Source organism: Mesorhizobium sp. LCM 4576, from assembly GCF_001854815.1.
GTDB classification, from domain to species: domain Bacteria; phylum Pseudomonadota; class Alphaproteobacteria; order Rhizobiales; family Rhizobiaceae; genus Mesorhizobium; species Mesorhizobium plurifarium.
On the sequence record NZ_MDDT01000057.1, the window covers coordinates 288,357 to 346,027 of the forward strand.

Annotated in this window: 46 protein-coding genes and 1 tRNA gene (2 of these 47 cut by a window edge); 31 read left to right on the plus strand and 16 right to left on the minus strand. The window is 62.5% G+C overall.

The features are described 5' to 3' along the window. Positions 1 to 337: the 3' portion of an ABC transporter permease gene (locus tag LCM4576_RS27160; RefSeq protein ID WP_071035542.1), read on the plus strand. The gene continues 464 nt to the left of window position 1, outside the view; the window shows 337 of its 801 coding nt (coding positions 465–801); its start codon lies off the left edge, out of view; the stop codon is at positions 335 to 337. Positions 338 to 396: 59 nt separating this feature from the next. On the opposite strand, the gene LCM4576_RS27165 is transcribed toward LCM4576_RS27160, so the two are convergent. After that, positions 397 to 2,112, minus strand: a complete 1,716-nt coding sequence (locus LCM4576_RS27165) for an HAD family hydrolase (protein WP_071035543.1) — start codon at positions 2,110 to 2,112, stop codon at positions 397 to 399. A 583-nt stretch (positions 2,113 to 2,695) separates the two neighbouring features. Further along, entirely contained in the window at positions 2,696 to 4,333 is a 1,638-nt protein-coding gene (locus tag LCM4576_RS27170; RefSeq protein ID WP_071035544.1) for an ABC transporter substrate-binding protein, read from the minus strand. A gap of 119 nt (positions 4,334 to 4,452) precedes the next feature. Between LCM4576_RS27170 and LCM4576_RS27175 the strand changes: the two genes are divergently transcribed. Then, entirely contained in the window at positions 4,453 to 5,352 is a 900-nt protein-coding gene (locus tag LCM4576_RS27175; protein WP_071035545.1) for a LysR family transcriptional regulator, read from the plus strand. 176 nt (positions 5,353 to 5,528) lie between these two features. Here the strand turns inward: LCM4576_RS27175 and LCM4576_RS27180 are convergent, their stop codons facing one another. Further along, on the minus strand, positions 5,529 to 6,401 hold the full coding sequence (locus tag LCM4576_RS27180; RefSeq protein WP_071035546.1) for a phytanoyl-CoA dioxygenase family protein: 873 nt from the start codon (positions 6,399 to 6,401) through the stop codon (positions 5,529 to 5,531). Positions 6,402 to 6,665: 264 nt separating this feature from the next. Here LCM4576_RS27180 and LCM4576_RS27185 point away from each other — a divergent pair, with 264 nt between their 5' ends. Further along, positions 6,666 to 7,589: an acetamidase/formamidase family protein gene (locus tag LCM4576_RS27185; RefSeq protein ID WP_071035547.1), complete on the plus strand. Its 924-nt coding sequence runs from the start codon at positions 6,666 to 6,668 to the stop codon at positions 7,587 to 7,589. Between the two features lie 111 nt (positions 7,590 to 7,700). On the opposite strand, the gene LCM4576_RS27190 is transcribed toward LCM4576_RS27185, so the two are convergent. The 3 genes from LCM4576_RS27190 to LCM4576_RS27200 all read right to left on the minus strand — a co-directional run bounded on the left by LCM4576_RS27190 (position 7,701) and on the right by LCM4576_RS27200 (position 9,720). Further along, a tRNA-Gln gene (locus LCM4576_RS27190) sits at positions 7,701 to 7,775 on the minus strand. Positions 7,776 to 7,871: 96 nt separating this feature from the next. Further along, positions 7,872 to 9,278 carry a phosphomannomutase gene (locus tag LCM4576_RS27195; protein WP_071035548.1) on the minus strand — a complete coding sequence of 469 codons (1,407 nt, stop codon included), beginning with the start codon at positions 9,276 to 9,278 and terminating at the stop codon, positions 7,872 to 7,874. A 97-nt stretch (positions 9,279 to 9,375) separates the two neighbouring features. Beyond that, complete coding sequence (locus LCM4576_RS27200; RefSeq protein WP_071035549.1) at positions 9,376 to 9,720, minus strand: VOC family protein; 345 nt, start codon at positions 9,718 to 9,720, stop codon at positions 9,376 to 9,378. Between the two features lie 214 nt (positions 9,721 to 9,934). On the opposite strand from LCM4576_RS27200, the gene ppdK reads away from it, so the two are divergent. The 3 genes from ppdK to LCM4576_RS27215 all read left to right on the plus strand — a co-directional run bounded on the left by ppdK (position 9,935) and on the right by LCM4576_RS27215 (position 14,718). Then, positions 9,935 to 12,619, plus strand: a complete 2,685-nt coding sequence (ppdK, locus tag LCM4576_RS27205; RefSeq protein WP_071035550.1) for a pyruvate, phosphate dikinase — start codon at positions 9,935 to 9,937, stop codon at positions 12,617 to 12,619. A gap of 122 nt (positions 12,620 to 12,741) precedes the next feature. Then, positions 12,742 to 13,845 (plus strand): glycosyltransferase family 9 protein, encoded by a 1,104-nt coding sequence (locus tag LCM4576_RS27210; RefSeq protein WP_071035551.1) that lies wholly within the window; start codon positions 12,742 to 12,744, stop codon positions 13,843 to 13,845. Between the two features lie 132 nt (positions 13,846 to 13,977). After that, positions 13,978 to 14,718, plus strand: coding sequence for a polysaccharide deacetylase family protein (locus tag LCM4576_RS27215; protein ID WP_071035892.1), 741 nt, complete (start codon positions 13,978 to 13,980; stop codon positions 14,716 to 14,718). Positions 14,719 to 14,882: 164 nt separating this feature from the next. Here the strand turns inward: LCM4576_RS27215 and LCM4576_RS27220 are convergent, their stop codons facing one another. Together LCM4576_RS27220 and LCM4576_RS27225 are read right to left on the minus strand one after the other, a co-directional pair. Next, entirely contained in the window at positions 14,883 to 15,272 is a 390-nt protein-coding gene (locus LCM4576_RS27220; RefSeq protein WP_040991203.1) for a DUF427 domain-containing protein, read from the minus strand. A 193-nt stretch (positions 15,273 to 15,465) separates the two neighbouring features. Then, a complete protein-coding gene (locus LCM4576_RS27225; RefSeq protein WP_071035552.1) occupies positions 15,466 to 15,822 on the minus strand; it encodes a hypothetical protein in 357 nt (118 codons plus the stop codon). A 189-nt stretch (positions 15,823 to 16,011) separates the two neighbouring features. On the opposite strand from LCM4576_RS27225, the gene LCM4576_RS27230 reads away from it, so the two are divergent. Continuing rightward, positions 16,012 to 17,640: a fatty-acid--CoA ligase gene (locus LCM4576_RS27230; protein ID WP_071035893.1), complete on the plus strand. Its 1,629-nt coding sequence runs from the start codon at positions 16,012 to 16,014 to the stop codon at positions 17,638 to 17,640. 82 nt (positions 17,641 to 17,722) lie between these two features. Next, positions 17,723 to 18,508 carry a DUF1499 domain-containing protein gene (locus LCM4576_RS27235; protein ID WP_071035894.1) on the plus strand — a complete coding sequence of 262 codons (786 nt, stop codon included), beginning with the start codon at positions 17,723 to 17,725 and terminating at the stop codon, positions 18,506 to 18,508. Here the strand turns inward: LCM4576_RS27235 and LCM4576_RS27240 are convergent, their stop codons facing one another. Further along, positions 18,509 to 19,417, minus strand: a complete 909-nt coding sequence (locus tag LCM4576_RS27240) for an MBL fold metallo-hydrolase (protein ID WP_071035553.1) — start codon at positions 19,415 to 19,417, stop codon at positions 18,509 to 18,511. Between the two features lie 204 nt (positions 19,418 to 19,621). On the opposite strand from LCM4576_RS27240, the gene LCM4576_RS27245 reads away from it, so the two are divergent. The 9 genes from LCM4576_RS27245 to LCM4576_RS27290 all read left to right on the plus strand — a co-directional run bounded on the left by LCM4576_RS27245 (position 19,622) and on the right by LCM4576_RS27290 (position 30,564). Further along, a complete protein-coding gene (locus LCM4576_RS27245) occupies positions 19,622 to 20,212 on the plus strand; it encodes a biotin transporter BioY (RefSeq protein WP_071035895.1) in 591 nt (196 codons plus the stop codon). Between the two features lie 222 nt (positions 20,213 to 20,434). Beyond that, the gene (rfbA, locus tag LCM4576_RS27250; protein ID WP_071035554.1) at positions 20,435 to 21,325 is read left to right on the plus strand and encodes a glucose-1-phosphate thymidylyltransferase RfbA; all 891 of its coding nucleotides are present in this window, start codon (positions 20,435 to 20,437) and stop codon (positions 21,323 to 21,325) included. After that, positions 21,318 to 21,872, plus strand: coding sequence for a dTDP-4-dehydrorhamnose 3,5-epimerase (gene rfbC, locus LCM4576_RS27255; protein ID WP_071035555.1), 555 nt, complete (start codon positions 21,318 to 21,320; stop codon positions 21,870 to 21,872). Before rfbA ends, rfbC begins: the two co-directional genes overlap by 8 nt. 14 nt (positions 21,873 to 21,886) lie before the next feature. Then, complete coding sequence (rfbB, locus tag LCM4576_RS27260; RefSeq protein ID WP_244510933.1) at positions 21,887 to 23,041, plus strand: dTDP-glucose 4,6-dehydratase; 1,155 nt, start codon at positions 21,887 to 21,889, stop codon at positions 23,039 to 23,041. After that, entirely contained in the window at positions 23,038 to 23,946 is a 909-nt protein-coding gene (gene rfbD, locus LCM4576_RS27265; protein ID WP_071035556.1) for a dTDP-4-dehydrorhamnose reductase, read from the plus strand. Before rfbB ends, rfbD begins: the two co-directional genes overlap by 4 nt. Then, a complete protein-coding gene (locus LCM4576_RS36935) occupies positions 23,943 to 26,594 on the plus strand; it encodes a glycoside hydrolase family 99-like domain-containing protein (protein WP_198540320.1) in 2,652 nt (883 codons plus the stop codon). The genes rfbD and LCM4576_RS36935 overlap by 4 nt, the downstream gene beginning before the upstream one ends. 1 nt (position 26,595) lies before the next feature. Beyond that, positions 26,596 to 28,278 carry a rhamnan synthesis F family protein gene (locus LCM4576_RS35295; RefSeq protein WP_157901240.1) on the plus strand — a complete coding sequence of 561 codons (1,683 nt, stop codon included), beginning with the start codon at positions 26,596 to 26,598 and terminating at the stop codon, positions 28,276 to 28,278. Positions 28,279 to 28,343: 65 nt separating this feature from the next. Continuing rightward, entirely contained in the window at positions 28,344 to 29,147 is an 804-nt protein-coding gene (locus LCM4576_RS27285) for an ABC transporter permease (RefSeq protein ID WP_244510934.1), read from the plus strand. Beyond that, entirely contained in the window at positions 29,137 to 30,564 is a 1,428-nt protein-coding gene (locus tag LCM4576_RS27290; RefSeq protein ID WP_071035559.1) for an ABC transporter ATP-binding protein, read from the plus strand. Before LCM4576_RS27285 ends, LCM4576_RS27290 begins: the two co-directional genes overlap by 11 nt. Before the next feature lie 265 nt (positions 30,565 to 30,829). Here LCM4576_RS27290 and LCM4576_RS27295 read toward each other — a convergent pair whose 3' ends face one another. After that, positions 30,830 to 31,558: a class I SAM-dependent methyltransferase gene (locus LCM4576_RS27295; RefSeq protein ID WP_071035560.1), complete on the minus strand. Its 729-nt coding sequence runs from the start codon at positions 31,556 to 31,558 to the stop codon at positions 30,830 to 30,832. A gap of 271 nt (positions 31,559 to 31,829) precedes the next feature. Here LCM4576_RS27295 and LCM4576_RS27300 point away from each other — a divergent pair, with 271 nt between their 5' ends. The 3 genes from LCM4576_RS27300 (at position 31,830) to LCM4576_RS27310 (ending at position 35,487) form a co-directional block, all read left to right on the plus strand. Then, complete coding sequence (locus LCM4576_RS27300) at positions 31,830 to 33,860, plus strand: UDP-N-acetylglucosamine 4,6-dehydratase (protein ID WP_071035561.1); 2,031 nt, start codon at positions 31,830 to 31,832, stop codon at positions 33,858 to 33,860. A 175-nt stretch (positions 33,861 to 34,035) separates the two neighbouring features. Beyond that, the gene (locus tag LCM4576_RS27305; RefSeq protein ID WP_244510935.1) at positions 34,036 to 34,947 is read left to right on the plus strand and encodes a glycosyltransferase family 2 protein; all 912 of its coding nucleotides are present in this window, start codon (positions 34,036 to 34,038) and stop codon (positions 34,945 to 34,947) included. A gap of 3 nt (positions 34,948 to 34,950) precedes the next feature. Further along, positions 34,951 to 35,487 (plus strand): sugar transferase, encoded by a 537-nt coding sequence (locus tag LCM4576_RS27310; RefSeq protein WP_071035563.1) that lies wholly within the window; start codon positions 34,951 to 34,953, stop codon positions 35,485 to 35,487. Positions 35,488 to 35,602: 115 nt separating this feature from the next. On the opposite strand, the gene LCM4576_RS27315 is transcribed toward LCM4576_RS27310, so the two are convergent. Continuing rightward, positions 35,603 to 36,547, minus strand: a complete 945-nt coding sequence (locus LCM4576_RS27315; RefSeq protein ID WP_071035564.1) for an NAD-dependent epimerase/dehydratase family protein — start codon at positions 36,545 to 36,547, stop codon at positions 35,603 to 35,605. Next, the gene (locus LCM4576_RS27320) at positions 36,544 to 37,836 is read right to left on the minus strand and encodes an O-antigen ligase (RefSeq protein ID WP_071035898.1); all 1,293 of its coding nucleotides are present in this window, start codon (positions 37,834 to 37,836) and stop codon (positions 36,544 to 36,546) included. The genes LCM4576_RS27315 and LCM4576_RS27320 overlap by 4 nt, the downstream gene beginning before the upstream one ends. A 455-nt stretch (positions 37,837 to 38,291) precedes the next feature. On the opposite strand from LCM4576_RS27320, the gene cysD reads away from it, so the two are divergent. The 3 genes from cysD to cysQ are packed head-to-tail and all read left to right on the plus strand — an operon-like array spanning position 38,292 to position 41,927. Next, complete coding sequence (gene cysD, locus LCM4576_RS27325) at positions 38,292 to 39,197, plus strand: sulfate adenylyltransferase subunit CysD (RefSeq protein ID WP_040991230.1); 906 nt, start codon at positions 38,292 to 38,294, stop codon at positions 39,195 to 39,197. Positions 39,198 to 39,199: 2 nt separating this feature from the next. Further along, complete coding sequence (cysN, locus tag LCM4576_RS27330; RefSeq protein ID WP_071035565.1) at positions 39,200 to 41,137, plus strand: sulfate adenylyltransferase subunit CysN; 1,938 nt, start codon at positions 39,200 to 39,202, stop codon at positions 41,135 to 41,137. 10 nt (positions 41,138 to 41,147) lie between these two features. After that, complete coding sequence (cysQ, locus tag LCM4576_RS27335) at positions 41,148 to 41,927, plus strand: 3'(2'),5'-bisphosphate nucleotidase CysQ (protein WP_071035899.1); 780 nt, start codon at positions 41,148 to 41,150, stop codon at positions 41,925 to 41,927. 209 nt (positions 41,928 to 42,136) lie between these two features. Here the strand turns inward: cysQ and LCM4576_RS27340 are convergent, their stop codons facing one another. From LCM4576_RS27340 to LCM4576_RS27355, 4 genes are all read right to left on the minus strand, one after another. Beyond that, complete coding sequence (locus LCM4576_RS27340; protein ID WP_071035566.1) at positions 42,137 to 43,279, minus strand: DegT/DnrJ/EryC1/StrS aminotransferase family protein; 1,143 nt, start codon at positions 43,277 to 43,279, stop codon at positions 42,137 to 42,139. A gap of 249 nt (positions 43,280 to 43,528) precedes the next feature. Continuing rightward, positions 43,529 to 44,452, minus strand: coding sequence for a carbohydrate kinase (locus tag LCM4576_RS27345; protein ID WP_071035567.1), 924 nt, complete (start codon positions 44,450 to 44,452; stop codon positions 43,529 to 43,531). After that, positions 44,449 to 44,895, minus strand: coding sequence for an RbsD/FucU family protein (locus LCM4576_RS27350; protein ID WP_071035568.1), 447 nt, complete (start codon positions 44,893 to 44,895; stop codon positions 44,449 to 44,451). The genes LCM4576_RS27345 and LCM4576_RS27350 overlap by 4 nt, the downstream gene beginning before the upstream one ends. A 1-nt stretch (position 44,896) precedes the next feature. Then, positions 44,897 to 46,120 carry an ROK family transcriptional regulator gene (locus tag LCM4576_RS27355; RefSeq protein WP_071035569.1) on the minus strand — a complete coding sequence of 408 codons (1,224 nt, stop codon included), beginning with the start codon at positions 46,118 to 46,120 and terminating at the stop codon, positions 44,897 to 44,899. Between the two features lie 267 nt (positions 46,121 to 46,387). Here LCM4576_RS27355 and LCM4576_RS27360 point away from each other — a divergent pair, with 267 nt between their 5' ends. The 8 genes from LCM4576_RS27360 to LCM4576_RS27395 form a co-directional block, all read left to right on the plus strand. Beyond that, entirely contained in the window at positions 46,388 to 47,365 is a 978-nt protein-coding gene (locus LCM4576_RS27360; protein WP_052458313.1) for a sugar ABC transporter substrate-binding protein, read from the plus strand. 157 nt (positions 47,366 to 47,522) lie between these two features. Continuing rightward, positions 47,523 to 48,587, plus strand: a complete 1,065-nt coding sequence (locus LCM4576_RS27365; RefSeq protein ID WP_071035570.1) for an ABC transporter permease — start codon at positions 47,523 to 47,525, stop codon at positions 48,585 to 48,587. Between the two features lie 2 nt (positions 48,588 to 48,589). Continuing rightward, on the plus strand, positions 48,590 to 49,372 hold the full coding sequence (locus LCM4576_RS27370) for an ATP-binding cassette domain-containing protein (protein ID WP_040991245.1): 783 nt from the start codon (positions 48,590 to 48,592) through the stop codon (positions 49,370 to 49,372). A gap of 138 nt (positions 49,373 to 49,510) precedes the next feature. After that, positions 49,511 to 51,973 carry a glycogen/starch/alpha-glucan phosphorylase gene (locus LCM4576_RS27375; protein WP_071035571.1) on the plus strand — a complete coding sequence of 821 codons (2,463 nt, stop codon included), beginning with the start codon at positions 49,511 to 49,513 and terminating at the stop codon, positions 51,971 to 51,973. A 74-nt stretch (positions 51,974 to 52,047) separates the two neighbouring features. Then, entirely contained in the window at positions 52,048 to 54,261 is a 2,214-nt protein-coding gene (glgB, locus tag LCM4576_RS27380) for a 1,4-alpha-glucan branching protein GlgB (protein ID WP_071035572.1), read from the plus strand. A 63-nt stretch (positions 54,262 to 54,324) separates the two neighbouring features. Next, the gene (gene glgC / locus LCM4576_RS27385) at positions 54,325 to 55,593 is read left to right on the plus strand and encodes a glucose-1-phosphate adenylyltransferase (protein ID WP_071035573.1); all 1,269 of its coding nucleotides are present in this window, start codon (positions 54,325 to 54,327) and stop codon (positions 55,591 to 55,593) included. Between the two features lie 92 nt (positions 55,594 to 55,685). Further along, positions 55,686 to 57,131, plus strand: coding sequence for a glycogen synthase GlgA (glgA, locus tag LCM4576_RS27390; protein WP_071035574.1), 1,446 nt, complete (start codon positions 55,686 to 55,688; stop codon positions 57,129 to 57,131). Between the two features lie 3 nt (positions 57,132 to 57,134). Further along, positions 57,135 to 57,671: the 5' portion of an alpha-D-glucose phosphate-specific phosphoglucomutase gene (locus LCM4576_RS27395; RefSeq protein WP_071035575.1), read on the plus strand. 1,092 nt of this gene lie beyond the right edge of the window; 537 of the gene's 1,629 nt are visible here — the first part of the coding sequence; it begins with the start codon at positions 57,135 to 57,137; the stop codon falls past the right edge of the window.

The following is a 57,671-nucleotide window of genomic DNA, read 5'->3' on the forward strand; positions in this document are numbered from 1 at the left end:
CCTGCAGTCGATGAGCCGCACGCTGGTGGAAGCTTCCTACGATCTCGGCGCAACCAAATGGCAGACTTTCTGGCGCGTCATCCTGCCCAACCTGTCGAGCGCGATGGTCGGCGGCGCCATTCTGGCCTTCGCCCTGTCGTTCGACGAGACCATGATCACCATCCTGGTCACCGGCACCCAGACGACGCTGCCGGTGCGCCTGTGGGCGATGATGCGACTCGGTTTCTCGCCGGATATCAACGCGCTGGTGGCGCTGATCCTGATGTTCACCGTCTTGCTCTGCGCCCTCGCGGCAAGGTTTCTCGTTCCCAGGCAAATCGCCACGCAGCGCAGTTGAAAACGGGACCAACCCTGCGCCGGGCGACGCCCCGGGGCGGAGCCGGCCAACGCAAAGGGTCAGTTCCTCTCGGGAGCAGTCGCCGGCGCCGTGTAGCGCCTCCGCACGGCGTCGATCACCAGCTTGCGGCTTTCGTCGGCCGACAATGTCTTGTCCTTTTCCGCCTCTGCCGTTTCCCGGGCGAGGTCCTTGTCCCTGATCTGCTGGCGGAACCACTTGGAATAGTCGCCGGCGCGCAAATGGTGTTCCCATGTCTTGTCGTCGATACCTTCGGCCATCTGCGCGAAGATGATGAGGTTGTGGGCCCTGAGCTTCATCGCCTTCTTCGGCCCGGTGAAATAGAAGCTGCCGGCCTCGTCGAGCTCGCCCTCGGCATATTTGCGGCTATGCCGTTTCAGCGACTGGTCGGGCTCGATCGCCTTGACCGTGACCGGCTTCTTGCCGTCGTGCGGCCGCCAGAACAGAACCCGGTCGCCCTTGGGCAGCGGGATGTCCTTGGGCGCCTTGAGCCCGGTTTCCTTGCAGAAGGTCCTGATCACGTCCTTCGCCTTGGGTCCGAGCGCGATCACCGCCGTCACCAGCCGCAATGCATCGGTGGAGATCGCTTCGGGGTGGACGGTGATCAGCACCGTGCCGGGCAACTCGATCGAAAGCACGGATCGCGTGTCTCCGCGTCGCTTGGGCATCAAATGATGCGCCTCGTCGATGATCAGCCAATGCGGCCTTGCCGTGCGATAACGGACATTGCCGAGGCTAGGCAGCAATTCGGCGAAGAAGTCGGGCCGCTCGTCGACCTTCAGCGCCAGGCCATTGACCACGACGTTGGTCTGCGGCTTCTCGATCAACTCCAGCAACTGCTCTTTGTTCGGCGCGGTCGAGCCGTTGCCCAGCGGTACCGCGCCTTTCAGCCCGTCATAGTCGCCCTCGGGGTCGAAGATGCAGAACTGCAGCCCCTTTTCGACCAGCCGCTCGGTGAGCGCCGTGGCCAGGGTCGATTTGCCGATGCCCGAGCTCCCAGCGATCAGCACTGTTTCCATCGGCGACAGATAGATGTCCTTGCCGCGCGAAGTTCCGAGCGGCACGCCGCCCAAGCGCTTTTTAGCAATGAGGTGATCGTGCTTGATCAGTTTGCGGATGAGCTCCTCGACGCCCTTTCCGCGCGCCTCCTTGGTGACAAGATCCGCGGTGTCCTTGACGGCGGGCAATGCGTTGGCCACCGCGACGCTGCAGCCCGAAGCCCTGAGGAAGGCGTGGTCGTTTTCGGCGTCGCCGACGGCCACGACATTATGCGGCGACAGCTTCAGGTCTTCGAGCGCCGCCGCCAGCCCGGTCGCCTTGTTGATGCCCGAGGGCAGGATCATCACCGCGCCCTTGTTGAAGATGATCTCCAACTCCAGCCCAAGCTTTTTGATGACGTCGAGCACGGTGGCCTGATGCGGCTCCCRGGTGGCGACGATCGAACGGCCGACCGACAGCGGCTTCACGCCGCGCTTCTTGAGCCTGTCGACGAGATCCGCGGAAGGCGAGGGCGAGATCGCGCGCTCTTCCTCGCTGGCCGGCGTGTAGATCAGCGCGCCGTTTTCGGCGACCACCTTGTCGAACAGGGAAAGTTCGGAAAACACCTCCTTGAGATCGGGCAGTTCCCGCCCAGTGACCAGGATGAGCTTGCGCCCGGACTTCTTCAGCTTTTCCAGCGCCGAGACCGTGCTGGCCGTGACCAGCCCATCCTGCGCCAGCGTGCCGTCATAGTCGGTGGCCAATGCCATGAAATWCATCGGTTGAACCTCTCCGCTGGCTGTTGTGTCCTGGTCCGTCTGCAATGAACAACGCCTTCCGCCGGAAAAGGTTTAGGCTGAGGCTCTTGCGGCATGCCGAGCCGGGCGGTGCGGCAGGGAGCTCGCAGCGATAGCCGTTTCGACAGGCTCAGCATGCCTGCCTAGCACCCTGCAGATGCAGTCGAGGCAGCCGTTGCCGACTTTCCGTATTAGGCATGACGCTCAAGTCTCGACATTGTCCCGCGACGGGGGAAAGTCCTTGCCGGTCACAGTAGGTTCCGCTTCATTTCCGCAAAAGTAAGCTGCAGGCAACGAAGCTGGAGCCCAGAATTGTGGCGAACAACGAACCCCGGTCATCGACGCTTCCAGCCACGCATGCCCTTGACCGGATATTGCCGTTCGGAGACTTCGAAGGGGACCAGAAACGGGGGATCTGCGGCCGCGTTTGCGCGTCATGCCCCTTGCGCGGCCTGACTTGCGCGAGCGAGGCTGCTGCCTCGGATGGGCAGCGTTTTCGATGACTGGATGCGGCCGTGGCGGCCTGCATTCGCGTGCCGCCACGATCGTCGCCGGATTTCCGCGATCAGGYCGCCAGCCAGGCTTGGGTGAAATCCTGCTCGTAGGCCTGGTGCATCTGGTAACCCATGAGAGCGGGCTTCATGTGGCAGAACAGCTTGCGCCAGTAGGGCTGGACGATGATTCCGGAGTCCCTCAGGATCGTCTGCAGTTCCTTCATCAGCACGCGGCGCTGATCGGCATCGGCGATGGCGTTGGCCTTCCCCAGCCTGGCGTCGAATTCCGGGTCGGCAAAGCCGGTCTCGTTCCAGGCCGAGCCGCTCTGGTAGGCAAGCGCGTAGGTCTGGATGCCAAGCGGTCGCGCGTTCCAGTTCGTGGTTGCGAACGGGTATTTCGTCCAGTCGTTCCAGAATGCCGCTTCGGGGATGACAGTGCGCTTCACCTTGAAGCYGGCATCGCGCATCTGCTGGRCCACCACATCGGCGCTTTCCTTGCGGTAGTCGGCTTCCACGGAGATCAGGTCGAATTCGAAATCGAGCTGTCCGGCTTCGGCAAGCAGGGCTCTGGCCTTGGCCGCATCGCGTCTGACCGGCGGCAGGTCGGCATGTTCGGGATGCATCGGGCCAACATGGTCGTTTTGAGCAACGATGCCCATGCCGTTCGCCCCGAGCTGCAGCACCGTCTCGTTGTCCACGGCCAGCTGAATGGCGTTGCGCACCCGCTTGTCGTCATATGGCTTGGCACCGACATTGCAGCGTGCAACCACGGTCGCGGCGGTGACGATCTCGGATTTCTTCAATCCCAGCTTGTCCAGCAGATCGACATCATAGGATTGCGTCTGTCCGTTGAGGTCGATCTCTCCGRCTTCGAAGGCAGAGACCGTGGCGGCCGAGTCCGTGCCGTAGTCGATCCAGTCGATGCCCTCGAGGAAGACCTCTCCACCCCACCACGATCCTCTGGGGCGTTTTCGGACCGACGCGGCCACGCCGACATCGAGCTTGGTGAGCTCGAACGGGCCGGTGAAGACGGGATTGGCCGACAGGGGCGCCTTCTTCGCATCGAAGCTGTGGTGAACGATGAGCGCCGGATAGTCGGTCATCGCCGGGATGATGGTGATGTCGGGCTGCGACAGCTTCAATACAACGGTTCGATCGTCACGGATCTCTATGGCGCCGGYGCGCGCCATCTTGGCCTGCGGATCGATCAGGGCGGTCATGCGCCYGGCCATCGAATTGCCCGGAGCGTCTCTTTCGYACCAGCGCGCTATGTTGAAGGCCACGTCGGTGGCGGTGAAGTCGTCRCCGTTCGACCATTTTATGCCGTTGCGCACCTTCAGGACGTATTCCGTGGCGTCGGCGTTGATCTCCCAGCTCTCGAGCAGCATCGGCTGGAAAGTGAAGTCAGGCTTCCAGYGCACAAGCGGCTCGAGAAATTGCCTTGCGATGTTGCCCATTTGCGAGACCTTGAAGCTACGCGGATCCTCAATCTCCATGACCTGCATGGCGACGCGCAGCGTGCCGCCTCTTCTTGGCGGTTGCACATCCTCGGCRTGGGCCGGAACCGGTTGTCCGAGAAGCCCGTAGGCGGTCGTCGCGCTCGCGCCGAAGGCACTGGCAAGCGCGAGGAACTCGCGGCGATCCAGCTTGCCGTTCCTGACATTGCGCACGAAAGTGCCGATCGCGGGATGAAGAGGCCTGGATGTCATGTCATTTCTCCCATTGTTGATTTTGCGTCCAAAGCCGTTGGAATGCTCTTGTCACCTGCTCGCCCGCCGCTGTTTTCTCGGCGTGCCGGCATCTGGCGCGCCGGTTGAAAGGAAGCGGAATGAATCTTCTGACGGCGATGCGGGTTTTCGATCGTGTCTGCCTGCTTGGAAGCCTGTCGGCGGCGGCGCGTGACCTGAACATGTCGACGACCGCCGTCAGCCGGACGATCAAGGAACTGGAGGACGATCTCGGCGTTCGCCTGATCAACCGCACGACGCGGCGCCTCAGTCTGACCGAAGCGGGCCGCGATTATGCTCCGCGCGCTCGGGCGCTGCTGGATGACGTCACTGAACTGCAGGATTCCACGCGCGGGCTGCATAAGGAAACGCGCGGCCTGATCCGGGTGTCGTGCTCGAATGTGCTTGGTCACACCCGCATCACAAAGCTTGTGCCGAAATTCCTCGAAGAGAATCCGCTCACCACGATCGAGTTCGACCTTACGGCCCGCTACGTCGTAGGTATCGTCGAGGAAGGCTATGACGTCGCGATCCGCTTCGGCCAGCAGGCCGATTCCGCGCTCATCGCGCGAAGGCTGGGCGAAGTGCGCAACTATGTCTGCGCCACGCCTGGATACTGGGACAGCCACGGCCGTCCCGCCCATCCGGGCGAGCTGGCGAAACACTCCTGCGTGCTTTCCAACCATGCAAAGCGTCTCGGCACATGGCCTTTCGTCGGACCGGATGGCCCTTTCGACGCGGTTGTCGGCGGCCGTGTCTCGACCAACAGCGTGGAAGCCGCTTACCAGATGACCATCGCCGGCTTCGGCATCGGCAATCTGCCCAGCCTCCTGGTCGGCGCGGCGATCAGCGACGGCAGGCTTGAGGTTCAGCTCGACAGCTTCCGGYCAGACTCCAGCCCGATCTACGCGCTTTATCCACATCGCACCTATATCGCCGCGAAGGTGCGTGCCTTCGTCGATTTCCTGATCCGAGAGCTGGCGGACGACTTCGTGGCCTAAAGCAATTTCAGGAAAAGTGTGACGCGGTTCTCCGCCCGAAATTGYATAAAAACAAGGAGATAGCGCGCCTCGCCGCTTTCGCAAAACGGTGAAATGCTCTGGGTCCGTCCGGACGCCGAGAAGGGTCCGGCGCGAACGCCGGACCCCGTTTGCCCCCTTCGCCCGAAGCGGCAAGGTCATTTCCACCAGGCGGTGGTGTCGTATATCGGCCCAGGCTCCTCGAAGAGCTTTTCATATTTGCACAGGGCGGGCGTCTCACCGAGCGGAACGGAAACACCGTTCCTGAACGCCCATTCGCCGCGCTGTGTCGAATCGGCCCGCACGTAGCTGGACAGGGCGAAGGCGCGATCATGGCGCGACTTGTTGGGCGAGGAGCCGTGCACGGTGAGCAATCCCCACATCGCCAGGTCGCCCGGTTCAAGTTCGAGCGGAATGATCGTCGCCGGATCGATTCCCACCTTGCGCAATTCCTCCTCGGCCGTCAGACCTTTCATCAGCTCGCCCGTCCCTTCGTCGGAAAGCCCGAGATAGCCCAGCTTATGGCTGCCCGGCACGACCTGAAGGCAGCCATTCTCGAGCGTTGCCCGATCGACCGCCAGGCCCGTGGTCACCGTCGCGTCGGCGACATTGTCGAAGGCCGCCTGATTGCGGAAACGCAGGTCCTGGTGGAAACGATAGCCGGTTACGTTGGCGCCCGGCGGCTTCCAGTGCAATTGCTGGGCGATCTGCCGGATGTCGCGGCCGATCAGACCCTCCAGCAGTTGCAGGTAGCGCGGGTTGCGCCGGAATTCCTCGAAATAGCTGTTGATCCAGGAGAACCAGTAGGCTTGCAACACGTAGCGCTTGCCGAAATCCGATTCAGGCAGGATCTGAAAACTCAGATTGYCATGCCGGAACGTGGCGTGATGCTTCAACCCCTCGGCATAGACGGCATCTGTTTCCTCCCTCAGCCGAACCATCTCGTCGCCGTCGACGAACTGTCGGACGATGGCATAACCTTCCTCGCGATATTGTTCCACGGCATCGCGCACCGTCTTCTCGTTCAGCATCCCGGCTATCCCCAACGGGTTGATCCGGCTTGATCGTAGCGGGAATACTTCAGACGATAAGTCGTGGATTTGGGCATCGACTTTCCCGATTTTCGGAAAAATGTCCGGGCCGCTTTGAGCCGCTGAACAAGGTGTTCGACAAGATGAGCCTAAGGCATGGCTGCGGCGCGCTGCCCTATGGGACGAGGYGGAGCAAAGCCGATCGGCCGCCGGAGAGCCTAATCCACACTTGCCGCGCGGCAATGCCTTCGCTACTTCCAACTCATGGCAACGCACAAGCTCGTCAGCACCACCTGGCACAACGTCCTCGGCACGGTCCCGCCGGCGCTCACAATCGCGTCCGGCGATGTCGTGATCACAGAGACGCTGGACGCTCGTGGCTTCGACAAGAACGGTGCCCGACCGGCTCATGGTCCAAACCCGATGAACGGTCCGGTCTTCGTGACGGGAGCCGAGCCTGGCGACGCATTGCGCGTGGATATCCTGCGCATGGACCCGATCCGTCCCACCGGTTGGACGATCTCGTCATTGGCTGCGAACGTCGTCGATCCAGAGGCTGCTCGCGGACTGCCTGCGCGGGATACGGTCACCTGGCGGATCGACCTCGAATCGCGAACGGTGATGCTGGAAGAGCCGCCGCCTGGCCTTGAAAGCTTCATTTTGCCGGTCGAGCCGATGATCGGCTGCTTTGGCGTGGCVCCCTCGATGGGCCAGGCTTTCTCCACCGCAACCAGTGCGGAAAATGGCGGCAACATGGATTACCGCGGGTTTCGGCCCGGCGCGACCGTTTGGTTCCCCGTTGCCGTAGAGGGCGCGCTCTTCTTCGCGGGCGATTGCCATGYCGCGCAGGGCGATGGCGAGATCGTCGGAACCGGGATCGAAACCTGCTTTGAAATCGAGCTTCGCTTGACCGTGGAAAAAAACAGGCGGCTGGAATGGCCTCGCGGTGAGAACGAGACCTATATTTTCTCTGTTGGYAACGCTCGCCCGCTGGACCAGGCGCTCCAGCACGCGACCACGGATATGCTCAACTGGTTGACCAGCGACTATGGCTTGTCCGCCGCTGCAGCATCGCATCTGATGGGACAGGTTGTCCGATATCACGTCGGCAACGTTTTTGACCCCGCCTACACGATGGTTTGCCTTATCGAAAAGCGATGGCTTCCCGAGCCGGCCTCCGCCGGCTGACGAGCAAAGGCGGGAAAGGGCGGCTGTCCGTTCGCAAAGAGGTAGGGCGGCTCGCCGCTTCCGCGACACGGTGAAACAGCGTCTGATTGGCCAGATCTGCATGACGGCAGTTGGCTGGGGCGCCAGGATTCGAACCTGGGAATGTCGGTACCAAAAACCGATGCCTTACCACTTGGCGACGCCCCAGCAGGCGGGGCATGCCCGCTGCGCGCGGCCTTATAGGACGGGGCGGAGCAAAGCTCAATGCCGGGAGATCAACTAAATCGCTAGCGATGCGGGCCGCTATTCTCGGCCGGCGTCCCACGCCCGTTTGAGGGCCAATGCCACGATCTCCTCCGCCCTACCGGCACTTTCAGCCTCGGCATAACAACGAAATTCGGGAGCGTTGCCGGAAGGCCGCAGATGGATGATCTCGCCGCTGGTCATCCGTGCCCTGAGGCCGTCGGTCTCATCGACATCCGCGACGGTGCCGAACGGGGCGAGGAATTGCCGCAGCGCGTCGCGGTCGGCGAGCTTGCGCATCAAGCCGCGCGAAGCTTCGACAGGGAAATTCTCGAGCCGCTCGCTGGCGCAGACCGGAAGGTTCCAGGTTTCGCGCAGGCCGGACAGCGATTTGCCCGTCGATGCCGACCTGCCCAGCACCGCCAGGATGGGCAAAAACGAATCCCGCGTCGGCAGCGCGGACAAGGTCTTGCCGTTCACCAGGCAGTCCGACCCCAGAAGAACCCCGCCATTGGCCTCGAAGCCGACGACGATGCCGCCGGCCTGCCGCGCGGCGTCCATTCCCTCTATGACGAAGGGGGATCCGACCTTCGTTCTCCTGACGCTGAATCCGAAAGCTTCGGAGATGCCCGAATTGGAGGTGACCGGCGTCACCACGATGTCGGCCTTGAGGAACAGCGCCGTGGCCAACCCGATCAGRTCGCCGCGGAACAATTCACCCTGTTCGTCGATGACGAGAGGACGGTCGGCGTCGGCGTCGGCCGAGAGCACGGCGTCGAATTTGAATTCGCGCACCMAGTCTTTCACCTTCGCCATCGTTTTCCAGCCGACGGCCTCGGTGTCGACGGGCACGAAAACCYGCGTTTTGCCGACAGGGGTCACATCCGCGCCAAAGGATCGCAGGACTTCGACCARCAACTCGCCCGCCACGGTGCTGTGCTGATAGACACCGAGCTTCATTCCGGAAAGGGCGCCAGGGGGCAGGATACCACCGACACGGTCTCGAAACGCAGCGAGCGCCAGTTCGTGGCCGCTCTGTCGGTCCGCATGGGCCGGCGGCCAGGGATAGTGGTCCGACAGCTCGGCGACTGCCTGCGTGATCGCAGCCTCATCCGCCTTGTCGATCTCGCCCTTCGGCCCGTAGAACTTGATGCCGTTACGGTCGGCGGGAATATGCGAGCCCGTCACCATGAGCGCCGCGGCGCCGCGCAGGCGGGCACAGAAGGCGAGCGCGGGTGTGGGGATGGGGCCGCAATCGACCGGCAGGAAGCCGCTTGCGRCCAGCGCCGCCATGCAGTCTTCCGCTATCGTTTGACTGCTGTCGCGCAGGTCGCGCCCGACGAAGACCTCGCCTTGCCGAAAACCGGTCGACCGCAAGCGCCGGGCAAAACCCTCGGTGTAGAGCCCGCTTGGCCGTCCGGCCAATTCGGAAGCCAGACCCCGAACACCGCTTGAGCCGAATTTCATCAGTCTGCTTTTGCTGTTGGAGGTTGCCGCCGTTCACTGGAATGAGCCCGGCTGCCCCCCGGCTGTCAACAGCAAACAACCCGAAATCGCGACTTCCCTAATGTCCCCAAACGGCCAGTTCGTTGCCGGCCGGATCGGTGAAGTGGAACCTCCTGCCKCCCGGGAAGGAAAAGATCGGCTTGACAATCGTGCCGCCGGCACTCTCGACCGCATCCTGCGTTTCCTCGAGGTTTTTGGAGTAGATGACCGGGAGCGGCTTGGYCGGCGCTTCGCCGGCATCTGYCTGGAAGCCGCCGTCGAGGCCTTCGGCAAAGGCGGAATAGGTCGGGCCATAATCGGTGAACGACCATGAAAACGCGGCGCTGTAGAAGGATTTGACGCTGTCCAGCGTGCCGCCCGTCGCCGGCAGCTCCAGATAGTCGAGTTTTCCGTTGAGTTTCATCATACTACTCCACTATGTTCCTGTTATGTTCTATATTGAGGTGACCACTCCGGCAAGTCTTTTTGACGCAGCTTTTGCTTAATCGATTGTAGTTGCGGTGGCCGTCCGGCCGGTGCTTGCCTTTCGCACTGCAGCATCCTATCGCTCGGATCGCGAAGGCGGGGAACCGGGCCATGGTCCGGATGTTCTATCTTCCACGAACTGGAGGGCAAGCATGACCAAGTGGGTTTACACCTTCGGCGACGGTGCCGCCGAAGGCCGTGCCGGCGACCGCAACCTTCTCGGCGGCAAGGGTGCCAATCTGGCCGAGATGTGCAGCCTCGGGCTGCCGGTGCCGCCCGGTTTCACCATCACCACCGAAGTCTGCAACGCCTATTACGCRAACGGCCGCACCTATCCCGAAGCGCTGGAGGCGGACGTCGTCTCCGCTCTCGACCATATCGGCCGCATCACCGGCCGCCGCTTCGGCGATCCGTCGAAGCTGCTTCTGGTGTCCGTTCGCTCCGGCGCCCGCGCCTCCATGCCCGGCATGATGGATACGGTGCTCAATCTCGGCCTCAACGACGAGACGGTCGAGGCTTTGGCCGCCGATTCCGGCGACGCCCGTTTTGCCTATGACAGCTACCGCCGCTTCATCCAGATGTACTCCGACGTCGTGATGGGCCTCGACCATGAAGTGTTCGAGGAGATCCTCGAGGACCAGRAGGCGAGCCTCGGTCACGAGCTCGACACCGAGCTGACGGCCCAGGAATGGCAAGGCGTGATCTCGCTCTACAAGGCCAAGGTCGAGGAAGAGCTCGGCAAGCCTTTCCCCCAGGATCCGCAGGAGCAGCTGTGGGGCGCGATCGGCGCCGTGTTCTCGAGCTGGATGAACAACCGCGCCATCACCTACCGGCGCCTGCACGACATTCCCGAAAGCTGGGGCACGGCCGTCAACGTCCAGGCCATGGTGTTCGGCAACATGGGCGACACCTCCGCAACCGGCGTCGCCTTCACCCGCAATCCCTCGACCGGCGACAGGCAGCTCTATGGCGAGTTCCTGGTCAACGCCCAGGGCGAGGACGTGGTGGCCGGCATCCGGACGCCGCWGAACATCACCGAGGCGGCGCGTATCGCTGCCGGCTCCGACAAGYCGTCGCTGCAGAAGCTTATRCCCGACGCCTTCCAGGCTTTCGTCGACATCTCCGATCGGCWGGAAAAGCACTACCGCGACATGCAGGACCTCGAATTCACCATCGAGCGCGGCAAATTGTGGATGCTGCAGACCCGCTCCGGCAAGCGCACCGCCAAGGCGGCGCTGAAGATCGCCGTGGAGATGGCGAAGGACGGGCTGATCACCAAGGAGGAGGCGGTCGCCCGCATCGATCCGGCCTCGCTCGACCAACTGCTCCATCCGACCATCGATCCGAAGGCGGCGCGCGATGTCATCGGCATGGGCCTGCCGGCCTCGCCGGGCGCTGCCACCGGTGAGATCGTCTTTTCGTCCGCCGATGCCGAGGACGCCAAGGCGCAAGGGCGTAAAGTCATCCTGGTGCGCATCGAGACCAGTCCGGAGGACATCCACGGCATGCACGCCGCCGAAGGCATCCTCACCACGCGCGGCGGCATGACCAGCCATGCCGCRGTGGTGGCGCGCGGCATGGGCAAGCCCTGCGTGTCCGGTGCCGGCTCGCTGCGTGTCGACTACAAGGCCGGCACGCTCATCTCGATGGGCCAGACCTTCCGCAAGGGCGACATCATCACCATCGACGGCGGCAACGGCCAGGTGCTCAAAGGGGCGGTCGCCATGCTGCAGCCGGAGCTGTCCGGCGATTTCGCCGCCATCATGGAATGGGCGGACGCCGCGCGCCGCATGAAGGTGCGCACCAACGCCGAGACGCCGCTCGACGCGCGCATGGCGCGCTCCTTCGGCGCCGAGGGCATCGGCCTTTGCCGCACCGAGCACATGTTCTTCGACGGCGCCCGCATCGTCGCCATGCGCGAGATGATCCTGGCCGACAGCGAGAAGGACAGGCGCGCGGCGTTGGACAAGCTTTTGCCCATGCAGCGCTCGGATTTCCTCGAGCTGTTCGAGATCATGGCCGGCTTGCCGGTGACGATCCGCCTGCTCGACCCGCCGCTGCACGAATTCCTGCCCAAGACCGAGGCCGAGCTCGCCGAGGTCGCCTCCGCCATGAACGTGTCGGCCGACAAGCTCAGGCAGCGCACCGAGGCCCTGCACGAGTTCAACCCGATGCTCGGCCATCGCGGCTGCCGGCTCGCCGTCTCCTATCCGGAGATCGCCGAGATGCAGGCGCGCGCCATCTTCGAGGCGGCGGTCCAGGCCGGACACAAGGCCGGGGCGCTGGTGGTGCCGGAAATCATGGTGCCGCTCGTCGGGCTCGTGAAGGAGCTGGAATACGTCAAGGCGCRCATCGATGCGGTGGCGCAAAGCGTCATGCAGGAGACCGGCACCAAGATCGATTACCTGACCGGCACGATGATCGAGCTGCCACGCGCGGYGATCCGCGCCCATGTCATTGCCGAAGCGGCCGAATTCTTCTCCTTCGGCACCAACGATCTTACGCAGACGACTTTTGGTATCTCTCGCGATGATGCCGCGTCCTTCCTCGAAACCTACCGGCAGAAGGGCATCATCGAACAGGATCCGTTCGTGTCGCTCGACGTCGACGGTGTCGGCGAGCTGGTGCGGATGGCGGCCGAAAAGGGCAGGGCGACGCGGCCCGYCATCARGCTCGGCATCTGCGGCGAGCATGGCGGCGATCCGGCCTCGATCCGTTTCTGCGAGGAGGTCGGCCTCGACTATGTGTCGTGCTCGCCCTACCGTGTGCCGATCGCCCGGCTGGCCGCCGCGCAGGCGGCGGTGGCTACGGCCAAGAGCGTGGCAAAACGCTCCTGACGGGCGTCCCGATACCTTACGGTTTTGTATGCAATGTCACGCGAACGTGCGCGTGACAGTCCTGAATCTCGACATCGTTCCAAGGGAGTTTCCGATACCGAATTCATTGGTGTCCGAAACCCATGTTGCAGATTGCCCCAACCGCCTTCCGGTCGATTCTGATCGTGCAGACCAAGTTCATCGGCGACATTGTCCTTGCCTCGGCGCTGGCGAAGAACCTGCAGCTTCAATATCCGGGCGTCAGGATCGTTTTTCTCTGCGAGGCGCATTTCGCCGGCTTCCTGACGGGGCACGGCATCRCCACCGAGGTCGTCMCMTTCAGCCGTGCCAAGATGCGCGGTTCGCCGCTCGAGCGCGGGCGCGAACTCTTCCGCATGGTGCGGGCTTTGCGGCAGCACCGCTTCGACATGACCATCGACATCACCGACTCCAAGACCTCGCGGATCATTTCCGAACTGGTCCACGCGCCGGTCAGGGTCGGCCATTTCCCGACCGAGAGGCCCTTGCGCTGRCATGAGCGCCAGCCCGCCAACGTCCGGATGAAACCCTACGGATTCGGCAAAAGACACTATCTCTATCGCTATTTGTCTCCGTTGGAGGCGCTTGGCATCGCGCTGCGCGTCAGGGTTCCGGCCATTCGACCCTTGCCCTTCGAGACGACGCGCGCCCTGGCTTTGCTCGCCAGGCACAAAATTCGGCCAAACGCCTTTATTGCCGTTCATGCCGGAGCAAGCTTCGTGGGACGGCGCTGGCAGCCGGAGCGCTTCGCCGAAGCAATCGACAGGATCGTGCGGGAAACCGGCCTGCAGGTGGTTCTGGTCGGCGGTCCGGACGAGAGCGAGGCGACCGACAGGATCATCGCGGCGGCGAAGACGCGCGTCGTCAACCTGGCGGGCATGCTGYGGCTGGAAACGCTGCTGGCGCTGCTCAAGGAGGCGCGGCTGTTTCTCGGCAATGAAAGCGGCCCCATGCATATAGCGGCCGCGGCAGGCACGCCGGTGGTGGGCCTGTTCGGCCTGACCAACCCGGTCCGTTGGGCGCCGGTCGGCGTGCCAAGCATTTCGCTTAGGCCTTCCATGCCTTGCGACTGYGTCGGCGGCGACCTGTGCCGCCGGACCGATCCGAGCAAGGCATGCTGTGTCTGGCGCCTGGAGGTCGATCCCGTCGTCGGGGCGACGCTGGAACTCCTGGCACGGACGGAAATGCCCCTGGAAGCTGCGGTGTAAGGCGAAAGCAAATTTTCGCGATTGCTGTTTTTGCGCTGTCTGCCGTCCCGATTTTCGCCTAGATGCCAGTCTTGTGGAGACACGTTTTGGCGCGGCGCGGAGAATGCCGAACGTGCCGGTTTGGAACGGATGATGGGCCTGCTTCGAAATTCCATTTGCGCGATGGCGCTGTCGCTGTTCGCCGCGTCCGCGGGCAATGCCGCGACGCTGCTCGAGCCGACGCTGCATCTGAAGCCGCAGGGCGCTGAAGGCCGCGGTCGCGTCGCCCTGACGCTCGATGCCTGCGGCGGCAAGACCGACACAAGGATACTTTCGGCGCTTGTCGACAACAGGATACCGGCGACGATCTTCGTTACCGGCATCTGGCTGAAGCGCAATGCCGAAGCTGTCGAGATCATGCGGGCGCATCCCGACCTGTTCGAACTGGAAAACCATGGCGGCCRCCACATTCCGGCGGTCGATACGCCGCAGAAGATCTACGGCATCCGCAGCGCCGGCAGTCCGGGCGCCGTGCAGGCCGAGGTCGAATCCGGCGCCGCCGCCCTTGCCGCGGCAGGRCAAGCGCCAAAATGGTTCCGCGGCGCCACCGCCGAATACAGCCCTTCGGCGATCGCCATGATCCGCAAGCTGGGCTTCAAGATCGCCGGCTTCTCGGTCAACGGCGACGGCGGCTCGCTGCTGGGCGCCAAGGAAACGGCGCGCCGCATCGGCGCAGCCAAGGACGGCGACGTCATCATCGCCCACATCAACCAGCCGACCCATGCCGCCGGCGAGGGCGTGGTTCAGGGTCTGCTCGCCTTGAAGCAGAAGGGCATGACCTTCGTGCGCCTGGACGATGCCGAGGGAGTCGGCAACGACGGCACGACGGACTGAGCGCAATGACATTAAGGTGAGGCCGGGCTGCGAATGGCGGTCTCCTGCATTTCCGGTGCTCACGTACTGAAAGTACGCTCCGCTCCGGTTCTCGGAACCCACCATTCTCGACTCGGCCTGAGCTGAATCCCAAGCACCTTTGGCGGGCCATCCGCCAAGAACGGTCAGTCCGGCGTTGCCTCGACCGTCACTTTGCTCGCATAGAACGCGCCGTGGTTGCGGATCTCGGTCATTTCATCGAACGGATGTTCATAAGCCCACATGGCGTTCGTGCCGGCTTCGCCGGCCGCCTGGACGCTCCAGTAGCTGGCATCGCCCTTGTACGGGCAATGCGTGGAATGCTCGGTGCCGGAGAGCTTGCTGAAGTCGATGTCGTCGAAGGGGATGTAGAAAGCGGCCGGGTAGGGCGGTTCCGACAGCACCTTGGCCCGGGTCGATTGGGCAATGACGGTGTCGCCGGCGCGCACGGTGACGCTGCCGCGATAAGGTTCGACGGTGATCACCTTGTCCGGATTGCGCTGGAAGCCGGGGGCAGGGTTGGCGGGCTTGTCCATGAATGATCTCCTGGAGCAATTCCAGGAAAAGTGCGAGGCGGTTTTCCGTCCGGAATTGCGTCAAAACAAAAAGAGAGCGTTTCGTCGTTCCCGTGAAACGTTCTTGGGGGAACTTACATGTGTCGGGCGCGCGCGTCGCGCAAGCGCTCGCCCTGCGCCATCACCATTCATTGAACGTTTGTTATCCGCCCGGTCAGGCGGCCGTCTTGAAGGCATCCATGAGGCCGGCATAGGCTGCGGCAATGCCGGCGACCGGATTGGTGCTGCGCGCCGCGGTCTCGACCTTCAGCGCACCGCCGCTGGTCGGGAGCGTGAGCAGCAAGAACTGGCGGTTGCCGGCGTCGCCGATGCAGGCGGCGGCGACATGTTCGCCTTCCATGCCGTTTTCAACGCGCATCTTGAACAGCAACGTTCCGCCGACGGCCTCCAGCGCGCCGCCGACGACTTCGGCAAATTCATCTTCGGAAACGGTTTTGGTGTCCGGCGTCAGATCGTCCAGACTTTCGGCAAGCGTGCTTTCGAGGGTTTTTTCGTCGAGCTGCGCATCCATGCGAACCACTCCATTCGCCAATCTCACCCAGCCCGTTAACGAAGCTTAACGGCGAGGATGGCCGGATTATGGCGGTTTTCCCGGTTCTTCGATCCATCCACGGGCTTCGACTTATGGCGGCTGGACAATCCGCTTGTTCCTTCCACAATGCGTGAAACAACGACGCGAATGCGCAAGAGGGAGGAACAGATGCTCGGATTGATGCAGGAATGRCCGCTGCTTTGCCACAAGCTGATCGACCATGCGGAACGCCAGCACGGCAGCCGGGAGGTCGTGTCGCGTTCGATCGAAGGACCGATCGTGCGCACGACCTTTGCCGAAATCCATCACCGGTCGCTCAAGGTGGCGCAGCGGCTGGAGCGCGACGGCTTCGGGCTTGGCGACCGCATCGCGACGCTTGCCTGGAATACGGCCCGCCATATTGAGGCCTGGTACGGCATCATGGGCATCGGCGCGATCTACCACACGCTCAACCCGAGGCTTTTTCCCGAGCAGATCGCCTGGATCATGAACAATGCCGAGGACAAGGCGATCTTCGTCGATCTGACCTTCGTRCCGCTCTTGGAAAAGATCGCCGGCGCGGTCCGATCGCTGCGACGGGTGATCGTGCTGACCGACCGGGCGCATATGCCGCAAACGTCGCTGGCCAATGCCGTCGCTTACGAGGAATGGCTGGCCGAGGCCGACGGGGCTTTCGCCTGGAAGGTCTTCGACGAGAACACCGCCGCCGGCATGTGCTACACGTCCGGAACGACGGGCGACCCGAAGGGCGTTCTCTACAGCCATCGTTCGAACGTTCTTCACGCCATGATGGCTGCCATGCCCGATGCCATGGGCCTGTCGACGCGCGATGTCGCCCTGCCTGTCGTGYCGATGTTTCACGCCAACGCGTGGGGRCTAGGCCAGAGCGGGCCGATGATCGGCGCCAAGCTGGTGATGCCGGGTTGCAAGATGGRCGGCGCCTCGATCTATGAGTTGCTCGACACCGAAAAGGTGACCTTCAGCGCCGCCGTGCCCACCGTCTGGATGATGCTGCTGCAATATCTGGAGGAGACCGGCAAGAAGCTGCCTTATCTGAAGAAGGTCGTGATCGGCGGAGCGTCCTGTCCGCGCGCCATCACCGCGAAATTCCAGGACGATTACGATGTGCAGGTGGTGCATGCCTGGGGCATGACCGAGATGTCGCCGCTCGGCACGCTTTGCACCTTGAAGCCGCAATATGAGGCGCTGACCGGCGAGGCGCGGCTCGATATCCAGGCGAAGCAGGGTTTTTCGCCCTTCGGCGTCGAGATGAAGGTGACCGATGACGACAACAACGCGCTGCCCTGGGACGGCAAGACCTTCGGGCATCTCAAGGTGCGCGGTCCCGCGGTGGCCCGCGCCTATTATGGCGGCGCCGGCGCCGAGCAGTTCGATGCCGACGGCTGGTTCGACACGGGCGATGTCGCCCATATCGACGCCAGCGGCTACATGCAGATCACCGACCGCGCCAAGGACGTCATCAAGTCCGGCGGCGAATGGATATCGACCATCGATCTGGAGAATCTTGCTGTTGGCCATCCGGACGTGGCGGAAGCGGCGGCCATCGGCATCCCGCATTCCAAATGGGGYGAGCGGCCCTTGCTCGTCGTCGTCAGCAAGCCTGGCAGGGAGCCGAGCAAGGACGACATCCTCACCTTCATGAGCGGCAAGGTGGCGAAGTGGTGGATGCCCGACGACGTCGCCTTCGTCGGCGAAATTCCGCACACCGCCACCGGCAAGATCCAGAAGACCAGTTTGCGCGCCCAGTTCAAGGACTACCGCCTGCCGACGGATTGACGAAAAATGTTCGATCTTTCGGCTTCAAGYCCGCRCCAAAAACCTCTAAGTCTCGGTTCGGACTGGGGTAATGCGGCAGACGATGACTACAATTCCTGAACGGCAGACGTCGAGGGCGGCCGGCTGGTCGCGGCGGATCGGGGCATTTTCTCTCGTCCTTCTGCTCACCGTCGTTGGCGCTTACAGGCTGGGCCTCGTCGAGACGCCGCCTTTCCTGTGGGTGCTGGCGATCGTGGCGTTGCTGGCGGCGCTCGCCCTGTTGCTGGCCGGCCTCGCCCTGTCGCGGATCTGGAGCTTCGGCGATCGCGGCGGCCGCGATCTCAGCATCGGCGCGCTGCTGGCGCTGCTGGTGCTGGCACCGTATGGCGTGGCCGTTTACTGGGCGACGATCTATCCGCCGCTGCGCGACATCTCGACCGATCTCGACGATCCGCCGGCGCTCGACACCAGCGACCGCACCGCCGACATGAACGAGCTGTCGGCCCCGACGCCGGGCGAACAGAGCCTGCAGGCCGATGCCTATCCGCTGGTCAGCGGGCGCAGCTACAATCTGCCTTTCGAAACCGTYGTCGACGCCGTCGAAACCGTGCTCGACCGCCGCGACTGGCAACTGAYGGCGCCTTATCCCGACATCAACGGGCAGAGCGAGGCGACGATCAACGCGCTGGCCAAGGGCTTCGTGCTCGGACTGCCGGCCGACGTCGCCATCCGCGTCACCGACGACGGCGACCAGGTGATCGTCGACATGCGTTCGGCCTCGCGCTACGGCCGCTACGACCTCGGCGACAACGCCGCCCGCATCACGGATTTCCTTGCCGAACTCGACCAGGAGGTCGCCGGACAGGTCGGCGCGGCGCCGGCCGAGTGATCAGGCGCCGGGGCTGAAAAGGCCGTCGATCGCCGGATCGCCTTCTGTGGTCACGAGGCCGYGCGCGACCAAATCCTCGAGATGGGCAAGCACCGACAGGCCGGCGGCGCCGTGCAGCCGCGGGTCGGTGTCGCGATAGATCGCCGCGACCATTTCCGTGATCGTCCGGTCTCCGGCGCGGATGCGTTCCAGGATCGCCCTTTCGCGCATCTTGCGATGCGTCTTCAGGCCGCGCATGAACCGGCCCGGTGCGGTCACCGGCCCGCCATGGCCCGGCAGCAGCATGCGATCCCCGCGCGCGAGGAGCTTGTCGAGGGAGCTCATATAGTCGGCCATGGCGCCGTCCGGCGGCGCCACGATCGAGGTCGACCACGCCATGACATGGTCGGCTGAAAACAGGGTGCCGGCTCCCTCGAGGGCAAACACGGCGTGGTTGGCGGTATGGCCGGGCGTCAGCACGGTGCGGATGGCCCAGCCGTCACCTTGGGTCAGCGCATCGTCGGCCAACACGACATCGGGAACGAAGGCGAGGTCGGCGCTGGCGTCCAGCGGATTGACCTCGCCGATGCGCAAAGGCCGCGCCGGCCGATGCGGGCCTTCGGCAAGCGTCGGCGCGCCGGTCAGTTCTTTCAACCGAGCCGCGAGCGGCGAATGGTCGCGATGCGTGTGGCTGACGAAGATGTGGCTGACCGGTCGGCCGGCGATCGCCGCAAGCAGCGTTTCGAGATGGGCGTCGTCTTCCGGCCCGGGATCGATCACCGCCAGCGTGTCGCGGCCGACGAGATAGCTGTTGGTGCCGTGGAAGGTGAAGGGGCTCGGATTTCTGGCGGTGACGCGCAGCACATCCGGCGCAACCGCAACCGCCCGGCCATAGGCCGGATCGAAGCTGGTGTCGAATTCAAGGGCCATGCCGGCGTGCTCCGTTGCAATGCGGCAAAAAGATTGCCGCCTGATACGGAAGCCAATATAGGAAAATCAATGCATGTCGCCCAAAAGTGCGCAGCGGKTTTGGGCAAACGACATGCATCAAGACGAATTTTTGAAGCGCGTCGCCTGAATCCGGTTCTGCGATGCGCTTTGAAAGCCAGCAAATCAGCCAGAATGGGGAAGACCATGGCAACTGCAACCACGATGCGCCCGCTTGTTTCTCTCACCCTGCCGGATCGGGGCGCTGCCCGGCTCGCGACCCAGCTCTTCCTGGCGCTTGCCGGAACCCTGCTGCTGACGCTTTCAGCCAAGACCAAAGTGGTGCTCGGCCCGGTCGACATCTCGCTGCAGACGCTCGCCGTGCTGTTGATCGCCTCGGCATTCGGTCTGCGGCTCGCCGTCGCGACGCTCCTTCTCTACCTCGCCGAGGGCGCCTTTGGCCTGCCGGTCTTCCAGGGTACGCCGGAAAAGGGCATCGGCATCGCCTATATGCTGGGCTCGACCGGCGGCTATCTTGCYGGCTTCGTGGCGATGGCGGCAATCGCCGGCTGGGCCGCGGACCGCGGCTGGGACCGCAATCCCTTCAAGCTGTTCGGCGCCATGCTGACGGCGGAAATCGTCATGATGGCCATGGGCTTTGCCTGGCTGGCGATCCTCATCGGGCCGGAAAAATCCTGGCAGTTCGGCGTCCTGCCCTTCATCGTCGGCGACCTGATCAAGGTGGCCTTGGCCGCCAGCCTCGTGCCGGCGGTGTGGGCATTGCTCAAGCGCGGCTGAGCCAGACCGACGGAAAAAGGGGCCGGCGGGCGACAGCGCCCGCCGGCCCCTTTTTCATGGCGCGGTCGGATTTCGCTCGAAACCACCGGGCGCCGGATGGTAGAAAGAGGTGAAGTAGCGTCGGGAAGCAGTCGAAGCCGACATTGACAAGCCAGCGCCCGAAACCTAAGCACGGGCAACTTGGCGTCGAGGCGGGGGCCGCGGTAGTTCAAGGAGAGCTTGTTGAAAGGAATTATCCTTGCGGGTGGGAGCGGAACACGCCTTTATCCACTTACATTAGCGGTTTCTAAGCAGATACTGCCGATCTACGACAAGCCGATGATCTATTACCCGCTGAGCGTGCTGATGCTCGCGGGGATTCRCCAGATCCTGGTCATTTCAACTCCGCGCGACTTGCCGGTTTTCCAGGCGTTGCTGGGCGACGGCTCCGAATTCGGGCTGGAATTGTCCTATGYCGAGCAGCCGCAGCCCAACGGCCTCGCCGAGGCCTTCATCATCGGCCGCGACTTCATCGGCAAGGACAACGTGTCGATGATTCTCGGCGACAACATCTATTTCGGCGAGGGTCTGTCGCATCTCTGCCGTGCCGCGGCTGGCCGTGACAGCGGCGCCTCGGTGTTCGCCTATCACGTCGACGATCCGGAGCGTTACGGCGTGGTTTCGTTCGACAAGGCGACCGGCAGGGCTCTGACGATCGAGGAAAAGCCTCAGAAGCCGAAATCCAACTGGGCCGTCACCGGTCTCTATTTCTACGACAACAATGTCGTCGACATCGCCTCGACGATCCGCCCTTCCGCGCGCGGCGAGCTCGAGATCACCGCGGTCAACAACGTCTATCTCGATCGCGGGGAACTGCATGTGCATCAGCTCGGCCGCGGCTATGCCTGGCTCGACACCGGCACCCATGACAGCCTGCATGAGGCGTCGTCCTTCGTGCGCACGATCGAGCATCGCCAGGGCATAAAGGTTGCTTGCCCGGAAGAGATAGCGTTCGAGCAGGGCTGGCTCGGCGCCGACAAGGTTCTGGAACGCGCCGCGCGCCTCGGCAAGAACGAATATGCCGCTTATCTGCGCAGGCGGGTCGCCGATCTGATGGAGGAACAGGGTGCTTGAGGTCAGGCCGCTCGGCCTCGACGGCGTGCTGGAGATCGTGCCGAAGCGGCATGGCGACGCGCGCGGCTTCTTCAGCGAGACCTGGAATGCCGAACGCTTCGCCGAAGCCGGCATCGATCTCGCCTTCGTGCAGGACAACCATTCCTATTCCGCCGCGGCCGGCGTGCTGCGCGGCCTGCATTACCAGCTGCCGCCGCGCGCTCAAGACAAGCTGCTGCGCGTCATCAGGGGCAGCGTCTTCGATGTCGCGGTCGACATCCGCCGTTCTTCGCCTACTTTCGGCAAATGGGTGGCGCTGGAGGTGTCGGCTGAGAAGGGCAACCAGATCCTGGTGCCGAAAGGCTTCGCGCATGGCTTCGTCACGCTCGTGCCGGACACCGAGGTGCTCTACAAGGTGACCGACACCTACTCGCCCGGGCACGACCGGTCGATCCGCTTCGACGATCTGGYGATCGGCATAAGTTGGCCGGCGCTTCCCGGCGGCTTCCAGCTTTCCGACAAGGACCGCAACGCGCCATTGCTTGCCGAGGCGGAGGTGTTCGCGTGAGGAGAGACGGCGGCATGAATTTCCTGGTCACCGGCGGCGCCGGCTTCATCGGCTCGGCCGTGTGCCGGCATCTGTGCGCCAATCCGGCCTACCGCGTCACCAATCTCGACAAGCTCACCTATGCCGGCAACCTCGCATCGCTGCGGCCGATCGAGAACGCGCATAATTACCGTTTCGAGCAGGCCGACATCTGYGACGAGCGCACGGTGCTGGAGATCTTGCGCCGCGACGACATCGACATCGTCATGAACCTCGCCGCCGAGAGCCATGTCGACCGCTCGATCGACGGGCCCGGCGCCTTCATCGAGACCAACATCGTCGGCAYCTACCGCATCCTGAATGCGGCGCTGGAATACTRGCGCGGCCTGTCCGAGGAGCGCAAAGCTGGCTTCCGCTTCCATCATGTCTCGACCGACGAGGTGTTCGGCGACCTGCCTTTCGACGGCGGCATGTTCGTGGAGGAGACGCCCTATGCGCCGTCCTCGCCCTATTCGGCCTCGAAAGCGGCCTCCGACCATCTGGTGCGCGCCTGGCACGAGACCTATGGCCTGCCGGTGGTGCTGTCCAACTGCTCGAACAATTACGGGCCGTACCATTTCCCCGAAAAGCTGATCCCGCTGGTCATCCTCAACGCGCTCGACGAGAAGCCGCTGCCGGTCTACGGCGCCGGCGCCAATGTGCGCGACTGGCTGTTCGTCGAGGATCACGCGCGCGCCCTCGAGCTGGTGGCCACCAAGGGGCGGCCGGGCGAGAGCTACAATGTCGGCGGCAATTCCGAACGCACCAATCTCGGCGTCGTCGAGGCGATCTGCGATCTTCTCGACCTCAGGCGCCCGCGCGCCGGCGGCAAGCGCTATCGCGAGCTGATCGCCTTCGTCACCGATCGCCCCGGCCACGACCGCCGCTATGCGATCGACGCCTCCAAGATCGCGCGCGACCTCGGCTGGGCGCCCAAGGAGAATTTCGACAGCGGCCTGGCCAGGACCGTCGACTGGTATCTCGACAACAAATGGTGGTGGGGGCCGATCCGCGAGCAGCGCTACGCCGGCGAGCGGCTGGGCCGGACCGCGGCGGAGAAGCGCCCGGTCGAGAACGCCCCGGTCGAAAGCGCAAAGATCGAAAGCAGCCCGGCCGGGAACGCGGCCGAGAGYAGGAAGGTGGCCACGTGAGGCTTGCCGTCACCGGACGCGAGGGCCAGGTCGCCGCAAGCCTGGTCGAGGCCGCGCGGGGTCGCGACGATGTCGAAGTCGTCGCCGTCGGCCGGCCGGCGCTCGACCTTGCGCGGCCCGGCACGGTGTTCGCGGCGCTCGAGGCGGCAAGGCCCGACATCGTCGTTTCCGCCGCCGCCTACACCGCCGTCGACCAGGCCGAGGATGAGAAGGACCTGGCCTTCGCGGTGAACGCGACCGGCGCCGGCAAGGTGGCCGAAGCCGCGGCGAGGCTCGGCGTTCCCGTCATCCACCTGTCGACCGACTATGTCTTCGACGGCACCAGGGACGGCGCCTATGTCGAGACCGACCCGACCGCGCCGCTCGGCGTCTACGGCGCCTCCAAGCTCGCCGGCGAAGCGGCCGTGGCGGCGGCAAACCCGCGCCACCTCATCCTGCGCACGGCCTGGGTCTACAGCCCCTTCGGCAAGAACTTCGTCAAGACGATGCTGAGGCTGGCCGGCGACCGCGACGAGATCGCGGTCGTCGCCGACCAATGGGGCAATCCGACATCGGCGCTCGACATCGCCGACGCGATCCTGCATGCGGCGGCGAGGCTGGGAGCCGACAGGAATTTCGCCGCCTTCGGCGTCTATCACCTGGCGGGCGAGGGCRAGACCAACTGGAGCGGCTTTGCCCGTCACATCCTCGACACAAGCAAGGCGTTTGGTGGCCCGCACGCCAAAGTGCGCGATATCGCGACGAGCGACTATCCGACCAAGRCCAGGCGCCCGCAAAATTCGCGGCTGTCGACCGCGAAGTTCGCGGGCGTGTTCGGGTGGCAGGCGCCGCATTGGCKGGAGGCGACGGAAAGCGTGGTTCGGCGGCTGGGGGGCAGCGAGACGAAACAGGCATTGAGTGCATGAACGAAAATCCATCACCGGAGCAACTGCGCGATGCGAGCGCGCAGCCGGCCGATCAAGCGRCACCGAAGAAAGGCGCCAAGGCCAAGTCGGCAAAGACCAAGCCCGCGAAGCGCACCTGCATCATGGTGCTAGGCATGCACCGCTCGGGGACGAGCGCGCTGACGAGGGCCATCAGCCTGCTTGGCGCGGAGTTGCCGAAGAATTTGCTGGGGGCCAATCCGTCGAATCCGACGGGGCATTGGGAGCCRCAGCGTCTCATCGAGCTGAATGACCAGATGCTTGCCGAGGGCGGCAGCCGTTGGGATGACTGGCGTGCATTTGATCCCAAAGACCTTGGAACCGTGCGCCTGCAATTCTACAAGGCTGAGATCGCCAAAATAATCGACGAGGAATATGATGGCGCGTCGCTCTTTGTCCTGAAGGAGCCGCGTATTTCRCGCTTCGTGCCGCTCTACGCGGATATTCTGGGACGAATGCGTATCGGTGTTCGCTACACACTTGTTTCGCRCAATCCGCTTGCGGTGATCGCTTCATTGGCGAACCGGGACGGCTTCACGGCGGGCTTTAGTTCCCTTCTTTGGCTTCGACATGAATTGGACGCAGAGCGTGCAACGCGTGGCAAGCCCCGTATCTTCCTGTCTTATGAGAATATGCTCGACGATTGGCGCTCGGGCATCCAAGGAATTACTAGTTCCCTTGGCATTGACTGGCCACGCCCCGCAACGGAGTGGAAGACGCTACTCGCCGACCATTTTTCGGCGGACCATCGACATTTTGCCGCAAGTGCGGACTTGCTTCAAGCCGATCCGCGGATTGTTGACTGGGTTAAAGAWGCCTATGCGGCTTTAACGGCACTGAGATCCGACGATGCTGACGCAGATGCGCTCGAAAATCTTGATCGCATCAAGGCCGAATTCGACGCCACGTCACCAATTTTCGGGGAAGCGTTCTTTCCCGAGATTGATGCGCGTCTTAGATTGCTGAATCAAGATAGGGTTGCACAAGAGCAATTGGCTGAACTGCGTGGTGCAGAGGTTAATAGGCTTACGTCGGAGTGCGAGCAAAAGATTTTGGAGGCTCAAGCTCAAGCGGAAGAGTTGATGAATGAACACATTGAACTGCAGCGCTTGAAGGGAGAGGCAAAAAATATATCGCAGGAACTTCTAAAGGCACAAAGCCTCATTGATGAGCAAGGTCACCAAATACAGGCCCTTCGGGCGGAAAGGCGAGCGCTCGAAATCCAATCTAGCGAGCCGTCGAGGTTTGTACCGGAAGCCGATGTTAATTCACCGTCCTATCAGGCTTTTTCCAAAGAGCCAGAAAAGCAAGATGCAGTAAGTGTAGTTAGTGACGAATCCAAACTTATTGCATTTTACCTCCCTCAATTCCATCGAGTAAACGAGAATTCTGAATGGTGGGGACCCGGCTTCACTGAATGGACGAATGTGGCTCGCGCAACTCCAAATTTTGCYGGCCATAGCCAACCAAAGATACCCCGCGATCTCGGATACTATGACCTTACTCATCCTGGTGTTATGCGTGAGCAGATAGAAATAGCAAAACTGTACGGACTGCATGGGTTTTGTTTCTATCATTATTGGTTTAGCGGCAGAAGAATACTAGAGAAGCCCGTTGATCTCTTTATAGAGAGCGACATAGATTTCAAGTTCTGTCTGTGTTGGGCTAACGAAAATTGGACGCGAGCCTGGGACGGCGATACAAAAAACGTCTTGCTTCAGCAGAAATACRCTGAAGGGGACGCCGAAGCATTCATCGATGGAATGATCGCTTATTTCCGCGACCACAGGTACATCAAGATCAACGGGGCTCCRCTTTTAGTAGTTTATCGAGCGAAGGACATACCCGACCCTAAGCGTTGGTTTTCGATATGGCGAGACCGCGTTGTCGCTAATGGATTTCCTGGCATCCATATCAGCGTGGTGGATTTTTACGATATATCTACACCTGAAGACGTTGAAGCTGACTCCCTAGTCGAATTCCCGCCTCATAAGTTCAATGGGCCCCAGAATCATCCCACTGAATTTCCTTCGATCATGAATCCGAATTTCTCGGGTGGTATAGTTGACTATCGCAAGATGATCGCCCAAAGCGCCAATCGCCCGAGGCCACCCTTCGCTATGTTCAGAGGAATTATTCCAGGCTGGGACAATAYGGCTCGCCGACAAAACAATCCAACCATAGTCATTAATTCGACTCCGAAGCYTTATGGCGAGTGGCTTCGTTTCTTGCGCTTTCAAGCCAGGCAAGACCATCCTGATCCAGACAATCGCTTAATCTTCATAAACGCTTGGAATGAGTGGGGCGAGGGGTGCTACCTAGAACCCGACCAGCGATGGGGTCTTTCCTATCTGGAGGAGACGCTTCGCGGGAAATTCTTTGACGAAGACAGCGGGCCAGTCGGGATTGATGAGGCTCGGTCGCGTCTATTCGACGAGATCGCTTCGCAAACGGCGGATCAGGAGGTTTCTAACTCGCCCCTGCCGAAAGAGACGCTCGCAACCATCGTCCCTCCCAGCCAAGTGGCGGTAAGAACGTCGACCGTCCTGCGTAGGTGGCCCATGTTGCATTCCGCCGCCAGATATGTCTACCGGCGTTGGYATGAGAAGGCGCGCAGTTACCATGGATAGAGTGGCCATCGTAGCTCATTTTGACCCGACCGATTCTGTAGAGGCCAATTTTCTAGATTTGTTGGTTTGCCTTTCAGCAGCATTCGATCACACGGTTCTGGTTACGACTAGCAAGATCGAACCCGAATTGACGAAAGATTTCCCTAATCTCACGGTAATAACTCGTCYAAATTTCGGATACGATTTTTACAGCTATCGTGTCGGACTGACGTTCGCGCTGGAAAATTGGCAGGTTGGAAGCGCCTTACTGGTAAATTCCAGCTTTGCGATCCTATCGCTCGATACTTTCCGTAGTACCTTAGACGGAATGTTGAAGCTGATCGGGAGCTACGATGTCGTTGGTGCGACTGAGTCGCTGCAGTTCTCTTGGCACATTCAATCATATCTGATGCTTTTGGGGCCGAGCATCTTGGGGCAAGCCTGGTTCCGCGCATTTCTTGGGAGTATAGAGCCAACTAATTCGAAATTTGATACAATTGCCAGATTTGAGCTTGGTTTGTCCGTTGGTCTGAAGCACAATAACGCCAAAGTGACGACCTTGCTTCGGTCAGAAATTGTTCGATTCGGTAGCGTCAACGATTACTGGACGCAGGATGGCAAAGAACAACACTTGGCTGTTCCGGCGGTCATTCCCAAGGACAACTCTTTCTCACAAAAATTCAATCCGGTACACCACTTGGCGGAGCTTGTCGCGCGCCGACTGGGTTATATTAAGTTTGAGGTCCTGAGAGATAATCCTCATCAGGTTGATTTGTCCTTTGTCGACGAACTTTGCGAGCCAGATCGCCTTGGAAAAATTCAGGAGATGGTTGACCGTAGCCGCCTGAGCTATGCTCGGGGAACTGACAGCCTTTCCGCCTTCAAGCCAAATAGTAGGCCTATCCCGTCGTTCAAACTTGCACGCTGGCGCCAAGCGAACGTCGGAGAGGTTGGTGTCGCGGTAGTGTTGCATCTGTATTACGTGGAAATGATTCCCGATATCTATCTCGTGTTGCAGAATATCGTTTTGCCGTTTGATCTTCATGTTACGACGCCTTTTGAAGGCGATACTACTGAAATATTTTCAGCTTTTTCCAAGTTGGCTCGAAGCGTGTCAATCTACTGCTCAGAGAATCGCGGTCGCGATATTGGTCCGTTCGTTTCGATCTATCGCACCGGTATGCTGGACCGATATGATGTCGTGTTAAAGATCCATTCCAAGAAAAGCACCTACAGCGCTAGCGGCCCCTTCTGGAGAGATCGATTATATCAATCGGTCGCGGGCGACTCCCTGACGGCCTTGAGATCCATCGCTCTCATAAAGTCAGGTCAGGTTGGCATTGTCGGCCCGCACCGGTACTACCTTACTAATGATCGTTTCTGGGGCGCCAATCGCGAAACGATGCGACGGTTGCTGAATGAGATGACGGCATCCAGCTTCGATGAACCTCTACAACTGGGCTTCTTCGCGGGTTCGATGTTCTGGTTCGCCCCGCGATCGTTGAAGCCGTTGAAGGATATTCCCGAAGCGAGCCTGACTTTCGAAGAGGAAAGCGGTCAGCAAGATGGCACGCTTGCTCATGCTTTAGAGAGGGTCTTTTGCCCGGTCGTGCGCAGCCAKGGCTTCACTGCCTCGAGCGTCATTCTTGGCGGGAGAGATATTCAAGAACATTCGTCGCTCGAGAACGATGTGCCGGTATTGTAAATAAGCGATTTAATACATAGTAAATAATTTTTTTCTTTAGGTGAAAAATTTCCTAGGTGTTTCTATTGGAAGGAAAAGCGAAGAAAAGCATGGAATTGATATTATCTCTAATCCGCCGCGAGATTGCCGGTCGCTATCGCGGTTCGGTGTTCGGCTTGTTGTGGTCGCTGCTGAATCCTCTGTTCATGCTGGCTGTCTATACGTTCGTCTTCGGTGTTGTGATGAAAGCCCGGTGGACAACCCCCGATCAGCAGAATGCTACGCATTCAACGGGCGAGTTTGCTATCATCCTGTTTTGCGGGTTGATTGTTTTCCAGTTTTTCGCCGAGGTGATATCCTTGGCGCCAGGGTTGATCGTAGGTAATGTTAATTACGTCAAGAAGATCGTTTTTCCAATCCAGGTTTTGCCTGTGGTTTTGGCGGGAGCGGCGCTCTTTCACGCGGCAGTCAGCTTGTTAGTGCTGCTCACCTTCGCTTACATCGTTTTTGGAGGTATTCCGCTTACTGTAGTCCTGGCACCAATGGTTTTCGCGCCGCTGATAGTTATAGCAGTTGGCATCGCCTGGATGTTGGCATCGATCGGCGTCTATTTTCGCGACATGGGCCAGATCGTGGCACCGTTGGTAACGGCGACTTTATTCTTGTCGCCAGTGTTCTTCCAAAGAACGTCGTTGCCATTCTGGTTACAGCCGTGGCTTTCTCTCAACCCGCTCGCGATCCCGGTCGAGAGCTTCCGCGATGTCGTCATTTTCGGTGTGCAACCAGATTGGACGTCGCTTGCCTATTACTCGGTCGTGGCGATCGTAGTGGCAGTTCTCGGCTACCAGTTTTTCCAGAAGACCCGCAGAGGCTTCGCAGATGTCCTCTAATTCATTTGATATCGACGATCGCAATTCGGACGCAGTCATTCGCGTACGCGACGTGTCGAAACATTATGTCATGTTCGAGCGACCGGAGGATCGTTTCAAACAGATGGTGTTACCGCGGCTGGGGCGGCTGGTCGGCCGACCGCCGCGCCGCTATTTCCGCGATTTCGCCGCCCTGTCCGGCGTTTCGTTCGAGATCGGGCGGGGCGAAACGGTCGGCATCATAGGACGCAATGGCTCGGGCAAGTCGACGTTGCTGCAAATCATCTGCGGCACGCTGCAGCCGAGCGGCGGCTCGGTCGAGGTCAACGGGCGCATTGCTGCGCTGCTGGAACTCGGCGCTGGCTTCAATCCTGAGTTCACCGGCCGCGAGAACGTTTTCCTCAACGCTTCAATCCTAGGTTTGCCACGCAAGGAAATGGAGTGGCGCTTTGACGACATTGCCCGCTTTGCCGACATTGGTCCCTTCATCGACCAGCCGGTGAAGACCTATTCGTCGGGCATGTATGTGCGCCTAGCCTTCGCTGTCGCCATTAATGTCGATCCAGACATTTTAGTGGTGGATGAGGCCCTGGCTGTCGGCGACGAGGCATTCCAGCGCAAATGCTTTGCCCGCATTGAAGACATCAAGGATAAGGGCGGCACCATCCTTTTCGTCAGCCATAGTGCTCAGACCATCGTACAATTGTGCACGCGAGCGATGCTGATCGATGGCGGTGAGAAGATACTCGAAGGGCAGCCGAAGAAAGTGGTTAGCCAATATCAGCGTTTGGTGAACCTAGTTGGGGATGAGGCGCGGGATGTCAGAGAAAAAATAAAACAGATGACTAGTGTTGACGAAGTGAGATCGGGCGAGGCGACTCGAAATAGTTTAGATAATTTACACGAGTATAGTAAGATAATAAATGTAACGAAGAATTCAAATGATGAAAGCTGGTTTGATCCTAATCTTAAGTCACCTTCAAAAGTTGAGTATGAGAGTCAAGGAGCAAAAATTGATCAGCTAAAAATTGTCAATTCAAATGGAGATATTGTTAATGTTCTTAGCTTTGGTCGGCGATATGTTTATAAATATACCGTTAATTTCACCGAGGACATTTATAACGTTGGATTCGGAATGTTGATAAATACAAAAACAGGCCTTGGTATTGCAGGAATTGGCAAAGGTACCAGTGGGCCACCCGTGATGAAAAAAGTAAAAAAGGGGTCGCGGATCGGTGTATCCTTAGAGTTTGAGGCATCTCTGTTGCCTGATGTGTATTTCTTAAATGCGGGGGTCATGGGGAGGTCAGCGAGAGGTAGCAATTTTGTTCATCGTATTCTAGATGGAATAGCATTTCGGATTGCTCCAGTCGTCGATCTGGAAGCAACCGGAATTGTGGATCTAGGGATTGAGTTTAGTTATGAGTTTATGGATTGAGGAGAGAAAGTTGGTAACCCACCTAGCTCTGCCCATCGCCGGATAAGATCATGGTTGTCGCGGCGGTGGTGAGTATCTTTCCTTTCGGCTTCACATCCTAGCGAACTCGCCGAGGTAGCGGCGCAATGTCTGGGCTCATCATTTGCGTAAAGACAGAATTGTCCGGCGCACCGCCGATGCAATCTTCCGCATGCCGCATGCGTTTCTTGGAATACGACCGAGAGTGTCTTCGGCACCTCTGGTCACGAGGAAGCTCAAGYCGGCGCTAGATCCTCACCAGCCTTRCAAACATGTCTATCTCACCCGGCGGTGTTCGAGTGACGACCTCGAGCTTGAACGGAATAAAACCATCGCGGCAGAGGGCCTCGATCTCGCCGTGGRGCGAGTCTGGATCGAATACCCAGCAGTGGCAATCGACATACTCGGTCATTGCCTTCGTCGCCATCTGGATCGTGTAGTCTAAGGTGTGAACCAAACGGCCATCGCGGTCGTGCCAAAGGAAGCTGTCAAAGACCTGAATAGGAGCGGGCTTCTCCCTCTTTTCGATATATGCGGCAAAGAAATCCTTCCGTTCTGACAGGGATCGCCTGACATCAAATGTACAGTGCTTATTGGGTACTATGACCGAAAGAATACCACCCACCTTCATAACGCTCCCAACGTCCTGAAGCCAGGAAATGATGTCTGGTACATGTTCGAGCACATGGGATGCGATCACGTAGTCGAACCGCAGGCCGTCAGGAATGACCCGGCGGAGGGGGCCGCCGCCAGTGACAAAGTCCACATCAACGAAGCTGTCAACTGAAACGGTGGGGTTGTTTCGATGGTTTTCTCGTAGCTGCGCTGTTGARCAGTAGTCCGCGTAATAGATCTCGCCAACGGACCGCAAGGCAGCGGGATTCCCAAGTGCCCCGATCTCAAGTCCTATTCCTTTGCGCTGATCGATATTCTCGAACAATTGTGCAGGACGAGATAGAACTCGGTCGATGATCATCTGATTTTTCCCGTTTGTGGGATGGTCACGATTCTCACATCCCAATTTCAAAATCGCAAGTCGCATTAACACAACCCGGAGGGCAACCCATAGAAGCGAGCAGATGAATTCGCCGCAGGAAAAAAACCGCTGGCTCTCCCGCCCGCTCCGCGCTAATGCGGTAGCCGGGTGACGGGGTTGGGGATTTGCAATCTAGAGTGCTGGCGGACGATGATCGGTCCGGCGCGGTTCTGGTCTGCATGTCTCCACGCCTGGAGTTCAGTGCTACCCAATGACCGCCTATGTAGAAGCCGTATCGGAACTTCGACCGAGGATGCGGCGCGCCATCATCATGGTCCAGGATCTCGTCATGGTCCTGGTCGCGGTGGCTCTTAGTCTCACCCTTTCGCAGTCGCGGCTGTCGTTCGACGCGTTCTCCTCCGGCGGGCTGGCCTGCTGGGCGCTCATCGTGCTCATCGCCCATTTGCTGTTTCGCTTCAGCGGCCTCTACAACACCGTTTGGYGCTTTGCCTCCACGCCCGATTTCTTCAACATCTTGAAGGGCTGCGGCAGCCTGACGGTGGTGCTCTATCTGGCCGCGCTTGGCTTCCGCTTCTTCTTTCAGCCTGTCATGGGCCTCAACGAGCGCCAGTTCATCGTCTTCTTCCTGGTCTCCTTCACCATCATCTCGGCGCCCAGGCTCTATTATCGCTTCCTGCGCGACGGCGCGAGCTGGCGCATCCTGCGCCGCGCCGTCGGCGATGCCTCGACCAAGCAGGCGCTGTTCATCGGCCGGTTGAGCGAGGCGGACGTGATCGTGCGCTTCACCCGCACGGCCCAGCCCGCCGAATACGCCATCGCCGGCATCATGGCCACCGAGAGYGACGCGCCGCTCGGCACGCAGATCCAGGGCGTTCCGGTCGTGGCGATCAGGCCGCGCCTGGTCGAGGTGCTGGAAGACTATGTCAAGGGCACGCAAAACCTCGACCTCCTGATCTTCGGTCAGGGGGTCGAGCGCGAGATCGAGGATTATGCCGAGCTGGTGCGCGTTGCCCGCCACAGCGGCATCGGCGTCGTCCAGTTTTCCGGCCTGTCGGAACTGGGGCAGGGTGGCAAGCTGGTTCTCGACGCCGTCGAGATGGAAACCATCATGCGCCGTTCGGCGGTCGCCACCGACACCGCGCGCATCGGCGCCTTCGTCGGCGGCAAGCGCGTGATGGTCACGGGCGGCGCCGGCTCGATCGGCCGCGTGCTGGTCAAGCGCGCGCTGGAACTGGGCGCCGAGGCGGTGCTGGTGGCCGACAATTCCGAGTTCGGCATCTTCCAGCTCGATCAGCAGACCAATGACGGCGACCGCGAGCGGCTGACCAGCCGCATCGTCGACGTCACCGACCGGCCTCACATGACGCGCCTCGTCACCGAGTTCAAACCCGCGATCATCTTTCATGCCGCGGCGCTGAAGCACGTGCCGCTGCTCGAGGAGAACTGGGAAGYGGCGATCGAGACGAATGTCTTCGGCACGCTTGCCTGCGCCGAGATCGCCGCCGAATGCGGGGTGCCGCAGTTCCTGCTGATTTCCAGCGACAAGGCCGTCGACCCGACCTCGGTGCTGGGCGTCACCAAGCGGGCGGCCGAACAGATCGTCTCCTCGCTGCATGAGGCCCAGGCGGCGTCGCCGCCGCGCGCCGGCGCGGCGAACGGCCACGCCGGCGCCCCCGATTTGCGTCGTTCGGGCACGAAATTCATCGCCGTACGCTTCGGCAATGTCTTCGGCTCCAACGGCTCGGTGGCGACCATCTTCCAGGCCCAGATCRAAGCCGGCGGTCCGGTCACCATCACCGATCGGCGCATGACCCGCTATTTCATGACCGTGGCCGAAGCCGTCGACCTCGTCATCATGTYGGCCGCCGATGCCGAGCAGCGCCAGGGCGCGGATGACTACGCCATCTACATGCTCGACATGGGCAAGCCCGTGCCGATCMTCGAAGTCGCCGAAACCATGATCCGCATGGCCGGCAAAAGCCCCTACACCGACATCCCGATCCGCTTCACCGRCATCAGGCCCGGCGAGAAGCTGCACGAGACGCTACACGCCGAGAACGAGGAGGTGGTCAAGCTCGACATCGCCAAGATCTTCGGCCTCAGGACAGGCGTCGTCGAATGGCCCAGGATCGAGGTGGCCCTGCCGGCGCTGGTGGCCGCCATGCACGACCGGGACAAGGCCGCGGCGCTTGCCATCCTGGCCGGGCTCTACAAAGCGGAAGAAGGCATTGGCGGCCTGCGTGAAGAGGCGGCGCCGAAAGYGGCCGGGCAGGTCGGCTAAGCATGTCTCCCGATAGTGGAAACCGGTTTCGGGATAAAGACATGCATAAAATCAAGAGCTTAAAGCGCACTATGCGCTTTACACCTGTGCCGCATGCCCGCAATTGGCTATTGAAACCTGTTCAAACACCCTGCGGGCAAGTGATTCCACAGCCGTGACCAGAAAAGATCAGCGCGTGGCCGTTCTCATGGGCACGAAGGATGGCGCGGCCTATATCGGCGAACAATTGGAATCCTTGGCTTCGCAGTCCTGGCCGCGCGTCGATCTCTGGGTCTCCGACGACGGCTCGTCGGACGCCACGACCGCAATCGTCGAGACGTGGCGGTCCCGCTGGAACAAGGGATCCMTTACGCTTTTGCAGGGTCCGGGAAGGGGCTTCGCCGCCAATTTCCGCTCAATGATCATCGACCCGCGCATCGATGCCGACTGCTACGCCTTCTGCGATCAGGACGATGTCTGGGAAGCGGACCGGCTGGAGAGCGCCATCCGCTGGATGGAGGGCGAGGACGTGGAAACGCCGCTCCTGTTCTGCTCGCGCACGGCGACCATCTCTCAGGCCGGCGCCCCAGTCGGCCACTCGCCGCTGTTCCGTCGCCCGCCGTCCTTCCGCAATGCGCTGGTGCAAAGCATCGCCGGCGGCAACACCATGCTCTTCAACCGCGCGGCGCGCGACCTTCTGGCGAAAGCGTCGGCCAGGACCGAATTCGTCAGCCATGACTGGTGGGCCTATCTCATCGTCACCGCCGCCGGCGGCAAGGTCCGCTACGAGCCACGGCCGCTGGTCAGATACCGCCAGCACCCGGCAAACCTCGTCGGCGCCAATGTCTCGTGGCGGGCGAGGTTTTCAAGGCTGGGACGTCTGTTCAAGGGTCAGTTCGCCACCTGGACGGACAGCAATCTGCGCGGCCTCGCCGTCAACCGCGACCTCATCGCGCGCGATGCAGCGCTTTGCCTTCGCCTGTTCATCAGGGCGCGCAAGGGCAATGTCTTCAGGCGCTTCAGCCTGCTCGGCAAGAGCGGYGTCTACCGGCAGACATTCATGGGCACGCTCGGGCTCTACGTCGCCTTCCTCTGGCGCCGGATCTGAGCCATGACGGCGAAGCGCGCACTCGACCTTGCGGTCGCTGTTCCGATGCTGGCGCTGAYGTCGCCCGTCCTGCTTGTCGCGATGCTGGCAATCCGGGCAACGTCGGCCGGTCCGGCCATCTTCTCGCAGATCCGCGTCGGCCGGGGAGGAGCCCTCTTTGYCTGCCGCAAATTACGCACCATGTATCGCGCAACGCCGTCCTTGCCCACGCACGAGGCGCCGGCCGGTTCGGTCACCGCGGTCGGCAAGGTTTTGCGTGCAACCAAGATCGACGAATTGCCGCAGCTCTGGAACGTGATCAAGGGCGAGATGAGCCTTGTGGGCCCTCGTCCATGCCTGCCRACGCAGACGGAACTGATCGAACGGCGCAAGGAGTTGGGCGTGCTTGCAGCCCTTCCGGGYATCACGGGGCTGGCGCAGATCAAGGGGATCKACATGTCCGATCCACGACTGTGCGCGGAGACCGATGCGGTCTACATCAAGGCCGCTTCGATCGGCCTGGACCTCAAGATATTGCTGGGCACATTCTTCCGCGCCTAAGCAGGTTCCGCAAAAGTGTCCCGCGGCTTTGCGATCAAAACCTGCGAGAAACCAGGGAATCTAGGCAGATGTTCGTGGGATATCCCACGAATATCTGCTTAGCGCGTTTGACCGTTCACGGATGCGACGGGCCGCTTCCCTGTCGTGCCAGTTCCTCAAGCCGGCCGAGCGTGTCGGCCTCCCGTTCCCAGCCTTCCGAGGCGAGCAACGACGAATCGCAGACCTGCGTCGCCATCAGAGCCTGCCAGGCGGCCTGTCTGCCGGCGAGCGTGGCCAGCATCCGGAACGGCCAGGYCGGCATGGGCAGAAGCCGGGCGGGCCGGCCGTATCCGCGCCGGAACGCGGTGATGATTTCGGACATCGCAACCGGCGAAGCGTCGCCGAGCACATAGGTCGGGCGAGGCGGTGCGGGACGGGTCAGAAGATGCGTCACGGCCCCGGCGACGGCGTCATGCGAGATGAGCGAACGAACCGCCGTCAGAGCGGCTGTCGGCAACGGCAGGCCGGTGGCCGCGAACCGCATCAGCCCGCGCAGGTTTCCCTTCATGCCTTCGCCATAGACCGGCGGCAGCCGCAGCGCCGTCGCGCCGTCGCGCCCGGCCGTTGCAAAAGCCTCCAGCATTGCGATCTCGCCTTCGCGCTTGGAGCGCCCATAGGCGCATTGCGGGGCAGGGGGCGTGGCCTCGTCGATGGTGCCGCTGAAACCTGCGCCCACCACGGCGCGAATCGAGGAGAGATGGATGAAGCGCCCGTCGGTGCGCGTTGCGGCTGCCTGGGCGAGCCGTCCGGTCAGCGTCGCATTGACCGTCCGGAAGTCGGCCGCACCGGCGCCGCGGTCATTGTTGAGAGCCGCGCAATGGACGACATGCGTCACGTCGCGCATCAGCGCCAGGAAGGCTTCCCGCGGCGCATCGGCGCCGGGCAGCGCGACCGCATCGTCCGCGCCTGCCAGCCGTTGCGGCAGGCGCGAAGCGATCCGTATGTCGAATCCGACTTCGCGCAACCGGCTGACGACCCGGCGTCCGACGAGGCCTGTCGCGCCGGTGACCAGGACCTTCATGGTTGCGGGCTGGCGCCCGGCGCCATGGCGGGCGCGCTCTCCCCGGTCGGGGCAATCGTGCGCCCGGACGCAAGGTAAGTTCCCACAATCAGGAACACCATCAGCGTCGCGTCGAGGATATCATGGCCGACAAGAATGCCGGCCATTCCGCCGGTGAGATAGGTGATGACCGCGACAAGGATCATCGTCGCGCCGAACCGCTCCACCGGATCGACGCGGAGGCGCAGTGCCTTGGCCGCGTTCCATGCGGCAACGACGAAGATCGACGCCAGAGCCAGCGCCCCCAGCAGGCCGGCCTCGACCGCTGCGGTCAGGAAGCCGTTGTGAAAATGGCTGAAGCCCGCGCTTAGACCGAACCGGTCATGAAAGCCCTGCTTCATCAGCGCGCGGCTGGCCGTGATGCCATGGCCGAAAATCGGCATCTCGCGAACCGCGTCAAAGCCGATTTCCCACATCGCCACGCGCAGGCCGAGCGCCGTCGAATGATCGCCATTGGCGTTCAACGCATCCCAGTCGCTGACCAGGAAGTCGGTTCGATCCAGCACGACGCGAGAGCCGATGGCGGCGATCACCAGGGCGACCACGACGCCGATCGCCGCGAAGCGCGCCATGCTGGCGCCGGTGAACCGGCGGCGGTTGACGAGAAGCACGACGATGCCGGCAATCGGCACGGCCACCCAGATCATGCGCGATCCTGAATAGACGATCGCCAGGGCTCCGGCGATCGCCGCCAGGACCAGCAGCTTCCAGCGTCTCTCGATGCCCGACAGCGCGCCGGCGAGRCATGTCATGRTGGCAARGCAGGTAACGGTTGCGAAGACGATCGGGTTTCCGGCGCCGCCCTCGGCCCTCACGCCGAGCCAGTGATACTGGAACACGGCTATCGCCAGCGCGCCAAAGCAAGCCGCGGCGCTTGCCAGGATGGCGATGCGTRCCAGCGCGGCCTTCTCCGTAATGCTCCAGGTCGAATAGGAGACGGGGAAAAGCACGAAGGTGATCAGCGGCAGGAAAAACCGCAAATCGGCGGCCAGCGTGCCGTTGACGATCGAAGCGAGAACCATGGCCGCGCAATAGGCGTAGATCGCCGCGGTCAAGGCGAGCATCGGCCCGTCGATGTTGAAGCGCCGCCGCTTTATAGCGAGCAGCAGCACGGACCACACGCCGCCAGCATTGAAGGTGATGCTGACTAGCGATCCAAGCACCGGCGGCGAAAAAAAGCAGACGATCGAGAAATAGAAATTGATCTGGGCGGGCGTGAGGTGGCGCCGGAGCTTTGTAAACGGATTCAAATGCTTCGCTTCGCAATTTCCAGGTTGCGCCCGGATCTCCATCGAGCCAGCCAAAGGCCGCCTCGCCGATCTCCGTTTGCCGCGCCTTGCCCGTTCCCCGAGCCCGTATAGCGGCTGGCGCCGCCCCGCGATAGTGCGGTCGACAAGGTTCCGACAGAAAACCCTCGATCCGGCGAAGATCGGGAGCCCGGAATTCTCCGAAGGCCACGGCCTTTCCCCGCTTCCGCGTTTCGATGGCTCTGGCAGGATTTTTCGCTTTGCCGACCATGCTTGGAAAATTCGTTCCATAATGGCCTCGCGCCGCGCGGGTCTTGCATTGTTATCGGCGGCGCCGATCTGTTAGAACGCCCGCACGAAACAGTTTGTCCGAAGTGAATTTTGCGCCCGGGCGGCACAGGATTGCGCCTGCAATGCAAGATTTCCGCTCGACGGCACRAGAGAACGCTCGACGCTCCATGAATATCGCGCTCACGCATCTGCAGCGGCTCGAGGCCGAATCCATCCATATCTTCCGCGAGGTCGCGGCGTCTTTCTCCAAGCCGGTGATGCTCTATTCGGTCGGCAAGGATTCTTCCGTGCTGATGCATCTGGCGATGAAGGCTTTTTATCCTGCCAAGCCGCCTTTTCCCTTCCTGCATGTCGACACCACCTGGAAGTTCCGCGAGATGATCGCTTTTCGCGATCAGATGGCGCAGAAGCTCGGCTTCGACCTTTTGGTCCATGTCAATGAGGATGGCGTGCGCGAGGGCATCAATCCCTTCGACCACGGCTCCAACACCCACACCCATGTGATGAAGACCGTGGCGCTGCGCCAGGCGCTCGACAAATACGGCTTCGACGCGGCTTTCGGCGGCGCCCGCCGCGACGAGGAGAAGTCACGCGCCAAGGAGCGCATCTTTTCCTTCCGCAACGCCCAGCATGCCTGGGACCCGAAGAACCAGCGGCCGGAAATGTGGAAGATCTTCAACACTCGCATCGCGCCGGGCGAGTCGATCCGGGTCTTTCCGCTGTCCAACTGGACGGAGCTCGACATCTGGCAGTACATACTGCAGGAAAACATTCCGATCGTGCCGCTCTATTTCGCCAAGGAGCGGCCGGTGGTAGAGCGCGACGGCATGCTTATCCTCAAGGACGACGAGCGCATGCAACTGCGTCCGGGCGAGGCGGTCGAGAACCGCCTCGTGCGCTTCCGCACGCTGGGCTGCTATCCGCTGACCGGCGCGATCGAATCGGAAGCCGACACGCTGGAGGCGATCGTCGGCGAGATGCTGACTGCCCGCACCTCCGAGCGCCAGGGCCGCCTCATTGACCGCGACGAGGCAGGCTCGATGGAAAAGAAGAAGCGCGAGGGTTATTTCTGATAATGCGCCACATCATGGCCAAAAGCCTCGCCCCGACCGATTCGATCCGCGACTACATGGCCGCGCAGGAAAAGAAGTCGCTGTTGCGCTTCCTCACCTGCGGCTCGGTCGACGACGGCAAGTCGACGCTCATCGGCCGGCTGCTCTCCGACACCAAGCAGATCTTCGAGGACCAGCTTGCAGCGCTCGAGAAGGATTCGCGCAAGCACGGCACCACCGGCGACGACATCGACTTCGCGCTCCTGGTTGACGGGCTGGAGGCGGAGCGCGAGCAAGGCATCACCATCGACGTCGCCTATCGCTTCTTCGCCACGCCCAAGCGCAAATTCATCGTCGCCGACACGCCCGGCCATGAGCAGTACACGCGCAACATGGCGACCGGAGCCTCGACCGCCGATCTCGCCATCGTGCTCATCGACGCGCGCCAGGGCGTGCTGCGCCAGACCAGGCGTCATTCGATCATCGCCTCGCTGCTCGGCATCCGCCACATCGTGCTTGCGGTCAACAAGATCGACCTCGTCGGCTTCGACAGGACCGTGTTCGACCGGATCGTCGCGGACTATGACGAGTTCGCGCAGGAACTGGGCTTCGTCAGCGTTGCGCCGATCCCGATGTCCGCGCGTTTCGGCGACAATGTCACCAGCCGCTCGGACCGCACGCCCTGGTATTCCGGCCCATCCTTGATCGAGCATCTGGAAACCGTGTCGGTCGACGAGGCCGCCGTCGAGCTGCCGTTCCGCTTCCCGGTCCAATATGTGAACCGGCCGAACCTCGATTTCCGCGGCTTTGCCGGCACCGTCGCTTCGGGCAGTGTCTCTCAAGGCGACGAGATCRTCGTCGCCAAGTCGGGCAAGGCCTCCCGCGTGAAGCGCATCGTCGCGCAGGGGGGCGATCTCGAGCAGGCGGTGGCCGGCCAGGCGATCACGCTCGTCCTCGAGGACGAGGTCGAGGTGTCGCGCGGCAATCTGCTGGTGTCACCGGCGGCGCGACCGCAGGTCGCCGACCAGTTCGCCGCCAACATCGTCTGGTTCGACGAGCAGGCGCTGCTGCCCGGCCGCTCCTACATCCTGCGCACCGAAACCGATCAGGTGAGCGCCACCGTCACCGAGCTCAAATACCGCGTCAACGTCAACGATTTCGCGCATGAGGCGGCGAAGTCGCTCGACATCAACGAGGTCGGCGTCTGCAACCTTTCGACGCGAGCTCCGATTGCTTTCGATCCCTTCGCCGAGAACCGCACGACCRGCGCTTTCATCCTGATCGATCGCAKCACCARCGCCACCGTCGGCGCCGGCATGATCCTGCATTCGCTGCGCCGTGCCGAAAACATCCACTGGCAGTCGCTCGATGTCGGCAAGCGCGGCCGCTCCGATCTGAAGAACCAGCGCCCTGCGGTGTTCTGGTTCACGGGGCTCTCCGGCTCCGGCAAGTCGACCATCGCCAACCTGTTCGAGAAGAAGCTGTTCGCCTCCGGGCGCCACACTTATATCCTCGACGGCGACAATGTCCGCCACGGCCTCAACCGCGATCTCGGCTTCACCGACGCCGACCGCGTGGAGAACATCCGCCGCGTCGCCGAAGTGGCCAAGCTGATGGCCGATGCCGGACTGATCGTCATCGTCTCCTTTATCTCGCCCTTCAGCGCCGAACGGCGCATGGCGCGCGAGCTGATGGCCGAGGGCGAATTCGTCGAGGTCTTCGTCGACACGCCGTTCGAGGAATGCGCCCGCCGCGATCCGAAAGGCCTTTACGCGCGCGCGCTGAGCGGCGAGATCAAGAATTTCACCGGCGTCGATTCTCCCTATGAGGCGCCACAGAATCCGGAAATCCATCTCAAGACCCTCGGCAGGAGCCCGCAGGAAATGGCGGAAGCCTTGGAACACTGGCTGACCGAGCGCGACATTGCCGAGGAGCAGTATGACAATGGCGGCGGCATCTGACGACGAGGCGATGCTGGGCGTCTTCGAGCGCCTGGCGCTGGAAGCGGGGTGCGAGGTGATGCGCGTCTTCCACGAAGGCGGCGCCGTCGACAGCAAGGCGGACTCTTCACCGGTCACGGAAGCCGATCGCGAAAGCGAGAAGATCATCCTGGCCGGCCTGCGCGCCGCCTATCCGGATATCCCATGTGTGGCCGAGGAGGAGGTTGCGGCAGGCGTCGCGACGCCCGACCTCGACGGCGCCTTCTTCCTGATCGATCCGCTCGACGGCACCAAGGAATTCGTCAACCGCCGCACGGACTTCACCGTCAACATCGCGCTGGTCCGTCACGGCGTGCCGGAAGTCGGCGTCGTGTTCGCACCGTGCACCGGGCGCTTCTTCAGCGGACGGCCGGGCAAGGCCGAGGCGCTGGAGGTCGATGCCGATTATCGCATCACCGAACGCCGGCCGATCAATGTGCGCGAAGGCGGCACGCCGCTCGCTGTCGTCGCCAGCCGCTCGCACAACACGCCTGAAACCGAGGAATTCATCCGCGATCTCGGCGCGGCTGAGATCGTCTCGGTCGGCTCATCGCTGAAATTCTGCCTGCTCGCCGCCGCGGAAGCCGACGTCTATCCGCGCTTCGGCCGCACCATGGAATGGGACACGGCCGCGGGCGACGCGGTGCTGCGCGCCGCCGGCGGCATGACGCGCACGCTGGACGGCCAGCCGCTCGTCTACGGCAAGCGCAACCAGGCGGGCGACACGGATTTCGCCAACCCGCATTTCATTGCGACGGGGAAGGGCGCGTAATCGCAGCGTCGCCAAATGTAGACGCTGGCGCGAGGCCCCCCTCTCTGTCCTGCCGGACATCTCCCCCTCAAAGGGGGGAGATTGGCAGCTTCAGCGCTCAGCGAATTCTTTCAACGTTGAAGGTTGGCGAAAGCCCGCGTGACATTTGATCTCCCCCCTTGAGGGGGAGATGYCCGGCAGGGCAGAGAGGGGAGCTTCGCGCGGACCTTTCAGGCCGCCGCGACATGCGCCGAGTTCGACCCGATGTAATTGCGGATCGTCTCGATGACGCGGTCCTGGTCGGCTTCGCTGAGATAGGCGTGCATAGGCAGGCAGAGGATCTGCTTCGGCAGTTCTTCCGAGACGGCAAGACCTGTTGGCGTGCGCGGATAGTCGCGATAGGCGACCTGCTCGTGCAGCGGCTTCACGTAATAGATGACCGACGGGATGCCCTTTTCGCCGAGATGGGCCTTCAGCCCGTCGCGCTTCGGCGTCTCGATCGCGTACTGGGCCCAGGCTGAGCGGCCATGGCCAAGATTGCGCGACGCCTTGACGATGTCRCCGAGGCCCTTGGCATAGCGGTCCGCCACCACCTGCCTGGCCACCATCTCCTCTTCGAGGATGGCGAGCTTCTCGATCAGGATCGCCGCCTGCAGCGTGTCAAGGCGCGAATTGATGCCGACGCGGACATTGTCATATTGCGTCTCGCCCTTGCCGTGGAAGGCGAAGGACCGGAGCTTGTCGGCCAGCGCGCCGTCATTGGTGAACATCGCGCCGCCGTCGCCGTAGCAACCGAGGGGCTTGGCCGGATAAAAGCTGGTCGAGCCGACATGGCMGAATGCGCCGCACATCTTGGCGTCGGCTGAACCGCCCATCGACTGCGCGGCGTCTTCGATCACAAGGAGGTTCTCGCGCTTTGYGACCGCCATGATCGCCTCATAGTCGGCGGCAAGTCCGAACAGGTCGACCGGGATGATCGCCTTCGGCTTCAGCCTTCCTTCCTTCTTGATCATGCCGATCGCCGCCTCGAGGCTGGCGATGTCGATGTTGTAGGTATCGCGGTCGACGTCGACGAAGACCGGTTCGGCCTTGGCCAGCGCCACCACCTCGGCGGTGGCTGCGAAGGTGAAGCTCGGTACGAACACCGCATCCCCCGGGCCGATGCCGGCGGCAAACAGCGGCAGGAGCAGCGCGTCGGTGCCGTTGGCGCAGGCGACCACATGCTTGACACCGACATAGGCCGCGAGCTTGTTCTCGAATTCGGTGACCTGAGGGCCGAGGATGTAGCGGCCGTCTTCGACCACCTTGTCGATCGCGGCCTTCAGCCGGTCGCGGATTCGTTCGCGCTGCGCGCCAAGATCGATGAACTGCATGTCGGCCTCAAAATGCCAATAAACCGGCCCGCTGGTATCAGACTTGGTCGGGGTGAGAAAGCCGGCCGGGGGCAAGGCCAATCGTGCAAGTGTCGCAGCCTGTTACCGCCTTTTGCCGGCGCATTGCCCGAAGACGCCGGAAAACCGGGCTAAAACGAGCATTTTCAACGCCTTTTATCGCGTCGTTCCCTATTTTGGAAACATAAAGTGATCGCCTGGAGAGGCCATTCGGCCGATCCGGTCAACCGCTCAGGCGATTTCATGCCGCCAGGGCGGGTTGGCGCCGGCCCRCGACACCGTCACCGCTGCTGCCTTGGCGCCAAGTTCCAGCGCCTTGCGGATTGCTTCTTCCGAAAGGCTGCCGATCGCTGCCTTGGTCAGCAGGCCCTGCTCATGCAGCGAGGCCAGGATGCCGGCGTTGAAGGTGTYGCCGGCGCCGACCGTGTCGACCACTTTCACCTTCCGCGGCATCACCGTGACCTTGTGCGTCTTGCTGTAGCCGACGGCGCCTTCGCCGCCATGGGTGACGACGATAAATTTCGGCCCGCGATCCAGCCAGTTGCGCACCACGTCCTCGTGCGAGCCGGCCTCGTCGAACCATTTGAGGTCCTCGTCCGAGAGTTTGACGATGTCGGCCATCGCCATCATCTCGCGGATGCGTCTGAGATGCTTCGCCTTGTCCGGGATGAAATTCGGCCGGATGTTGGGATCGAGCATCATCACACGGGCTTCGTGYTCGCGCCGCATGAATTCCTCATAAGCGGATCCAGCCGGCTCGGAGATCAGGCTGATCGCGCCGAACAGCATCGCCTCGATCTCGGCGCCGAGCTTCGGCAGGTCCTCGATGGTCAGCATGCGTCCGGCGGTGTTCTCGTCGTAGAAGGTGTAGGTCGCCTGGCCGTTGGTGAGCCRCACGAAGGCGAGCGTCGTGGGTTTTGGCGACGTGTGCGCATAGGTGGAGCTCACCTTGCTGGCTCCGAGCGCCTCGCGGAGCTGGCCCCCGAACAGGTCGGAGGAGAGGCCGGAGAAGAAGCCGGCCGGAGCGCCGAGCCGGCCGAGCGCGACCGCGGAGTTGAACACCGCGCCGCCGACATAGGGCGCGAAGGCCGCTTCGCCTTCCGTGGTCGTGCGCGGCAGCATGTCGATCAGGGCTTCGCCACAGCAAAGGATCATGTCGTCTTGGTCTCCGGCGGATGGATCACGCCTTTGCGGATGATAATGTTGGCAAAGAGCCTGGGTTCGCTGGTCGCCACGATCGCGTGCGCGGCCTTGACGCGTGCATAGAAGTCGGGCCCGGCGAGCGCAACCACCTTGTGGCCCGGCGCGCGCCTGGCGCAAACCGCCTCCATCTCGCGATGCACCGGGTCGGCCAGCRCCGGGTCGCCTTTCACCGAAGCGCGGAACAGCGCCTCCGGCACCGCCTCGTCCACCGGCAGCACGCTGAGCACGGCGTCGAGGACCGGGATGACCTGGTGGCCGTCCGCGCGGATCAATCGCCGCGCCTGTTCCTCGGCKGGATAATTGCCGTCGACGATCGCGATCTCGTCGCCATGGCCCATCGCCCTGAGCGTCGCCAGGAACTGGGGGCCGAGCAGCGACGGGATGCCGATCAGCATGTCAGGCACCCCCGGACGTGTTCGGTCCGATCAGGAAACGCTCCGAAAGCGGTAGGCTGGCGCCGCCCATGGCGCGCGCGTGGATGCCGACCGTCCCCTCGCGAACGACGGGCAGATTCAGCCCTTCGGCGTCGATGGTGGCGACCGCTTCCGTGACGGCATCGACCAGCCGGCGCCGCACATCGAGCGGCATCCAGCCGTCGATCACCGCTGCCTCGAAATCGATGACCGACGAGGCCGCGACAATGGCATAGGCGAGCGCCCGCGAGGCGCTGGCGATCCACGCGTCGAGATCGGCGCCGATCTCACCCCATTCCTGCGGCGAGGTCCACAGGCGGGAGCCGTCGATGCCTTTGGCGGAGAGCGCCCGTTCCAGCATCGCGATCGAGGCGACGTCGATGAGCTGCGTCGGCTTGCCGTCCGGGCCCGGCACCGGCATCGAGCCCAGCGCGCCGGCGTTGCCTTTCGGCCCGCTGTAGAGGCGGCCATTGAGCACGATGCCGCCGCCAGCAAAGGCGCCGATGTAGAAATAGACGAAATCGCGCGCTCCGCCCGCCCGCCCGAAGACGAGTTCCGCGCCGCAGGCCGACGTCGCGTCGTTCTGCAGATAGACGGGGAACTCGCACTGCGCCTGGATATCGGCGCGGATGTCGCGATGGCGCCATTCGTCCATGATCTCGCGCGGCGCGCCGGCCGTATCGGCCCAGTTCCATAGCTCGAACGGCATGGCGATGCCGAGCCCGGCAATGCGCTTGTCCTGGGCCGGCGTAAGCTCGCTTCGCATCGCCTTGATGCCGGCGGTGACGAACTCGACGGTCTCGCGCGGCGCGGGATAGCGATAGGAATGCTGCAGCATGGCGCGCACATTGCCGAGGAAGTCRATCAGCACGAGCTCGGCCGAGCGCCGGCCGATCTTGAGGCCGATGAAGAAGGCTCCTTCCGGGTTGAGCGCCATCGGGATCGAGGGCTGGCCGATCTTGCCGCGCAGYGGCGCCTGGCGCACGAGCAGCTTGTCTTCCTCGAGCTCGCGCATGATCACCGACACCGTCTGGGCCGACAGGCCGGTCATGCGCGCGATGTCGGATTTGGCCAGGCTGCCATGCTGGCGCACCAGTGACAGCACGAGCCGCTCATTGTGGTCGCGCATGCCGCTCTGGTTGGTGCCGCGATGYAGCCGGCTCTCCAAAGCCTCGGGCGAACCGTGCCTCGCAATGCCGGTCTCCACCCCGTTCCTCCCGTCTGTTTCCCCGCGATGCTTTTCGTTCAGAATGAGTGAACAGCGCAAGAGTGTCAATAATAAATAAGAGTGATTTAATTATTGACAGCCGTTCTGGACTGGTGTTTTTTGAGGTGTGTCCACGCTGGGAGAAAAAGGTGGATGCGCATGAGACGCCGGGTGGCCGGCGTCCGCAACAGTTCCATTGGGAGGAAAATCGTGACCAAGAAATCACTGCTGAAGTCTACCGTGTTTGCGGCCGCGGGCCTGGGGCTGATGGCGTTCGCGTCGTCGGCATCGGCCGCCGGCGTCGGCGCCTGCCTGATCACCAAGACCGACACCAATCCCTTCTTYGTCAAGATGAAGGAGGGCGCGACAGCCAAGGCCAAGGAGCTTGGCGTCGACCTCAAGACCTATGCCGGCAAGATCGACGGCGACAGCGAAAGCCAGGTCGCGGCGATCGAAAGCTGCATCGCCGACGGCGCCAAGGGTATCCTGATCACCGCGTCCGACACCAAGGGCATCGTGCCGACGGTGAAGAAGGCGCGTGACGCCGGCCTGCTGGTGATCGCGCTCGACACGCCGCTCGATCCCATCGATGCCGCCGACGCCACCTTCGCCACCGACAACCTCGAAGCCGGCAAGCTGATCGGCGCCTGGGCCGCCGCCACGCTCGGCGACAAGGCCAAGGACGCCAAGATCGGCTTCCTCGATCTCACCCCCTCGCAGCCGACCGTCGACGTGCTGCGCGACCAGGGCTTCATGATGGGCTACGGCATCGACGTGAAGGACCCCAACAAGATCGGCGACGAGGTCGATCCTCGCATCGTTGGCCACGACGTCACCAACGGCAACGAGGAAGGTGGCCGCAAGGCGATGGAGAACCTCCTGCAGAAGGACAACACCATCAACGTCATCCACACCATCAACGAGCCCGCCGCCGTCGGCGCCTATCAGGCCCTCAAGGCCGTCGGTCTCGAAAAGCAGGTGCTGATCGTCTCGGTCGACGGCGGCTGCCCGGGCGTGAAGTCGGTCGCTGAAGGCGTGATCGGCGCCACTTCGCAGCAATATCCGCTGCAGATGGCGGCGCTCGGCATCGAGGCCATCGCCAAATACGCCAAGGACGGCACCAAGCCGAAGCCGACCGAAGGCAAGAACTTCTTCGACACCGGCGTCAACCTGGTGACCGACAAGCCGGCCAACGGCGTGAAGTCCATCGACACCAAGGAAGGCCTCGCCAAGTGCTGGGGCTGATGCCCGCCTGAGTGCACAAACCTTGCGGCCGGGGGCTTGATCCCCGGCCGCATCGGGTGGACGATGCATTTTCGTAAGCGCTGATAAGCTCGGCGACAGACCGGAGTGCGCAAACGCGGCACGGAGCCATGACAAGTTCCGTGAGACGGGAGGAGATATGTCTCAAATCCAGGAATTCGAGAAGGTTCTCTCGGGCAGCGATACCAGCGTCGCCGCCTTCGAGGAGCATGGCAAATCGTTTGTCAAACGCGCCCAGCATTTCCTGCATTCCACGCCGGCGGCGGTGCCGCTGATCGTGCTGGTGCTGTCGATCATCATCTTCGGCATCGCCATCGGTGGGCGCTTCTTTTCCTCCTACACGCTGACGCTGATCCTGCAGCAGATCGCCATCGTCGGTATCCTGGGCGCCGCCCAGACGCTGGTCATCCTAACCGCCGGCATCGACCTTTCGATCGGCGTGATCATGGTGATCTCGGCCGTGATCATGGGCAATTGCGCCATCACCTACGGCATGCCGACCATCCTGGCCGTGCTGCTCGGCCTCGYCGCCGGCGCGGCCTGCGGCCTGCTCAACGGCCTGCTCGTCGCCTATATGAAACTGCCGCCTTTCATCGTCACGCTCGGCACGTGGAACATCGTCATGGCGACGAACTTCATCTATTCCGCCAACGAGACGATCCGCGATGCCGACGTCGACGCCCAGGCGCCRCTCCTGCACTTCTTCGCGCTGAGCTTCAGGGTCGGTTCGGCCGTGYTGACGGCCGGCGTCATCGCCATGGTGCTGCTGGTCATGCTGCTCTGGTATGTGCTCAACCACACCGCCTGGGGGCGCCATGTCTATGCCGTAGGCGACGATCCCGAGGCGGCCAAGCTTTCCGGCATCCAGACCAAGTCGGTGCTGATGGCGGTCTACACGCTTGCGGGTCTGATCGCCGCCTTCGCGGCCTGGGTCTCGATCGGCCGCAACGGCTCGATCTCGCCCTCCGCCGCCGTAACCGACTACAATCTGCAGGCCATCACCGCGACGGTGATCGGCGGCATCTCGCTCTTCGGCRGCCGCGGCTCGATCCTTGGCACGCTGTTCGGCGCCATGATCGTCGGCGTCGTCTCGATGGGCCTCAACATGCTGGGCGCCGATCCGCAATGGAAAGTGCTGCTCACCGGCGTGCTGATCATCGGCGCCGTGGCGATCGACCAGTGGATCAGAAAGGTTTCGGTGTAACCATGACCCAGCAGCCCGTTCTCACCGCGCGCGGTCTCACCAAGCGCTACGGCCGCGTGACGGCGCTCAACAACTGTGACTTCGATCTCTATCCGGGCGAAATCCTGGCGGTGATCGGCGACAACGGTGCCGGCAAGTCGACCCTGATCAAGGCGATCTCCGGCGCGGTGATCCCCGACGAGGGGACGATCGAGCTCGACGGCAAGCAGGTGCTGTTCCGCTCGCCCATCGAGGCGCGCGAGGCCGGCATCGAGACGGTCTACCAGAATCTCGCTCTGTCGCCGGCGCTGTCGATCGCCGACAACATGTTTCTTGGCCGCGAGATCCGGAAGCCTGGTCCGCTCGGCAGCTGGTTCCGGATGCTCGACCGTCCGGCGATGGAAAAGCGCGCCCGCGACAAGCTCACCGAGCTCGGCCTGATGACCATCCAGAACATCAGCCAGGCGGTGGAGACGCTGTCCGGCGGCCAGCGCCAGGGTGTGGCGGTGGCGCGCGCCGCCGCCTTCGGTTCGAAAGTCGTGATCATGGACGAGCCGACCGCGGCGCTCGGCGTCAAGGAAAGCCGCCGCGTGCTGGAGCTGATCCTAGACGTCAAGAAGCGCGGCCTGCCGATCGTGCTCATCTCGCACAACATGCCGCACGTCTTCGAGGTAGCCGACCGCATCCATATCCATCGGCTCGGGCGCCGCCTCTGCGTCGTCGACCCCAAGCAGGTTTCGATGTCGGATGCCGTCGCGCTCATGACCGGCGCCAAGAAACCGCCGGAGGATGCGCTGGCGGCTTGATCTCCAGGATGGCTCGATTGCGGCAGGCGGACCGACGCTCGATCGCTAAATCGATTGAACGCATGCTGCAATGCGATAGGATGGGCTGGGAGGAGCGGCGAAAGCCGCTATGATCAGGCTAAATGAACGAGAGGCGAAATGACATCCGCCATGACGATCGAAGTCCCTGTCCTCGACAATCCCGATCCCAAGACGCTCGCTGAAGAGGTCCTGCTGTCGCTCAAATACCGGGTCGGCAAGGACACCACTGTCGCGACGCCCTATGACTGGCTGACGGCCTCGATCAAGGTGGTGCGCGACCGCATCGTCGRCCACTGGATCCAGGCGACCAAGGAAGCCTACGACCAGCAGGAAAAGCGCGTCTATTACCTTTCGCTGGAATTCCTGATCGGGCGTCTGATGCGCGATGYCTTCTCCAATCTCGGCCTGATGGAGAACATGCGCGAGGCGCTGTCCTCGCTCGGCGTCGACCTCGACCTGATCGCGGCGCTGGAGCCGGACGCAGCACTCGGCAATGGCGGTCTCGGCCGTCTCGCCGCCTGCTTCATGGAAAGCATGGCGACCGTCGACATCCCCGCCCATGGCTACGGCATCCGCTATGCCAACGGCATGTTTCGCCAGGAAATCCAGGGCGGCTGGCAGGTCGAGCTGCCCKAGACCTGGCTCGACCACGGCAATCCCTGGGAGTTCGAGYGGCGCGAGCGCTCCTTCGAGGTCGGCTTCGGCGGTTCGGTGGAGTCCATTACCTCCAAGGATGGCCGGCTCGAACGTCATGTCTGGAAGCCGACCGAACATGTGCTGGCCGTCGCCTACGACACGCCTGTGGCCGGCTGGCGCGCCAAGCGCGTCAACACGCTGAGACTCTGGTCCGGCATGCCGATCGACCCGATCCTGCTCGACAAGTTCAACGCCGGCGACCACATCGGCGCGCTGGCCGAAAGCAACAAGGCCGACGCGCTGTCGCGCGTGCTCTATCCGGCCGATTCTCACATGGCCGGCCAGGAGCTGAGGCTGCGGCAGGAATATTTCTTCTCCACCGCCTCGCTGCAGGACATCGTCCAGCGGCATTTGAGCCAGTATGGCGACCTGAAATCGCTGCCCGACAAGGCGGCGATCCACCTCAACGACACCCATCCCGCGGTCGCCGTGCCGGAGCTGATGCGGCTCCTGATGGACGTCCACGGCATGGACTTCGACCTTGCCTGGGACATCACCAAGCGCACCTTCGGCTACACCAACCACACGCTGTTACCCGAGGCGCTGGAAAGCTGGCCGGTGCCGCTGTTCGAGCGGCTTTTGCCGCGCCACATGCAGATCGTCTACGCCATCAACGCGCAGGTGCTGCTCGAGGCCCGCGCCACCAACCAGTTCTCGGGCGATCAGATCGCCCGCATCTCGCTGATCCAGGAAAATGGCGATCGGCGCGTGCGCATGGGCAATCTGGCCTTCGTCGGCTCGCATTCGATCAACGGCGTCTCGGCGCTGCACACCGAGCTGATGAAGGAAACGGTGTTCGCCGATCTCCACAAGCTCTATCCCGACCGCATCAACAACAAGACCAACGGCATCACGCCCAGGCGCTGGCTGATCCAGTGCAATCCGGGCCTGACCACGCTCGCCCGCGAGGCGATCGGCGACCGCTTCATGGACGACATCGAGGCGATCAAGGGACTCGATCCTCTGGCCGACGATGCGGCTTTCCGCGAAAAGTTCGCCGCCGTGAAGCGGCAGAACAAGGCGCGGCTCGCCAACCTCGTCGCAGACCGTCTGGGCATCAGGCTGGACCCGTCGGCGCTGTTCGACATCCAGGTCAAGCGCATCCACGAATACAAGCGCCAGCTGCTCAACATCCTGGAGGCGATCGCGCTCTACGATCAGATCCGCTCGCATCCCGAGCGGGACTGGATGCCGCGCGTGAAGTTCTTCGGCGGTAAGGCGGCGCCGAGCTACCACAACGCCAAGCTGATCATCAARCTGGCCAACGACGTTGCGAAAGTCATCAACGGCGATCCGTCGGTGCGCGRCCTGCTGAAGGTCGTGTTCGTGYCGAACTACAATGTCAGCCTGGCCGAGGTGATGATGCCGGCCGCCGACCTCTCCGAGCAGATCTCGACCGCCGGCATGGAGGCGTCGGGCACCGGCAACATGAAGTTCGCGCTGAACGGCGCGCTCACCATCGGCACACTCGACRGCGCCAATGTCGAGATCAAGGAGCATGTCGGCGACGACAACATCTTCATCTTCGGCCTCACCACGGCCGAAGTCGCCGAGCGGCGCAACAACGGCTACAATCCGCGTGGCGTGATCGAGGCTTCGCCCGAGCTGTCGCAGGCGGTGTCCGCCATTTCCTCCGGCGTCTTCTCGCCCGATGATCCCGGCCGCTATCGCGACCTGATGAACGGCCTCTACCAGAGCGACTGGTTCATGGTGGCCGCCGACTTCGATTCCTACGCCGCCTGCCAGCGCGAGGTCGACGCCGTCTGGCGCAACAGCCCCGACTGGTACGCCCGCRCCATCCGCAACGTCGCCCGCGTCGGCTGGTTCTCGTCCGATCGCACGATCCGCCAATATGCGAAAGAAATCTGGAACGTACCCGTTTGATGTGATTGYATGAGGCCACGACCAATGTGGTCTCGCAGAAAACAAGATAGTGCCCGGGGAGGGAACACCGCCTGATGAGGAAGCCGCGCGCGACCGCTGCGACAAGCGGGCCGGACGGACTGGCGCCAGCCGGCGATGTCGCGGCGATTGTCGCCGGAACGCATGGCGACCCATTCGCRGTTCTGGGCGTGCAGGAGGCCGGCAAGGGTTTCGTCGCCCRCTGCTTCGTGCCCAATGCCGAATTCGTCACCGCCTACACGTTGACCGGCAAGGAGATCGGCGAGCTCTCCCGCCGCGACGACGCCGGCTTCTTCGAGGGCAAGATCTCGATCCGCAAGCGCCAGCCGCTGCGCTATCACGCCAGGAATGCCGGCGGCGACTGGTGGCTGACCGATCCCTATTCCTTCGGTCCGGTGCTCGGCCCGATGGACGATTACTATATGGCCGAAGGCTCGCACTTACGGCTCTTCGACAAGCTCGGCGCCCACATCATCGATCATGAGGGCGCGACCGGCGTGCATTTCGCCGTCTGGGCGCCCAATGCCAGGCGCGTCTCGGTGGTCGGCGCCTTCAACGACTGGGACGGCCGCCGCCACACCATGCGCGACCGCAAGGACACCGGCATCTGGGAGCTGTTCATCCCCGATCTCGTCGCCGGCCAGCCCTACAAGTTCGAGATCATCGGGCCTGACGGCGTGCGCCTGCCGCTCAAGGCCGACCCGTTCGCCTTCGAGTCGGAACTGCGCCCGGCGACCGCTTCGGTGACGGCGCCGCCGATGGCGCATCAATGGGGCGACGAGGCGCATCGCGGCTACTGGCGCAAGGCCGATCCGCGGCGCGAGGCGATCTCGATCTACGAGGTTCATGCCGGTTCCTGGCAGCGCCGCGACGACGGCACGTTCCTGTCCTGGGACGAGCTCGCCGCGCGGCTGATCCCCTACGTKGTCGACACCGGCTTCACTCATATCGAGTTCCTGYCGATCTCGGAGCACCCTTACGATCCGTCCTGGGGCTACCAGACCACCGGCCTTTATGCGCCGACGGCCCGTTTCGGCGATCCCGACGGCTTCGCCCGCTTCGTCGACGGCGCGCACCGCGCCGGCATCGGCGTCATCCTCGACTGGGTGCCGGCGCATTTCCCGGTCGACGAGCATGGGCTGGTGAAATTCGACGGCACCGCGCTTTACGAGCACGCCGACCCGCGCCAGGGTTTCCACCCGGACTGGAACACCGCCATATACAATTTCGGCCGCCGCGAGGTGGTGTCGTTCCTGGTCAACAACGCGCTGTTCTGGGCCGAGAAATACCATGTCGACGGCCTGCGCGTCGACGCGGTCGCCTCGATGCTCTACCTCGATTATTCGCGCAAGGCGGGCGAGTGGATCCCCAACGAGAAGGGCGGGCGCGAGAACCTGCAGGCCGTCTCCTTCCTGCAGAAGATGAACAAGGAGCTCTACGGCCACCACCCCGGCGTGATGACGATCGCCGAGGAATCGACCTCATGGCCGAAAGTGTCGCGTCCCGTGCATGAGGGCGGGCTCGGCTTCGGCTTCAAGTGGAACATGGGCTTCATGCATGACACTTTGGAGTATCTCTCCAAGGAGCCGATCTTCCGCAAGCACCACCACAACGACATCACCTTCGGCCTGGTCTACGCCTTTTCTGAGAATTTCGTGCTGCCGCTGTCGCATGACGAGGTCGTGCACGGCAAAGGCACGCTGCTMCACAAGATGGCCGGCGACGACTGGCAGAAGTTCGCCACGCTGCGCGCCTATTACGCCTTCATGTGGGGCTATCMCGGCAAGAAGCTGTTGTTCATGGGCCAGGAATTCGCCCAGCGCCGCGAATGGAGCGAGGAACGCGCGCTCGACTGGAACCTGCTCGAATTCGCGCCGCATCGCGGCGTCTGGCAGACCGTGCGCGACTTGAACTACCTCTACCGCTCGCGCCCGGCGCTGCATGCGCGCGACTGCGAGCCGGAGGGCTTCTCCTGGCTGATCGTCGACGACCGTGACAATTCGGTCTTCGCCTGGCTGCGCAGCGCGCCGGACGGCAACCCGATCGCCGTCATCGCCAATTTCACGCCGGTGCCGCGCGAGAACTATCGCGTGCCGCTGCCGCAGGCGGGAAAATGGCGCGAAATCATCAATACGGATGCCGCCGACTATGGCGGCTCCGGCATGGGCAATGGCGGCATGGTCGAGGCGAGCGGCGAAGGGGGCGGCGTATCGGCGACGATGCTTCTGCCGCCGCTGTCGACGATCATGCTGGAATTCGTCACGGACTGAAGCAGATGATGTCTCATCCTGCCCTTGCAACGGTCCGGGCAGCTTGTTTGGGAGGGTAACAAAATGGCAGAGATCAAAAGAACCCAGCCGCTGGCGCGTGATGCCATGGCCTATGTGCTGGCCGGCGGCCGCGGCAGCCGCCTCAAGGAGCTGACCGACCGGCGCGCCAAGCCCGCCGTCTATTTCGGCGGCAAGACGCGCATCATCGACTTTGCGCTCTCCAATGCGCTGAACTCCGGCATCCGCCGCCTAGGCGTCGCCACCCAGTACAAGGCGCATTCGCTGATCCGCCACCTGCAGCGCGGCTGGAACTTCCTGCGGCCCGAGCGAAACGAAAGCTTCGACATCCTGCCGGCATCGCAGCGCGTCTCGGAGACCCAGTGGTATGAAGGCACGGCCGACGCCGTCTACCAGAACATCGACATCATCGAGGCCTACGGCCCCGAATACATGGTGATTCTCGCCGGCGACCACATCTATAAGATGGACTACGAGCTGATGCTGCGCCARCATGTCGACGCCGGCGCCGATGTTACCGTCGGTTGCCTGGAGGTGCCGCGCATGGAGGCGACCGGCTTCGGCGTCATGCATGTCGATGCCAAGGACAACATCATYGCCTTCGTCGAAAAGCCGGCCGATCCGCCGGGCATCCCGGACAAGCCGGAGTTCGCGCTCGCCTCGATGGGCATCTATGTCTTCAAGACCAAGTTCCTGATGGAGYAGCTGCGCCGCGACGCCGCCGAGCCCGGCTCCAGCCGCGACTTCGGCAAGGACATCATCCCCTATATCGTGCAGCACGGTAAGGCGATCGCCCACCGCTTCGCCAAGTCCTGCGTGYGCTCCTCGCATGAGGCCGAGCCCTACTGGCGCGACGTCGGAACGGTGGACGCCTATTGGGAAGCCAATATCGACCTGACCGACGTCACGCCCGAGCTCGACCTTTACGACCGCGACTGGCCGATCTGGACCTATGCTGAATTGAAGCCGCCGGCAAAGTTCGTGCATGACGAGGACGGCCGCCGCGGCGAGGCGATCTCCTCGCTGGTCTCCGGCGACTGCATCGTCTCCGGCGCCTCGCTCCGCCGCAGCCTGATCTTCACCGGCGCCCGCATCAATTCCTACTCCAAGCTCGAGGAAGTGGTGATGCTGCCCGACGTTACCGTCGGCCGCAACGCCCGCCTCACGCGCGTCGTCATCGACCACGGCGTGCAGATTCCCGAGGGGCTGGTGGTCGGCGAGGATCCGGCGCTCGACGCCAAGCGTTTTCGCGTATCGGAAAAGGGCATCTGCCTGATCACGCAGGACATGATCAACAAGCTGTCGACCCCGTAGGGTCGGTCTTGCCGATCAACCCTATCGGGTTGACGGCTTGATCAACAGATTGTCACTTTGACCTGTCACGTTGAGATCGGAATGTGGAGCGCATGCAGGTTCTGTCGGTCACGCCCGAAATCTTTCCGCTGATCAAGACCGGCGGGCTTGCCGACGTCACCGGCGCTCTGCCGATCGCGCTGGCCGGGAAGGGCGTGGCGATGCGCACGCTGGTTCCCGGCTATCCCGTCGTGATGGCGGCTTTCGCCAAGAAGAAACCCGTCTACCAGTATCCGCTGCTGCAAGGCGGCAAGGCTGCGATCCATGCCGTCAAGATCGGCGATCTCGACCTCTTCATTTTGGACGCGCCGCATCTGTTCGATCGCCAGGGCGGCCCTTACGGCACCGCTTCCGGCGCCGACTGGCCCGACAACTGGCGCCGCTTCGCGGCGCTCAGCCAGGCCGGCGGCGACATCGCGGGCGGCGCGATCTCCGGCTACCAGCCCGACATCGTGCATGCGCATGACTGGCAGTCGGCGATGACGTTGGCCTATATGCGCTACGGCAAGGCGGTCGGCGTGCCGTCGCTGATCACCGTACACAATCTGGCCTTCCAGGGGCAGTTCGGCGCCGGCATCTTCGGCGAGCTCGGCCTGCCGGGCGTGGCGATGCAGCTCGACGGCGTCGAATACTATGGCGGCGTCGGCTTCCTGAAGGYCGGTCTCCAGGCCGCCTGGGCGATCACCACGGTGAGCCCGACCTATGCGCAGGAAATCCGTTCGCCGGAATTCGGYATGGGCCTCGACGGCCTGATCAACATGCGCGCCAGCGACCTCTACGGCATCGTCAACGKCATCGACGTCGACATCTGGAACCCTCAGACAGACAAGCATCTGGTCGCCAATTATTCGGCCGATACGCTTGCAGCGCGCGCCAAGAACCGCAAGGCGGTCGAAGAGCGGTTCGGTCTGGAGGCGGACGGCAGCCCGATCGTCTGCGTCGTCAGCCGGCTGACCTGGCAGAAGGGCATGGACATCCTGGCCGCGGTCGTCGACGGGATCGTCGCCGCTGGCGCGCGCCTTGTCATCCTCGGCTCGGGCGACGCTGGCCTTGAAGGCACGCTGCTTGCCGCCGCGGCGCGGCACCGCGGCCGCGTCGGCGTCGTCGTCGGTTATGACGAAGGCCTCTCGCATGTCATGCAGGGCGGCTGCGACGCCATCGTCATCCCGTCCCGCTTCGAGCCCTGCGGGCTGACCCAGCTTTACGGCCTGCGCTATGGCTGTGTGCCGGTCGTCGCCAGGACCGGCGGTTTGGCCGACACCATCATCGACGCCAACGAGGCCGCCTTGTCGGCCGGTGTCGCCACCGGCTTCCAGTTCGYGCCCAACAATGGCGGCGCGATGCTCCATGCCATCCAGCGGCTGGTCGAGCAGCACGCCCGGCCGGCGGTCTGGGCTTCGATCCAGCGCCAGGGCATGAAGGCCGATGTCTCCTGGGACAGGAGCGCCGAAAAATACGTTGAACTCTATCGCTTGCTGCTTTCGAAAAGGGCTGCCTGAGGCATGATCAAAACCGTCCCCACCAAACCCTATACCGACCAGAAGCCAGGCACGTCCGGCCTGCGCAAGAAGGTGCCCGTTTTCCAGCAGGAGCACTATGCCGAGAACTTCATCCAGTCGATCTTCGATGCGTTGGACGGTTTTGAGGGAAAGACGCTGGTGATCGGCGGCGACGGCCGCTTCTACAATCGCGAGGTCATCCAGAAGGCCATCGCGATTGCCGCCGGCAACGGCTTCGGCAAGGTGATGGTCGGGCAGGGCGGGATTCTCTCCACACCCGCCGCCTCCAACATCATCCGCAAATACAAGACCTTCGGCGGCATCATCCTGTCGGCCAGCCACAATCCGGGCGRCCCGCATGAGGATTTCGGCATCAAGTACAATGCCGGCAATGGCGGCCCGGCGCCGGAAAAGATCACCGACGCGATTTTCRCCAAGTCGAAGGAGATCAAGAGCTTCAAGATCGCCGATATCGGCGAGATCGACCTCGATAAGATCGGCACGGTAAAAGCCGGCGACATGACGGTCGAGATCTTCGAC

Coding starts and splice junctions, on each gene's coding strand:
- cysD (WP_040991230.1), top strand. CDS start 38,292: ATGAATATCGCGCTCACGCATCTGCAGCGGCTCGAGGCCGAATCCATC.
- cysQ (WP_071035899.1), top strand. CDS start 41,148: ATGCTGGGCGTCTTCGAGCGCCTGGCGCTGGAAGCGGGGTGCGAGGTG.
- LCM4576_RS27290 (WP_071035559.1), top strand. CDS start 29,137: ATGTCCTCTAATTCATTTGATATCGACGATCGCAATTCGGACGCAGTC.
- LCM4576_RS27225 (WP_071035552.1), bottom strand. CDS start 15,822: ATGGATGCGCAGCTCGACGAAAAAACCCTCGAAAGCACGCTTGCCGAA.
- LCM4576_RS27220 (WP_040991203.1), bottom strand. CDS start 15,272: ATGGACAAGCCCGCCAACCCTGCCCCCGGCTTCCAGCGCAATCCGGAC.
- LCM4576_RS27370 (WP_040991245.1), top strand. CDS start 48,590: ATGACCCAGCAGCCCGTTCTCACCGCGCGCGGTCTCACCAAGCGCTAC.